Annotated in this window: 51 protein-coding genes and 1 tRNA gene (2 of these 52 only partly in view); 30 read left to right on the forward strand and 22 right to left on the reverse strand. The window is 69.7% G+C overall.

The features are described from left to right. From ACIO3S_RS09500 to ACIO3S_RS09520, 5 genes are all read right to left on the reverse strand, one after another. Window positions 1–1,316, reverse strand: partial view of an ABC transporter ATP-binding protein gene (locus ACIO3S_RS09500; RefSeq protein ID WP_400462217.1) — the 5' portion only. The gene continues 427 nt to the left of window position 1, outside the view; only the first 1,316 of its 1,743 coding nucleotides appear in the window; it begins with the start codon at window positions 1,314–1,316; its stop codon lies beyond the left edge, outside the window. After that, complete coding sequence (locus ACIO3S_RS09505; RefSeq protein ID WP_400462220.1) at window positions 1,313–3,004, reverse strand: ABC transporter ATP-binding protein; 1,692 nt, start codon at window positions 3,002–3,004, stop codon at window positions 1,313–1,315. The genes ACIO3S_RS09500 and ACIO3S_RS09505 overlap by 4 nt, the downstream gene beginning before the upstream one ends. Window positions 3,005–3,279: 275 nt before the next feature. Beyond that, window positions 3,280–4,113, reverse strand: a complete 834-nt coding sequence (locus ACIO3S_RS09510; protein WP_400462223.1) for a shikimate dehydrogenase family protein — start codon at window positions 4,111–4,113, stop codon at window positions 3,280–3,282. Window positions 4,114–4,118: 5 nt separating this feature from the next. After that, window positions 4,119–4,721, reverse strand: coding sequence for an AAA family ATPase (locus ACIO3S_RS09515; protein WP_400462226.1), 603 nt, complete (start codon window positions 4,719–4,721; stop codon window positions 4,119–4,121). Continuing rightward, window positions 4,718–5,365 carry a bifunctional 4-hydroxy-2-oxoglutarate aldolase/2-dehydro-3-deoxy-phosphogluconate aldolase gene (locus tag ACIO3S_RS09520; protein WP_400462228.1) on the reverse strand — a complete coding sequence of 216 codons (648 nt, stop codon included), beginning with the start codon at window positions 5,363–5,365 and terminating at the stop codon, window positions 4,718–4,720. Before ACIO3S_RS09520 ends, ACIO3S_RS09515 begins: the two co-directional genes overlap by 4 nt. 81 nt (window positions 5,366–5,446) lie before the next feature. Between ACIO3S_RS09520 and ACIO3S_RS09525 the strand changes: the two genes are divergently transcribed. From ACIO3S_RS09525 to ACIO3S_RS09560, 8 genes are all read left to right on the forward strand, one after another. Beyond that, window positions 5,447–6,526 carry a Gfo/Idh/MocA family protein gene (locus tag ACIO3S_RS09525; RefSeq protein ID WP_400462230.1) on the forward strand — a complete coding sequence of 360 codons (1,080 nt, stop codon included), beginning with the start codon at window positions 5,447–5,449 and terminating at the stop codon, window positions 6,524–6,526. Then, complete coding sequence (locus tag ACIO3S_RS09530) at window positions 6,519–7,502, forward strand: LacI family DNA-binding transcriptional regulator (RefSeq protein ID WP_400462232.1); 984 nt, start codon at window positions 6,519–6,521, stop codon at window positions 7,500–7,502. The genes ACIO3S_RS09525 and ACIO3S_RS09530 overlap by 8 nt, the downstream gene beginning before the upstream one ends. Continuing rightward, window positions 7,499–8,083, forward strand: a complete 585-nt coding sequence (locus ACIO3S_RS09535; RefSeq protein WP_400462234.1) for a VOC family protein — start codon at window positions 7,499–7,501, stop codon at window positions 8,081–8,083. Before ACIO3S_RS09530 ends, ACIO3S_RS09535 begins: the two co-directional genes overlap by 4 nt. Before the next feature lie 2 nt (window positions 8,084–8,085). Next, window positions 8,086–8,988 carry a sugar phosphate isomerase/epimerase family protein gene (locus tag ACIO3S_RS09540; RefSeq protein ID WP_400462236.1) on the forward strand — a complete coding sequence of 301 codons (903 nt, stop codon included), beginning with the start codon at window positions 8,086–8,088 and terminating at the stop codon, window positions 8,986–8,988. Continuing rightward, complete coding sequence (locus ACIO3S_RS09545) at window positions 8,985–9,986, forward strand: Gfo/Idh/MocA family protein (RefSeq protein WP_400462239.1); 1,002 nt, start codon at window positions 8,985–8,987, stop codon at window positions 9,984–9,986. The genes ACIO3S_RS09540 and ACIO3S_RS09545 overlap by 4 nt, the downstream gene beginning before the upstream one ends. Before the next feature lie 190 nt (window positions 9,987–10,176). Then, window positions 10,177–11,589 carry an MFS transporter gene (locus ACIO3S_RS09550; RefSeq protein ID WP_400462242.1) on the forward strand — a complete coding sequence of 471 codons (1,413 nt, stop codon included), beginning with the start codon at window positions 10,177–10,179 and terminating at the stop codon, window positions 11,587–11,589. Between the two features lie 152 nt (window positions 11,590–11,741). After that, complete coding sequence (locus ACIO3S_RS09555) at window positions 11,742–12,554, forward strand: sugar phosphate isomerase/epimerase family protein (protein ID WP_400462245.1); 813 nt, start codon at window positions 11,742–11,744, stop codon at window positions 12,552–12,554. A 135-nt stretch (window positions 12,555–12,689) separates the two neighbouring features. Beyond that, window positions 12,690–13,481, forward strand: a complete 792-nt coding sequence (locus ACIO3S_RS09560) for an SDR family NAD(P)-dependent oxidoreductase (RefSeq protein ID WP_400462248.1) — start codon at window positions 12,690–12,692, stop codon at window positions 13,479–13,481. Window positions 13,482–13,922: 441 nt separating this feature from the next. Here ACIO3S_RS09560 and ACIO3S_RS09565 read toward each other — a convergent pair. The 3 genes from ACIO3S_RS09565 to ACIO3S_RS09575 form a co-directional block, all read right to left on the reverse strand. Next, window positions 13,923–14,008: transfer RNA gene (locus ACIO3S_RS09565), tRNA-Leu, on the reverse strand. A 69-nt stretch (window positions 14,009–14,077) separates the two neighbouring features. Further along, window positions 14,078–14,374: a SelT/SelW/SelH family protein gene (locus ACIO3S_RS09570; RefSeq protein WP_400462251.1), complete on the reverse strand. Its 297-nt coding sequence runs from the start codon at window positions 14,372–14,374 to the stop codon at window positions 14,078–14,080. Between the two features lie 50 nt (window positions 14,375–14,424). After that, window positions 14,425–15,192, reverse strand: a complete 768-nt coding sequence (locus ACIO3S_RS09575) for a glycerophosphodiester phosphodiesterase (RefSeq protein ID WP_400462254.1) — start codon at window positions 15,190–15,192, stop codon at window positions 14,425–14,427. A 103-nt stretch (window positions 15,193–15,295) separates the two neighbouring features. Here ACIO3S_RS09575 and ACIO3S_RS09580 point away from each other — a divergent pair, with 103 nt between their 5' ends. Continuing rightward, complete coding sequence (locus ACIO3S_RS09580) at window positions 15,296–16,603, forward strand: M20/M25/M40 family metallo-hydrolase (protein ID WP_400462257.1); 1,308 nt, start codon at window positions 15,296–15,298, stop codon at window positions 16,601–16,603. A 114-nt stretch (window positions 16,604–16,717) separates the two neighbouring features. On the opposite strand, the gene ACIO3S_RS09585 is transcribed toward ACIO3S_RS09580, so the two are convergent. The 4 genes from ACIO3S_RS09585 to ACIO3S_RS09600 all read right to left on the reverse strand — a co-directional run bounded on the left by ACIO3S_RS09585 (window position 16,718) and on the right by ACIO3S_RS09600 (window position 19,509). Next, window positions 16,718–17,560, reverse strand: a complete 843-nt coding sequence (locus ACIO3S_RS09585; protein WP_400462260.1) for a phosphotransferase family protein — start codon at window positions 17,558–17,560, stop codon at window positions 16,718–16,720. Window positions 17,561–17,649: 89 nt separating this feature from the next. Further along, the gene (locus tag ACIO3S_RS09590; RefSeq protein ID WP_400462263.1) at window positions 17,650–18,207 is read right to left on the reverse strand and encodes a histidine phosphatase family protein; all 558 of its coding nucleotides are present in this window, start codon (window positions 18,205–18,207) and stop codon (window positions 17,650–17,652) included. A 46-nt stretch (window positions 18,208–18,253) separates the two neighbouring features. Continuing rightward, a complete protein-coding gene (locus ACIO3S_RS09595) occupies window positions 18,254–18,433 on the reverse strand; it encodes a DUF5703 family protein (protein ID WP_160028907.1) in 180 nt (59 codons plus the stop codon). A gap of 125 nt (window positions 18,434–18,558) precedes the next feature. Next, window positions 18,559–19,509 carry an aldo/keto reductase gene (locus tag ACIO3S_RS09600; protein ID WP_400462266.1) on the reverse strand — a complete coding sequence of 317 codons (951 nt, stop codon included), beginning with the start codon at window positions 19,507–19,509 and terminating at the stop codon, window positions 18,559–18,561. Between the two features lie 123 nt (window positions 19,510–19,632). Between ACIO3S_RS09600 and ACIO3S_RS09605 the strand changes: the two genes are divergently transcribed. The 4 genes from ACIO3S_RS09605 (at window position 19,633) to ACIO3S_RS09620 (ending at window position 23,236) form a co-directional block, all read left to right on the forward strand. Beyond that, window positions 19,633–20,457: an undecaprenyl-diphosphate phosphatase gene (locus tag ACIO3S_RS09605; protein ID WP_400462269.1), complete on the forward strand. Its 825-nt coding sequence runs from the start codon at window positions 19,633–19,635 to the stop codon at window positions 20,455–20,457. A 19-nt stretch (window positions 20,458–20,476) separates the two neighbouring features. Then, entirely contained in the window at window positions 20,477–21,748 is a 1,272-nt protein-coding gene (gene ilvA / locus ACIO3S_RS09610; protein WP_400462272.1) for a threonine ammonia-lyase IlvA, read from the forward strand. 5 nt (window positions 21,749–21,753) lie between these two features. After that, window positions 21,754–22,938, forward strand: coding sequence for a hypothetical protein (locus ACIO3S_RS09615; RefSeq protein ID WP_400462274.1), 1,185 nt, complete (start codon window positions 21,754–21,756; stop codon window positions 22,936–22,938). Window positions 22,939–23,014: 76 nt separating this feature from the next. Then, window positions 23,015–23,236 carry a hypothetical protein gene (locus ACIO3S_RS09620; RefSeq protein WP_400462277.1) on the forward strand — a complete coding sequence of 74 codons (222 nt, stop codon included), beginning with the start codon at window positions 23,015–23,017 and terminating at the stop codon, window positions 23,234–23,236. A gap of 9 nt (window positions 23,237–23,245) precedes the next feature. Here ACIO3S_RS09620 and corA read toward each other — a convergent pair whose 3' ends face one another. Beyond that, window positions 23,246–24,226 (reverse strand): magnesium/cobalt transporter CorA, encoded by a 981-nt coding sequence (gene corA, locus ACIO3S_RS09625; RefSeq protein ID WP_400462280.1) that lies wholly within the window; start codon window positions 24,224–24,226, stop codon window positions 23,246–23,248. A gap of 69 nt (window positions 24,227–24,295) precedes the next feature. On the opposite strand from corA, the gene ACIO3S_RS09630 reads away from it, so the two are divergent. From ACIO3S_RS09630 to mshC, 4 genes are read left to right on the forward strand one after another with little or no spacing between them, the layout of a single operon-like run. After that, the gene (locus ACIO3S_RS09630) at window positions 24,296–25,033 is read left to right on the forward strand and encodes a histidine phosphatase family protein (RefSeq protein ID WP_160023890.1); all 738 of its coding nucleotides are present in this window, start codon (window positions 24,296–24,298) and stop codon (window positions 25,031–25,033) included. A 2-nt stretch (window positions 25,034–25,035) separates the two neighbouring features. Next, on the forward strand, window positions 25,036–25,641 hold the full coding sequence (locus ACIO3S_RS09635) for a DUF3090 domain-containing protein (protein ID WP_160023889.1): 606 nt from the start codon (window positions 25,036–25,038) through the stop codon (window positions 25,639–25,641). Next, window positions 25,628–26,431 carry an SCO1664 family protein gene (locus ACIO3S_RS09640; protein WP_400462284.1) on the forward strand — a complete coding sequence of 268 codons (804 nt, stop codon included), beginning with the start codon at window positions 25,628–25,630 and terminating at the stop codon, window positions 26,429–26,431. Before ACIO3S_RS09635 ends, ACIO3S_RS09640 begins: the two co-directional genes overlap by 14 nt. A 32-nt stretch (window positions 26,432–26,463) precedes the next feature. Beyond that, window positions 26,464–27,696 carry a cysteine--1-D-myo-inosityl 2-amino-2-deoxy-alpha-D-glucopyranoside ligase gene (mshC, locus tag ACIO3S_RS09645; protein ID WP_400462287.1) on the forward strand — a complete coding sequence of 411 codons (1,233 nt, stop codon included), beginning with the start codon at window positions 26,464–26,466 and terminating at the stop codon, window positions 27,694–27,696. Window positions 27,697–27,815: 119 nt separating this feature from the next. Here mshC and ACIO3S_RS09650 read toward each other — a convergent pair whose 3' ends face one another. Beyond that, window positions 27,816–28,664 (reverse strand): PAC2 family protein, encoded by an 849-nt coding sequence (locus ACIO3S_RS09650; protein ID WP_400462289.1) that lies wholly within the window; start codon window positions 28,662–28,664, stop codon window positions 27,816–27,818. A gap of 189 nt (window positions 28,665–28,853) precedes the next feature. On the opposite strand from ACIO3S_RS09650, the gene metH reads away from it, so the two are divergent. Then, window positions 28,854–32,558: a methionine synthase gene (gene metH / locus ACIO3S_RS09655; RefSeq protein ID WP_400462292.1), complete on the forward strand. Its 3,705-nt coding sequence runs from the start codon at window positions 28,854–28,856 to the stop codon at window positions 32,556–32,558. Here the strand turns inward: metH and ACIO3S_RS09660 are convergent. Beyond that, window positions 32,540–33,271, reverse strand: a complete 732-nt coding sequence (locus ACIO3S_RS09660) for a hypothetical protein (protein ID WP_400462295.1) — start codon at window positions 33,269–33,271, stop codon at window positions 32,540–32,542. The two genes, metH and ACIO3S_RS09660, sit on opposite strands and share 19 nt — an antisense overlap. Before the next feature lie 79 nt (window positions 33,272–33,350). Here ACIO3S_RS09660 and ACIO3S_RS09665 point away from each other — a divergent pair, with 79 nt between their 5' ends. Then, a complete protein-coding gene (locus tag ACIO3S_RS09665; RefSeq protein WP_400462298.1) occupies window positions 33,351–33,752 on the forward strand; it encodes a TIGR03668 family PPOX class F420-dependent oxidoreductase in 402 nt (133 codons plus the stop codon). Between the two features lie 10 nt (window positions 33,753–33,762). Here the strand turns inward: ACIO3S_RS09665 and ACIO3S_RS09670 are convergent, their stop codons facing one another. Then, window positions 33,763–34,677 (reverse strand): hypothetical protein, encoded by a 915-nt coding sequence (locus ACIO3S_RS09670; protein ID WP_400462301.1) that lies wholly within the window; start codon window positions 34,675–34,677, stop codon window positions 33,763–33,765. A 130-nt stretch (window positions 34,678–34,807) separates the two neighbouring features. Between ACIO3S_RS09670 and ACIO3S_RS09675 the strand changes: the two genes are divergently transcribed. Continuing rightward, on the forward strand, window positions 34,808–36,070 hold the full coding sequence (locus ACIO3S_RS09675; RefSeq protein WP_400462304.1) for a PucR family transcriptional regulator: 1,263 nt from the start codon (window positions 34,808–34,810) through the stop codon (window positions 36,068–36,070). On the opposite strand, the gene ACIO3S_RS09680 is transcribed toward ACIO3S_RS09675, so the two are convergent. Next, window positions 36,039–36,689, reverse strand: a complete 651-nt coding sequence (locus ACIO3S_RS09680) for a DUF1345 domain-containing protein (RefSeq protein ID WP_400462306.1) — start codon at window positions 36,687–36,689, stop codon at window positions 36,039–36,041. The two genes, ACIO3S_RS09675 and ACIO3S_RS09680, sit on opposite strands and share 32 nt — an antisense overlap. A 153-nt stretch (window positions 36,690–36,842) precedes the next feature. On the opposite strand from ACIO3S_RS09680, the gene ACIO3S_RS09685 reads away from it, so the two are divergent. From ACIO3S_RS09685 to fdhD, 4 genes are read left to right on the forward strand one after another with little or no spacing between them, the layout of a single operon-like run. After that, on the forward strand, window positions 36,843–37,346 hold the full coding sequence (locus ACIO3S_RS09685) for a hypothetical protein (protein ID WP_400462309.1): 504 nt from the start codon (window positions 36,843–36,845) through the stop codon (window positions 37,344–37,346). 28 nt (window positions 37,347–37,374) lie between these two features. After that, window positions 37,375–38,343 (forward strand): Dyp-type peroxidase, encoded by a 969-nt coding sequence (locus ACIO3S_RS09690; RefSeq protein ID WP_400462311.1) that lies wholly within the window; start codon window positions 37,375–37,377, stop codon window positions 38,341–38,343. Between the two features lie 21 nt (window positions 38,344–38,364). Next, entirely contained in the window at window positions 38,365–39,612 is a 1,248-nt protein-coding gene (locus ACIO3S_RS09695) for an MFS transporter (protein WP_400462313.1), read from the forward strand. Between the two features lies 1 nt (window position 39,613). Continuing rightward, window positions 39,614–40,450, forward strand: a complete 837-nt coding sequence (fdhD, locus tag ACIO3S_RS09700) for a formate dehydrogenase accessory sulfurtransferase FdhD (protein WP_400462316.1) — start codon at window positions 39,614–39,616, stop codon at window positions 40,448–40,450. A gap of 25 nt (window positions 40,451–40,475) precedes the next feature. Here the strand turns inward: fdhD and ACIO3S_RS09705 are convergent, their stop codons facing one another. Together ACIO3S_RS09705 and ACIO3S_RS09710 are read right to left on the reverse strand one after the other, a co-directional pair. Beyond that, a complete protein-coding gene (locus ACIO3S_RS09705) occupies window positions 40,476–42,788 on the reverse strand; it encodes an FdhF/YdeP family oxidoreductase (RefSeq protein WP_400462319.1) in 2,313 nt (770 codons plus the stop codon). 182 nt (window positions 42,789–42,970) lie between these two features. Continuing rightward, window positions 42,971–43,810 (reverse strand): CPBP family intramembrane glutamic endopeptidase, encoded by an 840-nt coding sequence (locus ACIO3S_RS09710; RefSeq protein WP_400462322.1) that lies wholly within the window; start codon window positions 43,808–43,810, stop codon window positions 42,971–42,973. 132 nt (window positions 43,811–43,942) lie between these two features. On the opposite strand from ACIO3S_RS09710, the gene ACIO3S_RS09715 reads away from it, so the two are divergent. Next, window positions 43,943–45,055: a sterol desaturase family protein gene (locus ACIO3S_RS09715; protein ID WP_400462325.1), complete on the forward strand. Its 1,113-nt coding sequence runs from the start codon at window positions 43,943–43,945 to the stop codon at window positions 45,053–45,055. 53 nt (window positions 45,056–45,108) lie between these two features. On the opposite strand, the gene ACIO3S_RS09720 is transcribed toward ACIO3S_RS09715, so the two are convergent. Beyond that, a complete protein-coding gene (locus tag ACIO3S_RS09720; RefSeq protein WP_400462328.1) occupies window positions 45,109–46,668 on the reverse strand; it encodes a tannase/feruloyl esterase family alpha/beta hydrolase in 1,560 nt (519 codons plus the stop codon). Window positions 46,669–46,783: 115 nt separating this feature from the next. Further along, window positions 46,784–49,489, reverse strand: a complete 2,706-nt coding sequence (locus ACIO3S_RS09725) for an ATP-binding protein (protein WP_400462331.1) — start codon at window positions 49,487–49,489, stop codon at window positions 46,784–46,786. A gap of 166 nt (window positions 49,490–49,655) precedes the next feature. On the opposite strand from ACIO3S_RS09725, the gene ACIO3S_RS09730 reads away from it, so the two are divergent. Genes ACIO3S_RS09730 through ACIO3S_RS09740 form a run of 3 tightly spaced genes read left to right on the forward strand, consistent with a single transcriptional unit; the run spans window position 49,656 to window position 51,262 of the window. Continuing rightward, window positions 49,656–50,090 (forward strand): Ohr family peroxiredoxin, encoded by a 435-nt coding sequence (locus ACIO3S_RS09730; protein WP_141793671.1) that lies wholly within the window; start codon window positions 49,656–49,658, stop codon window positions 50,088–50,090. Continuing rightward, window positions 50,056–50,205 (forward strand): hypothetical protein, encoded by a 150-nt coding sequence (locus tag ACIO3S_RS09735; protein ID WP_160023869.1) that lies wholly within the window; start codon window positions 50,056–50,058, stop codon window positions 50,203–50,205. The genes ACIO3S_RS09730 and ACIO3S_RS09735 overlap by 35 nt, the downstream gene beginning before the upstream one ends. Window positions 50,206–50,239: 34 nt before the next feature. Then, window positions 50,240–51,262 carry an alpha/beta fold hydrolase gene (locus tag ACIO3S_RS09740; RefSeq protein WP_400462336.1) on the forward strand — a complete coding sequence of 341 codons (1,023 nt, stop codon included), beginning with the start codon at window positions 50,240–50,242 and terminating at the stop codon, window positions 51,260–51,262. A gap of 36 nt (window positions 51,263–51,298) precedes the next feature. On the opposite strand, the gene ACIO3S_RS09745 is transcribed toward ACIO3S_RS09740, so the two are convergent. After that, complete coding sequence (locus ACIO3S_RS09745; protein WP_400462338.1) at window positions 51,299–54,013, reverse strand: ATP-binding protein; 2,715 nt, start codon at window positions 54,011–54,013, stop codon at window positions 51,299–51,301. 132 nt (window positions 54,014–54,145) lie between these two features. On the opposite strand from ACIO3S_RS09745, the gene ACIO3S_RS09750 reads away from it, so the two are divergent. After that, entirely contained in the window at window positions 54,146–55,246 is a 1,101-nt protein-coding gene (locus ACIO3S_RS09750; protein ID WP_400462341.1) for a class I SAM-dependent methyltransferase, read from the forward strand. Between the two features lie 73 nt (window positions 55,247–55,319). Continuing rightward, on the forward strand, window positions 55,320–57,016 hold the 5' portion of the coding sequence (locus ACIO3S_RS09755) for an alpha/beta fold hydrolase (RefSeq protein ID WP_400462344.1). Its footprint extends 433 nt past the window's final position; only the first 1,697 of its 2,130 coding nucleotides appear in the window; its start codon is at window positions 55,320–55,322; the stop codon falls past the right edge of the window.

Consider the following 57,016-nt stretch of genomic DNA (forward strand, 5'->3'; position numbering starts at 1 on the left):
GCCAGGGTGAGGTTGTCCCGGACGCTGCCGGTGAAGGTGTGCACCTCCTGGGTGACCAGGGCGGCCCGGCTCCGGCCGCCGCCGACCGGGAGCCCGCCGACCGTGACGCCTCCCGTGCTCGGGGTGAGCTGGCCGGCGACGGCTGCGCCGAGCGTCGACTTTCCTGCGCCGGAGGCGCCGACCACTGCGACCAGCTCCCCGTCAGCGAGGGTGAGATCGACCCGGTCGAGCGCCGGCCGGCCCGGCACGTACTCGTGATGCAGGCCGGTGACCACGATGTCGGAGCCGTCCGGCTCGTCGGCGGCTGCGGGGGACGGGCGCTCGAGGAGGGCGAGCCCGGCGAGGCGTACGAGGGAGGCGCCGACCGACTGCACGTCGTCGAAGAGAGCGATGACCGCGCCGATCGGGTTGAAGAGCCGGTGGAAGTAGAGGACGGCCGCGGTGACGGCGCCGACGCTGGCGGCATCCGCGCGGACGAGGAAGAAGCCGGTGCCGAGGATGGCGAGCAGGCCCATCAGCTCGGCCCGGTTGTTGCGGCCCAGGAAGCGCATCAGCATGGCGAATACCTCGACCGAGATCGACGCCGAGGTCCACGAGGCGGCGCGGACCTTCTCCTGATGCTGCTCGGCGATGCCGTACGCCCGCAGGGTCCGGTTGCCGTGGACGCCGGTCAGGAACGCCTCGGCGCGCACGCCGTTGGCCTCGCGCTCGCGGCGGTAGTAGGGGCCCGAGCGGGGGAGGTACCAGCGCAGCGCCATCACGTAGAACGGCGCGGCGAACAGGCCGGCGAGCCCGAGGCGCCAGTCGAGCGCCATGAGGCCGGCGGTCGTGAAGACGATCGCGATCACCGAGTTGAGCATGAGCGGAACGACGTCGGCCATGGAGCCGCCGATGAGGCGTACGTCGTCGCCGACTCGGGACACCAGGTCGCCGCTGCCGCTCTCCTCGAGCCGCTGGGTGTCCAGGTGCAGAGCCCGGTCGAGAACCTCCTCGCGGAGCTCCGCCAGCGCCGGCTCGGCCACCCGGGCGAGCAGGTGGATCGAGACCGCCCCGGCCGCTCCGGCGACGAGCGCGGCACCGAGGATCCAGACGCCGGCGGTGACGATGTCGGCTTCCGGTGAGCCGGCACGGACCAGGTCGACCATCCGGCCGAGCATCCAGGGAGCCACCAGGCCGGCCAGGCCCTCGAGGGCGAAGACGGCCAGGCATGCCGCCAGCAGGAGCGGACGGCGGGTGAGCAGGCGCCGCGCGAGGCCGGCCGCCTCCCGCGGTGTGGAGACGGGGAGCCGTGTCAGGGTCGGGGTCCGGGTGGTCATCGCAATACCGCCGCGCAGTAGTCGTTGTGGGTGGCCAGCTCGTCGTGGGTGCCCCGGGCCTCCACCCGCCCGGCTCGGATCCAGACGACCTCGTCCGCGGCAGCCAGGAGCAGCGGGCTGCTCGTGAACAGCAGGGTGGATCGGTCGGAGCCAGGGCCGTGCCGGAGGCGGCGCAGCTCCTCTGCGACGTACTGCTCGGTGACGGCGTCGATCGCCGTCGTGGGGTCGTGCAGGACGAGAACGGGTGCCTCCGCGGCGAGCGCCCGGGCGAGCCCCAGTCGCTGGCGTTGGCCGCCGGAGAGGCTCTGCCCGTCGACCGCCACGTGCGTGGCCAGGCCGTCGGCCGCGACCGCCACCAGCTCGGTGGCCGATGCGGCCGCCAGCACGGCCGTGACCTGGTCGTCGTCGAGGCGGTCGAGCGGGTCGACGTTGCTCCGCAGGGTGCCCTCGAACAGGTCGACGTGGTGGTCGGTGACGAGCAGCCGGTCGCGTACGTCGGAGAGCGCGAGCTCGGTGAGCGGCTCGCCGCCGAGCCGGACGCTCCCGCGCTCGGGCAGCGACTCGCCGTGGAGCAGGGAGAGGAGTGTGGCCGGCACCGCCGGGTCTTCGGCGACCACCGCCACCAGCCGCCCCGGCGGCACCGCGAGCGACAGCTCGGCGACCGGGCCGGCGGCGACATGGTCGAGCTCCAGGTCGTGGCCGTGGGCGCGTCGCTCGCCCTCGATGACCAGCGCAGGAGTCGAGAGGAACCCCACGATCCTTGCCGCCGAGGCGCGGGACTGCGCGACCCGGGCGACCAGGGCGCTGAGCATCCGCATGGGCTCGGCCACGAACTGTGCCAGCCCGACGACGGCCACCAGCTCGCCGATGCTCAGGTCGCCGGAGAGGGTCCGCAGCCCTGCGACGATCGCGATCACCGCCAGGAAGACACCGCTCCCGGCCGAGGTGATGCCGGTCAGAAGGCCGGCCCACCCGGCCGCGGCAACGCTGGTGTGGGCGGCCGTACGACTCTCGCGGCGATAGCGCTCGAGCGCCACCTCCACGCCGCCGATGCCCTTGAGCGGCCGGATCCCGCGGATCAGGTCGCTGGCGATCCCCGTGGTACGTCCCAGCGCCTCCTGCCGTCGCGCACTGCGGTGGGCGAGGCCCGGCGCGACCAGGTGGGTGGCGCCGAGGACGACGGGTACGCCCACCAGGACGATCAGGGCGAGCCACGGGTCGATGACGGCGAGCACCACGCCGCTCACCACCAGCCCGATCGCGCCGGCGGTGGACAGGGCCACCTGGCGGATGACCTCGCCGACCAGGTCCGCGTCGCCCGTGGCCAGCGCCAGCAGGTCCCCGGAGAGCCGGTCGGTCCGCGCACCACGCGGGTCGAGCACGTGCCCCGAGACCTCGGTGCGCAACCGGTGGCTCTCGACGTGGACGGCGCGGTTACCGATCCGCGCGCCGAATCGGTACGACAGGCTCAGCACCAGGAAGTGCAGGCACAGGACCACCGCCCACAGCACCAGCTCACGCAGGTCGCCGGTCGTCACCGCCCGGTCGATCATCACCCCGATCAGCACCGTGACCATCGCCTCGCACACCTGCCACAGCGTGATCAGGGCCGACGAGGCGAGCACGGCGCGCCGCTGACGACGCAGCGACCGCCGCATCAGCGCACCCGGCGTACGGGGAATGGACACCGGGTCCTCCAGAGGTCCGAAGCGGTTGGGTTAGGTCAGCCTAACTTGGACCTGTCTGGGCGGAAACCGCGGCTCAGGGCTCTTGCCGGTCCGCCCGTCGGAACCGCTCCCGGAAGAGCAGCTGTGTGCAGAGCTCGCCACACGGCCCGCCGACACGCTCAACCCTGCTCGGGCCGGGACGGCTTCACACTCCATTCGATTCCGGAGCGTTCGGTTGCTCGTTTCGCCGGTTCGCTCGTGGTGCTCTGCATCCATGCCGAAGACATCGCATCCGGTTAGTACTTGATCTGTGCGAGCTCACGTACTTCATCGGGCGTCACTGCCCCGAGTCCTAGAAACTCGAGGTTGGCCGGCACCTGCTCGAACAGCATGTCCACACCTACCTGAATCTCGCAGCCGCGTTCCCGAGCGGCCCGGAGAAACGGTGTCACCGCCGACTTCATGACGACCTCGCCGACGAAGGTGGTCGAGGAGAGCAGGTTGATGTCGATCGGCAGCGGATCGCCGTCGTTCATGCCGAGCGGTGTGGCATTGACGACGAGGTCGTAGCCGGTCGGATCGGCCGACCCCGTACGCACGGTCAGGTCGGGATAGTGCTTGGACAGTCGACTGCTCAGAGACTCGGCCGCACCATCCGACGTATCGACCAGCCCCATCCGGGTCACGCCCGCAGCTGCCAGGGACGCGGCTATCGCCGACCCGACTCCGCCGGCGCCGATGATCAAGGCACTGGTGCGTGCCAGTTGACGGCCCTTGCGGAGAACACCTCTGACGAAGCCCTCACCATCGAACATGTCCGCGACCAGGCGCCCGTCGTCGCGCTTGCGCAAGACGTTGGCTGCCCCCGCGATTCGAGCCGTCGGGCTCACTTCATCGGCGAGCTCGATCGCCATCATCTTGTGTGGCATCGTGACCAGAGCTCCGCGGATGTTGTCGAGCTTGAACAACTCGGGGAGAAAGGTCTCGAAGTCACCCGCCTGCACGCCCATCGGGACCACGGCAGCGTCGATCCCGGCCTTCTCGAAGAAGGGGTTGTAGATCAGTGGCGACTTGAACGTCTCGGTCGGGAAGCCGAGGTGCGCGATGAGCAACGTCTTACCCGAAATCACGGTTGTCAGCCCCTTTCCGTGCGCTCTGCCAGGGACGATTTGATTGCAGTGTTGGCCACAGCGTTGACCTCAGACCAGTCGGTATCGTTCCAAAATTCCGTCAGTTGCACGTTGGTCCAGGAGCACGGTCGTGCGCCGTGCTCGGACCAGTACTCGTCCCAGTGGGCGAGTTTCCAGCGATCTCGTTCCAGGCCACGCTCGCATAGGCGGTGCTGCAGCGTTGCGGGGGAGACACGGACCCGAACCACTTCGATGTCGATGGGCGGCCAGTCGAATCGGCTCGCGGACGTGCGGATGAAGTAGGGGTCGCTGAGGTAGGGGCTGAACGGCGCGTCGAGGACCACCGATCGACCGATGCGGAGGTTGTCTCCAGCGACATCGAGGAGTGAGTCGTACTCGAGAGGCAGTATGTCTTCGAGGTAGAAGGGATTCGACTCCCGGTCGCCCGGATCATAGCCGGCTGCCACCAACGCGGCCTCGACGAAGCGGGCGCTCATCGCGTCCTTGTCGAGGTACGCGGCGCCATGCGCGACGGCGAGTTGCTGTGCGACCGTCGACTTGCCGGACCCCGCGGTGCCGATGACGATGATCAGCTTCGGTTCGCTCACTGGCGGGCGTCTCCTACGGCGGAGAGGAAGTCGCGGGCAGCCCTCGTGACCCGGCCGTAGTCGTCGTCGGGTTGCCACGCCTTGGTGACTGCGGTGCCGACGCCGACGCAGGCCACGCCCGCTGCGAACCACTCCTTGACGTTCTCCGCTGTCACTCCGCCCGCGGGCATGATCGGCAGGTGCGCGAAAGGTGCGAGCACGGCCTTGGTGTAGGGAATGCCTGCGCCTTCGGTCGGGAACAACTTCAAGATGTCCGCCCCCGCCTCGGCGGATTCCAGGAGCTCCGTCGGGGTGAACGCCCCGCTGACGGTCGGCACTTGGTAGCGGTTCGCGACGCGGATCATCTCGCGGTTGAGCTGGGGACTGACCAGGAACCTCGCCCCGGCCTGGATGCACTCGTAGGCGGCGTGGCCGTCCAGCACGGTTCCCGCGCCTACAGCGATTTTCTCTGAGTCGTACTGCCGTGCCAGCCGGCGGATGAGATCGACCGCTCCAGGGATGGACAGCGTGATCTCCAGAGCGCGAAAGCCGCCTTCGATCGCGGCGTGCGCGACGCGTTCGGCGGTGTCGGCATCGGGTAGCCGGACGATGAGGACTGCGCCCGTTTCATCGATCGTCCGCAGTGTCTGGAGCTTGGCTGGCATGTCATTTCCTTGGCTCGAAGATGTGATTGACAACACTCTCTCACTCCTCGTAAGGTCGATGCAATCGGTTGCAGCAATCGGTTGCAGCAATCGATCTCACTCAAGGAAGGAAGCGACCATGTGCGGCCTCAAAGCGCAGGGGACGGGCGCCGTCCTTCTCCCAGACCTAGGGGTGTCGTCATGACCCGCGCGCGGACCGTCGTCTTCGGGGCCTCGCACTGGCACGTTCCGCTGTGTGCTCCCGCGATCGCCGCGGAGCACAGCGTCGTCGGGGTCTCCGATGACCGCCCCGACCAGGCGCGAGGGGTTGCAGAGCTGTGGGGGTGCCCAGTCGACGCCGACTGGCGGCGGCTGCTCGACATACCGGACATCGAACTCGCTTACGTGTTCAGCCCGCACGATCGCATGGCTGACATCTGCCGAGCGCTGATCGATCGGCGTATCCCAATCGTTGTCGAGAAGCCGATCGGCACCTCACTTGGACAACTGCAGGAGGTGCGCCGCGCCGCCGAGGATGCTGGGGTTCCTGTCACCGTACCGCTGGTGCAGCGCGGAGGCCCCGTGGACAGCTGGCTGGCGAAGGCCGGACGACCGGTATACCAACGACTCTCGTTCATCGCCGGCCCCCCGGGCCGCTATGAACGCAACGGAAGCCCTTGGATGCTCGACAAGGACCGTGCCGGCGGCGGCAGCCTGATCAACCTCGGTCCGCACTTCGTGGATCTCTTCCTTCAGCGCGCCTCTGCGGCGGGCGCAGAGGTCACTGCCAGGCTCTCGCGCGTGCTGCATGGTCGAGCGGTCGATGACCACGCGACCCTCGTCCTCACCGCGCCGGACGGTCGCGAGGCGATCGTCGAGGTCGGGTACGCATTCCCGGACTCAGCACTGAAGCGCTACTGCAGTTACACCTCCGCGGGAGAGGCCGGATTCGCCGCCATCGACTCGGACGGATCGGCCACGTTCACCGCGATCGATGGGCTCACCGAGAAGGCCGCCTTCGACGTCGACAGCGACCCCCTCTACGAAACGTTCGTGCGAGAAGTCGCGCGTACGCTCGGTGCCGGCTTCCGTGGACTGCCGACGCTGGGCGAGGTGGAGGAAGCCATGCAGATCATCTGGCGAGCCAACGAGGCCGCTCCCCAAGGAGGACACCATGGCTGAACCGAGCATCGACGCCGTCGCGAAGGCTGCGGGCGTACACCGCTCCACCGTCTCGCGGGCCTTCACCCGGCCGGAGGCGGTCAAGGCGGAGACACGCGAGCACGTGCTGCGGGTCGCGGAGCAGCTCGGCTACACGATGAGCCCGCTCGCCCAGGCCCTGCGCCGGAAGACGAGCACCTTCGTACCGCTGATCGTCCCCGACATCACCAACCCGTTCTTCGCCGAGCTTGCCAAGACCATGGGCGAGGCAGCGGGGGAGCGGGGCTACCAGCTGATGCTCTGCGTCACCAACGGCGACACCGTCCAGACCGCCGGCTACCTGACCGCGATGCAGTCCCTGTACGCCCCGTTCGGAATCATCGCCCCCTCGACCCGCGTGGATATCGACACCCTCACGCAGTTCGACTTCGGACAGCGTGTGGTCGTCATCGACCGGGTGGAGCAGTCCAGCGTGCCCACCGTGACCGTCGACAGCCGCCGCGGCATCGAGCTCGCCTTCGAGCATCTTCGCTCTCTCGGGCATCAGCGGATCGGCTACGTCTCGGGCATCTCGGGCACCTATACCGCGCAAGACCGGATGGACGCCTACCGTGATCTGGCCCACGGCGACCCCATCATCCTGGACAGCGGTGCTGACACCGAGGCGGGGGAGCGAGCGGCAGCACACTTCGCCGAGACGGCTGACCGACCCACAGCGATCATTGCCGCTAACGACATGGTCGCGTTCGGGGTGATCGCAGCCCTTGCCTCCCGAGGCTTCCGCGTCCCCGAGGACGTCTCGGTCATCGGCTTCGACGGGCTCGCCCTGGGCGCGCGCTTCAATCCCGCCCTGACCACGATCCGCCAGCCGATCGCTGACATGGGCAGCGTCGCGATCGAGCTCGCCGAGAAGAAGGCAGCCGACGGCTCTGTCGGGCACGTGGTCCTGGAACCGGAGCTGCTCGTGCGTTCCTCCACGACAGGACCACGTTCATGAGCACCGATACTGCGGGAGAGCTCCCGCGCGTCCCTGGTCTCCGCTACGCCGACCACGTCGCGTTCACCGTTCCCGACCTCGATGAGGCAGTCCGGTTCTTCGTACAGGCCCTCGGGGCCGAGGAGCTCTACCGCTCCACCAGGGGACCGGACCCGGACTTCATGCCGGAGAACTTTGATGTGCCGCGGGACGCTCGCCTCGAGTTGGCGATGCTCCGTATGCCGCCCAACCTCAACGTGGAGCTGTTCGAGTGGGACACCTCCGACCGGCGCACGGAGCACCCCCGGCACAGCGACTCCGGCGGCCACCACCTGTGCTTCGTCGCAGACGACGTCGACCAGGCCGTCGCGGTGCTCCGGGACATTCCCGGAGTGCGCGTGCTCGGCGACCGCAAGGAGGTGGCCGGAGACAGCCCGCGCGTCGCCGGCAACCGATGGACCTACTTCCTCACGCCATGGGGACTGCTGATGGAGATCGTCGACCGCTCGAGGGTCGTCGACCCGCCGTCCCTGGTCGGCCCTGCCGACTGGCACGCCGCAGCAGAACACGACATCAGAGACGACATCAGGAAGGACCAGTGACCGTGCGCATCGCAGGCCACACTCTCGGGACCCCGGAGCAGACCGTGCCGGAGGCCCTCGCGCTCTTCGCGGCCGCCGGACTCGACGCAGCCGAGGTGATCTACCAGGACGGCTACCGCTCGGGGCTCCCACTGCGCGATCGGCGCTCGGCCGCTGAGGCCCTTCGCGTCTCCGAGGACCTCGGCGTACCCATCGTCGGACTCACGCCATACACCACGAGTATCAACGCCCTCAACGACGGCGAATGGTCGGCGGCCGTCGACGAGATCCGCGGCGCGATCGAGATCGCCCAGCTCGTGGGCGCCGACCGGCTCCGTCTCTACGCCGGCTCCTGGCATCCCGGCGATCAGGGCCACTCGGCCCACTGGGACCGGCTCGTGGCGGCCCTGCGCAAGCTCGCCCCGGAAGCGTCCGACGCAGGGGTGCGCCTCTGCGTCGAGAACCACTTCGGGACGATGACGCAATCGGCTGGCGAGACGGCACGGCTGGTGCGTGAAGTGGACCATGACGCCGTACGGGTCCTCTACGACCAGGCCAACCTGACGTTCACGCACGACGAGACCTACCAGGATGCGCTGCGCATCCAGGGCGACCTGATCGGGCACGTGCACGTCAAAGACCTCGTCTTCACCGACCCGGAGGCGCCGTTCCACGCATCGGAGACCGCCCGCGTCGCGGCCTCCGAGCGTACGGTCCGCTCGCGCACCGTCGGCGACGGGATCCTGCCCTGGGCGGACATCCTCTCGGCCCTTGCTGCCCTCGGCTATGACGACGTCGTCTCCCTCGAGTACGAGTACCGCTGGCACCCCCAGGACCTGCCCGAGCCATCGGTCGGCTTTGCGCGATCTGCGGCGGCGCTGCGTGCCTGCCTCGACGACGCCTCCCTCAAGGAGGGGGCGCGGTGAGCGAGCAGGCGAGGACCCGTGTCGGCGTTGTCGGCGCGGGGAACATCGCCTCCATCGCGCAGCTGCCCACACTGGTCAAGCGGGAGGACGTGGAGCTCGCGGCACTCGTCTCGCGCCGTCCGGACCCAGGACCGCTGATGCGGCGCTGGGGCTTCGGCGCCGCGTACGGCGCGGTCGAGGAGATGCTGGCGGCCGAGGACCTGGACGCTGTCTTCGTCCTGACTCCGCGGTCCGAGCATGCGTACGCGGTCGAGGCCTGCCTGCGGCGCGACGTCGACGTGTTCTGCGAGAAGCCGCTCGCCCCGTCCGTCGAGGAGGCGGAGCGCCTGGTTGATCTCGCCGACCAACGAGGCCGCATCCTGATGGTCGACTTCAACCGTCGCTACGCCCCGGTGTACGTCGCGGGCCGCGACGCCTTCGGTGCGACCGGAGCCACGTTCTGCGTCGCCCAGAAGAACCGGCCCGGGTCGGAGTACCGGGCCACGTTCGAGAACGCCATCCACATGGTCGACCTGCTGCGCTGGTACTGCGGCGGCGAAGCCGTCGACGTGACTGCGCACACCGCTGGCGACGACCCATGGGAAGAAGACGGCACGGCAGCCATGGTCCGGTTCGACTCGGGCGCTACCGGCGTGCTGATGGCAGCGCGCACGGCCGGCGCATGGAGCGAGAAGCTCGACGCCTACGGCTACGGGCGCACGGCCGAGGTGCGAGCGCCGGAGTCGGTCTCGATCACCGTTGACGGCACCACCACCAGCCGCGAGCTCAGCGCAGAGGCGTACGGCTGGGCCACCGCGACCGAGACCCTCGGATTCGCCGAAGCCGTGCACCACTTTCTCGACCGCATCTCGGATCGACAGCCGCCGCTGACCTCCGGGCACGAGGCCGTGGCGACGCAACGACTGCTCGACCAGATCCTCGAAGCCGCGGGACTACCGACTCGGGAGCAAGAAGGCCGCCAATGGGCGAGCCACGCAACGAACACAGTTAAACGATGAGCCCTGATCTCAGCCTCATCCATCAATTATCGAGCCACTAGACCCAAACCCGAAGGAGGTTACGGACACCAGAGCTGACTCTGCACGTCAGGTCTGTCGAAATCCTGAACGAAATCACCTTGGTGCGCCTGCGGCCAGCTACGCACCTTGGGTCCCCCATTGCTCAGAAACCGTTAGTGAGGATAACACAATGGCCAACCCCAAAGATGATGTTGGTATCCCTCCCGGCGTTCCTGGAGAATCTGACCCTCCACGCCGCCGTCTCAACCTGCTTGCCGGCACCGTCGGCCACTTCGTGGAGTGGTACGACTGGTACATCTACGGCCTGCTGGCAGCCGTGTTCTCGTCTCAGATCTTCCCGAGCCACTCGGCCTTCGCCTCCCTGATCGCAGCGCTTCTCACCTACGCGATCGGTTTCGTCGTACGTCCGATGAGCGGAATCATCATCTCCCCGCTCGCCGACCGATTCGGTCGACGGACCGTCCTGACAGTGTGCGTCTCCGGTATGGCGGCCGGCTCCCTGATCATCGCCCTCACGCCGCCCTTCGCCACGATCGGCTACGCCGCACCGCTCCTCTTCGTGGTGGCACGCATCCTCCAGGGAATCTCGGCCGGCAGCGAAGGACAGAGCGCCATCGCGTTCATGGTCGAGCATGCCCCCTCGAACAAGAGGGGCCTCTACGGTTCGTTCACCAACATGGCCAGCGGTCTGGCGACCCTGGCGGCGACCGGGTTCGCCGCGATCGTGACGGCCACCCTGTCGCCGGACAACCTTGCGACGTGGGGTTGGCGCATCCCCTTCCTGGTGGGCGGCATCCTCGGCGTCGTCGGCCTCATTCTCCGGTTCCGCGCAGACGAGACCCCCGAGTTCGAAGCAACCACCGCCGTCGATCAGAAGTCCGCGGCAGCGCGTCTGCGGGAGCTGATCCGTGACCACCCGAAGGCTCTGCTCCAGGCGGCGGCGCTGTCGGCTCCGGCCGTGGCCTACTACACGTGGGCGACCTTCCTCCCCACCTACGCCAACCTCACCACAGGTCGGAACCTGGCATCGACCCTGACCGGGAGCGTCATCGGACTGGCGCTGCTCGTCGTCATCGTACCGACCTGCGGCGCGCTCTCGGATCGACTCGGCCGCCGCAAGATCTTCCCGATCATCGGCGCCACCGGCATGGTCGTGCTCTTCTACCCGCTGCTCATGCTGCTGAACCAGCCGGGATTCGGTGTGTACGTTCTGGTTGCGGCGTCCGGATGGGTCGTTCTGGGCATCTGGCAGGCGGTGTACCCGACCATTCAGGCCGAACTGTTCCCGGCCGCGGTTCGGGTTTCGGGCATCGGCCTCGCACATCAGATCGTGATCGCGGTCTTCGGTGGCACTGCACCGCTGATTGCGGCTGCTTTCGTCGGTTCGGGCCATCCCATGTACGTCGCGATCTACATGACGGTCGTCGTCGCACTCTGTCTCGTCGTCTACACCACGCTCCCGGAGACCGGCGGCCGCGGCGATCGAGTCACCGTGGCGCTTGCCGACCAGGAGGTGCTCGAAGGAGAGCACCTGCTCCTGAGCAGCACGTCCGGCACCGACGATGTGAAGCGTTCCCCGTAGGAGCTATCGCCCCGACAAGCCGTGGCGGTTCAACGCGCCAAGGGCTGTGCAGCCCTCGAGCCGCCCGGCTTGCCCGGGGCCGCGACCCCGTACGCAGGGTCGACTTTCGCAATCGTCGCCAAAATAGTCATCTCTTTGAGGATGGTTCAACCATGATCATCAGCACCTTCTCCTATCTGTGGTCATCCGCAGCAACCGATGCGATCGCGGAACTGGTCGACAACGGGTACAAGACTTTCGAGGTCCCGATCAGCTCGCCACATTGCTGGCCGGCCGAGATGTCCAGCGCGGAGATCTCAGCCATGGGAACGAGACTTGACCAGCGTGGCGCCGAGATCAGGTCGCTCAACGCCGGTGGATACGACATCAACTTGGCGAGTCCGGCCGCCAACATGCGACTCAAGAGCATTGAGCACATCAAGTCGGTGATCGACTTGGCCGCGGCGTGGGGTGCGACCGAGGTCGTGATCTCCCCAGGAACGAGGCGCCCGATGATTTCCCCACCGCTCGACAAGACCTATGAATGGATGTACGAGAGTCTGGACCAGCTGATTCCGTTGGCCAGACAGGCAGGCACGCGACTCCTTCTGGAGAACACTCCCTATTGCTTCACCCCGACCGTCGAAGAACTGGCGGCCGTCGTCAAGAAGGTCGATGACGAGGCACTCAAGATCGTCTACGACATCGCCAATGCGGCTTACATCGGCGAGGACACCGTCGCGGGCCTGCTCTCGCACCATGAATCGATCGCGCTGGTGCATGCTTCTGACACCGGTACGGAGACGTGGGGTCACGATCCGATCGGCACCGGGGTGGTGGATTTCAGCGCGTTGGGTGCTGCCGTCGAAGAAACGTGCGGGGTGGACAACGTCGTTCTCGAGATCATCAGGGAGGAAAACCCCTTGGACGAATTCGAAAAGGCGATGCGTGACCTGACGGACAGGGGCTGGATGCTCGGGAGCTGACCTCACGCTAGGAGTCGTGAGGTCTCGCCAAGAACGCAGGATCCCGGCCCAAGAGAGGCTCGGGGCTACGGCGGTCGATTTCGATCGCTGGTCTAGAACCGAACGAGCAGTAGATACCTACCAGGAGTGTGTGCGATGAAGGCTTTGGTCAGTGGTGGAAGCAGCGGCATCGGAGCCGCTGCATCCCTGAGGCTCGCAGAGGCGTCGCTGGCTCGAGGTGAGCAGCCGATGATCGCGGTGTGCGGGCACACGATCACCCCCGGTCACAAGGAGGTGGTGTCTTCCATTCAGGCGATGGGAGGCACCGCCATCGCCTTGGCCGGTGACCTCGGCGATCCTGCTGTGCCCGGTCAGCTGGTTGGAGAGGCCATCGCCGAGTTCGGCGGCCTGGATGCGCTGGTAGCGAACGCCGGAATCGCCAGCCCTGGTGCCATCTGTGACCTATCGGTCGATGACTGGGACGAGATGTTCTCGGTCAACCTCCGCGGAGCGTGGTTTCTCGCCAAGGCAAGCTACCCGCACCTGAGGGAGAGTCACGGATCTGCGTGTTTCACCTCGTCGATGTCGGGTCAGTTGCCACATGCGGGATCGGGTGCGTACAGCCCTAGCAAGGCTGCCCTGACGATGCTTGCCCAGACGCTCGCCCTGGAGTGGGCACCCGATGGAATCCGTGTGAACGTGGTATCACCGGGAATGACTCGCACTCCGATGACAGAGAAGATGTATATCGACGCCGACACCAAGAGGGCGAGAGAAGCGATCATCCCGCTGTCTCGGATCGGAGACCCCATGGATATCGCGAATGTGATCGAATTTCTCGTGAGCCCGTTGTCGAGCTATGTCACAGGACAGGACATCTGCGTCGACGGCGGATTCTCCAAGTCCATTCTCAGCCACATTCCCGGTCGCCCGAGCTCGAGGGCTTGACGCCTACGCAGGCGACGTACGGTGGCTGCGACCTGCACGGCTTCGGGAAACCGCTCCGCGTAGTCGATCACGTGCACGCATAGGTCTGTTGGGTCCGATCCGCTAGACCTTGACCGCGGATGGGGCGGCTCGGGGCAATGAAGCCCAGCGCCGTTCGGGCGTCGACGGCGTCTCTGAACTCGGCGCAGTCGAGGCTGTGATTCTGGTCTGGCCGACGGCCCGTGTCGGAGCGCTTGTTTCAGTGTGGCGAGCTTCGCCGGGGCGATGTGGCTTCCTCAACTGGCCCTCGTCCGGTGTGCTCTGGCCGCTTGACGTCGAATGGGACCATCAGCTGTCGGGTACCCACGCGGAACGGATCGTGTCCGCCGATGTGCGCAGCGAGTCCGAAATGAACGGTGGCCCCGCCTGAGTTTCCTCAGGTCAGGGCCACCGTTCAATGCGTGCGCGAGGGGGGACTTGAACCCCCACCCACTAATACGTGGACTAGCACCTCAAGCTAGCGCGTCTGCCTATTCCGCCACCCGCGCGCAACAGGAAGAACATTATCAGGAGGGTGCCGGGGTGCCGAATCGGGGGAGGCTGTGTCGGCCTCGGGATCAGGCTTCGTCCTTGCGGTCGCTGTGACCGAGCGGTTTGTCGGGCGCGATGAGGTCGCGTACCCGGCGTTTCAGGTCGGTGATCTCCGGGAAGCCGCCGTCGCGTTTGCGGTTCCACACGCTGGTCTCGCGGCCGTCGACAGTCACCTCGATGCGGAAGACGCCGCCCGTGGCTGGCGCCAGGGCGACCTCGCCGACCTCGGCGGCGAAGGTCTGCAGCAGCTCTCCTGCGTACCACTGGGCACGGAGGAGCCAGTTGCACTGGGTGCAGTAGGTGATGGTGATGCGTGGGTTCACGGCACTACTGCATCACACGGGCGGTCGCGCCGGGCGTGACCGCTGGGGCGTCAGGCCGGAAGGAGGGCTCGGGCGGGGTGGTTGCTGGTGACCATCCAGACGCGCTTGTCGTACACGAAACGGCGCAGGCGGCCGGGGTTGTCGACGGTCCAGACGAGGACCTTGATGTCGCGGCGGTGGGCCCAGCGCAGCAGCCAGACGTCGGCAAGACGCTGCTCGACGACGACCAGGTTGGAGCGGCAGCGGCGGATGCGGCCCTCGGGGAAGAACTCCGAGAGCTTCAGCCGGAGCAGTTTGAACGGGTGGTGGCGGAAGTCGACGCCACCGAGGGAGAGGCCGACGAGGGTCTCGGGGGCGCGGAGGTCGGCCCAGTCGCGCAGGACGCGTACGGACTCATCGACCATCGTGGTCACGATGAAGCTCTCGTTCATCACTTCGAGGGCGATCTCGGCGGCGTCGATCTCGTGCGGAAGCCCGAGGTGGTTCGACGGCGAGGCGAACTTGAGGTCGATGTGGGCGTGCTTGGCGTGGGTGGCGAGCAGCTCGAGCGCCTCCCGGTAGCGCACCAGGCGGAACGGCGCGAGCCGCGAGAGCGCCGCGTACGTTCGGTCCTCGATCTTCACCCTGCGGCCGATGCGGTCGCGGATGTGGCCGTCGTGGTGGAGGACGAACTCGCCGTCGCGGGTGCGGTGCACGTCGAACTCGACGTAGTCGACCTCCATCCGCACGGCCTCCAGAAGCGACTCCCAGGAGTTGTCACGGTGCCCCGACTGACGCGCTGCGGCGCGGTGAGCGGAGAGGAGGGCACGCTTCTGCATGCGCCCATGGAAACCCACGCATCCGACGGCACTGAAATCCTCAGGTTGCGCATAGGTGGACGTCAGGGGGCGGTTTGTCGCATGCGGTCGATACGGTGGCGGTATGACCAGCGCCGAGACCGAGGTCGTCGACCTCTGCCGTGACCTGATCCGCATCGACACCAGCAACTACGGAAACGACCCGGGCCCGGGGGAGCGGAAGGCGGCCGAGTACGTCGCGGCACAGCTCGACGAGGTCGGCATCTCCTCCGAGATCTACGAGTCGGAGCACGGCCGGGCCTCGGTCGTCGCGCAGTGGGGCGGGTCCTCCGGTGACGGGCTGCTCCTGCACGGTCACCTCGACGTCGTCCCCGCTGCCGCGGAGGACTGGCGGATCGACCCCTTCTCCGGCGAGATCCAGGACGCCCCAGGAGAAGGACTCAGCGTCTGGGGTCGAGGCGCTGTCGACATGAAGGACTTCGACGCGATGCTGCTCGCGGTCGTCCGTGAGCGCCAGCGCACCGGGCGGATCCCGGAGCGCCCGATCACGCTCGCCTTCACCGCCGACGAGGAGGCCGGCGGGATGAAGGGCGCCCACGTGCTCGTCGAGGACCACCCCGACCTGCTCTCCCACTGCACCGAGGCGGTCGGTGAGGTCGGTGGCTTCTCGACCACGGTGAAGGGACGCCGTCTCTATCTCATCGAGGCCGCCGAGAAGGGCATGGCCTGGATGAAGCTGACGGCCCGCGGCACCGCCGGGCACGGCTCGATGATCAACCGCGACAACCCGATCACCAGGCTCTCCGGTGCCATCGCCCGTATCGGCGCCCACGAGTGGCCGGTGCAGCTGACCCCGACGATGCAGACGCTGCTCGCCGCGGTCGGCGAGATCGCGGGGGAGGAGCCCACCCCGGAGAACGCCGAGCGGCTGGTGGAGGAGTTCGGTCCGGCCGCCCGGATGATCGGTGCCACCCTGCGCAACGTCACCAACCCGACCATGACCAGCGCCGGCTACAAGGTCAACGTCATCCCCACCGAGGCCACCGCCCACGTCGACGGCCGCTTCCTGCCCGGCTTCGAGGACGACTTCTTCGAGACGCTGCGCAAACTGTGCGGCGAGGGGATCGACATCGAGTTCGACCAGAACCAGATGCCCTGGGAGACCCCCTACGACGGCGCGCTCGTCGCCGCCATGGAGCGCTCGCTGATCGCCGAGGACCCCGACGCCCTGGTCGCCCCCTATCTCATGTCCGCCGGCACCGACGCCAAGCACTTCAAGCGGCTGGGGATGAGGACGTACGGCTTCGCACCGCTGCGCCTGCCCGAGGAGCTCGACTTCACAGCGCTCTTCCACGGCGTCGACGAGCGGGTCCCGGTCGACGCGCTCCAGTTCGGAGCGCGCGTCATGGACCGCTTCCTCGACCAGGTCTGAGGCACCGATCGCGCCGAGTCGGCTCGAACTGACGAGAACCAGCGCCGAGTCGGCTCGTTATGACGAGCCGACTCGACGGGGATCTTGGTCAGGACGAGCCGAATCGGCGTCGGTTCAGGGGACGAGGCGGGTGAGGGTCTCGGTGCTCACGGCGGCTACCTCGGCGTGGCCGGTGCGGTTGGCCCAGGCGGCGACGGAGATGGCGTCGCGGACCTGGAGCCGGTGCCAGGCGTCGGGCTCGCGGGGGTCGGAGCCGTAGCCCTCAAGGAACGCCTTCTCGCAGGTGTCGTTGCGGACGAAGTCCTGCGCGGAGAGCCGGGAGAGGTCGTAGAGGGCGGGGCGGAAGCCGAAGCGGCCGGAGTCGATCACGCGCACGGTGCCCCCATCGATGACCCAGCTCGTCGGCTGCCAGTCGCCGTGGGTGGGGACGAGCACCGTCGTCGGGGTCGGCCACGAGGTGATCTCGTTGCGGAGACGCTCGGTGAGGTCGGCCTCCAGGCCCGCCGTGTCCAGCGAGGCGAGGGCGCGCTCGTCGAGCTCCGGCTCGTAGTCCTCGTCCTCGACGCTGGCCTGGCCGTGGAACGTCGCCAGCAGCTCGCCGGCCTGGCGGTAGATCTCGGGGTCGTGGATGGCGGTCGAGGTGCTCGCCGGCTCGCCGTCGAGGTGCGTCATCACGATGATGCGGGCGTCGAGGTCGGCCTCGACGAGGCTCGGCGCGCGGCCGGAGTCGGTCCAGGGGGCCAGCCAGCTGCGGTGGGCCGCGAGCTCGCGGTCGAGGTGGCGTACGCCTTCTGCCATGGTCTTCACCAGGAACCGGTCGTCACCGGCTGAGAGCACGAGGGCGGTGGTGCCGGCGCGGTGCAGGGCGCTACGGTCGGCGACCACCTGGGCTCCGGGGAGCCACTGATCGAGGAGGTCGCGCTGGGCGGGGGTCAGGGTGTCGAGTGCCGAGATCACGGGCGGATCCTGCCAGCGCGGCGACCGCTCACGACGCCGTGTCGCGGGCTCATGTCCGAGTTGTTGTCGCCTTGTGGGCGACGCTTGGCTCAGATCGGCAGGACGACCTCGGCGTTGAAGGTCTCCACGACCGGTTCGCCCGCGAGGTTGGGTCCGATGCTGGTCAGGGTCGCGTTGCCGATCGGGCCGATCCGCATCCAGGTCGCCGGCGGGGCGTTGAGCACCTCGCGTACGAACCAGGCGACCACGAACGCATGCGTGACCAGCACGATCTCCTCGTCGTGGTGCTCGAACCAGAGCTTGTGCCAGGCAGCGGTCAGCTCGGTGCCGTCGAGATCGCGCTCGGCCTCCGGTACGTCCTCGAACCACTCCCAACGGTGGGTCGGGTAGTCGCCGCGACGCTCCGCCGACGGCACCGGCGTGCGGTCGGCGAGAAGGTCGGACGGCACCGGCCCCGCGCCGAGGTTCTCGGTGAGGATGCGGGCCGTCTCGGACGTACGCCGGCTCGGGCCGTGCAGGACCTGACGGACAGGACGGAAAGCGAGCCGGGTCGCGAGCGCCTGGACCTGGCGTCGGCCGAAGTCGGAGAGGCCGGGGTCGACAGTGTCCCCGCCGGCGGCTTCGCCGTGGCGTACGAGATGGATCACCCGCAGGACCCTATTATCTGGACGCGCGAGGAGCGCGGAGACGCGCTCAGACCGTCAGCCGCTGCCGGATGATCTTGCGCCGAAGCGTCACCCGGCGAGTGCCGTCGGCGGTGATCCGGACGCGGTCGAGCTCCCAGCCGCCATGCTCGGCGCGCTCGACGAGGAGCTTGGTGACGATGTTGCGGGAGAACTCACGCGAGAAGATCACCTTGTCGTACTCCCACATCACTCCCGGGCGGGGCGGACGGCGTTCGGCTCGAGCCAAGGCAGCACTCCTTCTGATGGACTACTCAGGAGAACCAGTGTGCCTGAAGAGATGTTCCCTCGGGGTGGTGTTTTCAGTCCCGGGAATCAGACGGCGGAGACGTCGTCGAGAGCGAGCGCGATCTCGGGCGGGAGAGTGAGATCGGCGACCTGCAGCGCCTCCTTGAGCTGAGCCGAGGTGCGTGCCCCGAGGATCGGCGCGGTGACGCCGGGCCGGTCGCGTACCCAGGCCAGCGAGACCTGCAGCGGCGTCCACTCCAAGCCCTCGGCGGCCTTCGCGACGGCGGTGACGATCCCGCGGGAGCGCTCGTCGTCGAAGGCGTCCACCCGGGCGGAGAAGTTCGGGTCGGCGCCACGGGAGTGCGACGGGATGCCGGTGCGGTACTTACCGGTGAGCACGCCACCCGCCAGCGGGGACCAGGCCAGCAGGCCCATCCCCAGCGCCTCGGTGGCCGGCAGCACCTCGTACTCGATGTCGCGGGCCAGCAGCGAGTACTCGACCTGCGTCGAGGCCAGCGTCGCCCGCCCGGGGACGGCCCGCTGCCAGGTCGCGGCCTGGGCGGTCTGCCATCCGCTGTAGTTGGAGACACCGACGTAGGCGGCCCGGCCGCTGCTCAGCGCCATGTCGAGCGCCGTGAGCGTCTCCTCGAGCGGCACCTCGGGGGACCAGACGTGCACCTGCCACAGGTCGACGTGGTCGATGCCGAGCCGCTTCAGCGAGGCGTCGAGGCCGGTGAGCAGGCCACCGCGCGAGGTGTCCACGCCCCGGTTGCCGCCGCGCCAGGTGATGCCGCCCTTGGTCGCCAGCACGACGTCGTCGCGACCCACGACACGCTCCTCGAGGAGCGAGCCGAGCAGCGCCTCCGAGGCACCGTCGCCATAGCCCGCGGCGGTGTCGACCAGCGTGCCGCCGGCCTCGGCGAAACCGGCCAGCTGCTCACGGGCCTCGTGCTCGTCGGTCACGCTGCCCCAGGTCATGGTGCCCAGGGCGAGAGACGAGACTCGCAGCCCAGTGGCTCCGAGGAGTCGGCTCTGCATGAGACCCAATCTATCCGGGCCGTCCGCCGTGCCCGGGCCGGACACGCTGTGCTGTGACGGCGGACACTCCGAGAGGGAGGCAGCGGTCGGGTGCTGCGTACATGCCCCTTAGAGTTTCCGCCCGTGGATTATCTGCAGGCGATCGCACTGGGCATTCTTCAGGCACTCACCGAGTTCCTGCCCATCTCATCCAGCGCGCACCTGCGCATCTTCCCCGAGCTGCTCGGCTGGGGAGACCCCGGCGCGGCCTTCACCGCCGTGATCCAGATCGGCACCGAGCTGGCCGTGGTCTTCTACATGTGGCGCAACATCCGCGACATCATCGTGACCTGGTTCCGGAGCCTCTTCAACGCCGAGCTGCGCAGCCACACCGATGCCCGGATGGGCTGGTTCATCATCGTCGGCTCGATCCCGATCGTGGTGATCGGATTCGTGATGAAGGACATCATCGAGCACGACCTGCGCAGCCTGTACGTCGTCGGCACCATGCTCGTCGTGATGGGCATCGTCCTCGGCATCGCCGACCGCATCGGCGCCAACCGCAAGCAGTTCGACGACCTGTCGTGGCGCGACGCGATCCTGATGGGCTGCGCCCAGGCCTGCGCGCTGATCCCCGGCGTCTCGCGCTCGGGGGCGACGATCTCGATGGGCCGCGCGCTCGGGTACGAGCGGGCCACCGTGACCCGCTACGCCTTCCTGCTGGCGCTGCCGGCGGTCTTCGGGGCCGGTCTGTTCGAGATGGGCGAGATCGCCCACGGCGCCAACCTCTACGGCTGGGGCCCGACGATCGTCGCCACGATCGTCTCGTTCGTCCTCGGCTACGCCGTGATCGCGTGGCTGCTGAAGTACCTCTCCCACAACACCTACACCCCGTTCGTGATCTACCGGGTCGTCCTCGGTCTCGTGGTTCTGGGGCTCCTCGGCGCGGGTGTGCTCACCGAGTGGTGATCGTGACAGACTCGGGCATGTGTCTGCTGTGCTCGATCCCTTTGGTGGCAAGAAGCCTGCCGTAACACCCGCTGCGATCGAGGAGGCAGCCGCGCGCACGATCGCCACGCGCACGGCGGTCGAACGCTCGGTCAGACTCTCGGAGAGGTACGCCGCCGAGGTCCTGCTCAAGCGGGAAGACCTGCAGCTGGGGCGCTCCTACAAGGTCCGGGGCGCCTACAACCTGATGAGCTCGCTGACGCCCGAGGAGCTCTCCCGAGGTGTCGTCTGTGCCTCCGCCGGGAACCACGCCCAGGGCGTCGCGATCTCCTGCGCCCGCCTCGGGGTGCCCGGCCACATCGTGGTGCCGACCAACACGCCCAAGCAGAAGCGCGACCGAATCACCGCCCTCGGCGGCTCGCATGTGACGCTCACCCTGCACGGCTCGACCTACGACGAGGCCTCGGCCTACGCCTACGAGCTCGGGCGCGGGCTCGGTGCCACCTATGTCTCCGCCTTCGACGACCCGCGCACGATCGCCGGGCAGGGCACGGTCGGCTACGAGCTGACCTCACAGATCGGCGATCCGCTGGACGTGCTGCTGCTGCCGGTCGGCGGCGGTGGGCTGGCCTCCGGCGTGGCGACCTGGGTGCGCGAGGTCTGGCCGCAGACCCGGATCATCGGGGTCGAGCCCGCGGGCGCCGCCTCGATGGCGGCTGCGATCGAGGCCGGTGAGCCGGTCCGGCTGGAGACGCTCGACACGTTCGTGGACGGCGCCGCGGTCGCGACCGCGGGGAAGGTGACGTACCCGATCGTCAAGGAGTACGTCGACGAGCTCGTCTCCGTGCCCGTCGGAGCCATCTGCGTGGAGATGCTCGAGCTCTACCAGACCGAGGGGATCATCGCCGAGCCCGCCGGAGCGCTCGCGGTGGCGGCCCTGAGTCAGATCGACCTGCGCGGCGCCTCGCGTGTCGGCGCCGTCCTCTCCGGCGGCAACAACGACGTCTCCCGCTACTCCGACGTGCTCGAGCGGGCGCTGATCCACCAGGGCCTGCGCCACTACTTCCTGGTCTCCTTCCCGCAGGCTCCCGGAGCCCTGCGCGGCTTCCTCGACGACGTGCTGGCCGACGGGGAGGACATCGTCGTCTTCGAGTACGTCAAGAAGTCCAACCGCGAGCACGGTCCCGCGCTGATCGGCATCGACCTCGACTCCGCCGACGGGCTCGAGGGGCTGCTCGAGCGGATGGGCGCCAGCGACCTGCTCATCGAGCGGATCGAGCCCGACTCACCGCTGTTCACGTTCCTGCACTGATGCCCGTGTCAGCCAAGGTCTTGGGGGCTTTCGCCGTCGTCGGCGCCATGATCGTCTCGGCGTGCTCCGGCGAGGCTGTCGACGCCGGTGGCGATCCCGGCCGGATCACTCACCGCGCCGTCGCAGCGGTATCGCTCTTGCACCTGCCGACCGAGACCTCCAGCCGGGCGGCCTCCTACACCGACGAGTCCACGCCGTCCGAGCAGGTCTCGGTCGACCTTCGCTACGGCGCCGACGGCGAGTACGACGGCGACCTGGTCAGCGTGGCCGTCTCGGCTCAGCCGCCCGCGGAGGCGGCATGCCGGCGCGAGCTGGGGCAGCACTGCGTCGACCTGCCGACCGAGGTGAAGAACGCCGAGATGCAGCTGCGCTGGACCGAGGAGGAGCCCGAGGAGGACCCCGGCGGCGTCGGGATCGTGCTGCTGCGCGACGGCGGCGAGACCGCCTCGATCGGCTACTCCGGCCCCACGATCACCGGCGACCCCCGCAGGCTCGACATGCCGATCAGCCTCGAGAAGCTGGTCGCCGTCGTCGAGGACCCACGGCTCCGCTACCAGGCGACCTCCTCGACCCTCACCCTCGGTGAGGAGCTCGACGACTGGAAGGGCGGGGAGCCCGACCCCGAGGCGTACGAGCTGGTGCCCAACACCGACCACGGCATCGCCCAGGCCTATGTCGGCGGCCGGGGTGGCTATGGCTACTACAAGGGCGTGATCCGGTCCCCGCTGCGCGAGCGGTTCGGCCCCGACGCCATCGGAGGGCGGCTGCTGCAGCGCTCCTCACCTGACTTCACGGACATGCCGGATGCCGACATCGACGTCCTCGCCGCGCCGTCACCGCCCGCCTGGATGACCCGTGAGCCCTGCTCGGCGCCGACGCTTCGGCGGCGCTGCGTGACCACCGACGGCACCCGTGGCCCGCTCGTCTTTGCCTGGCAGCCCGCCAACGATACTGATGTGGGTTGGGCCTGGATGATCTCGTTGCGCAAGAACGAGGTCGTCGCGGTCCGTTATCGCGGCCAGCCGATGCCGAAGGCCTTCGACGATGCCGCCTTCTTGACCGAGTGGTTTCAAGGCGAGCAGCTCGACGCGAAGGGCGGCGGCGAGGCCGACTCGGAGTTCGCCGACGACCTGTCCCTGTGGTGCGACCGGGAGCATCTCGACGCCCGTCCGGTCAAGCAGCTCGACTAGCTGCGAAACAGCGTGAACGGGGATTGCAGGGCCGACACGCGGCGCCAGGTCCGTCAAACGTGAAAGACTGGCAGCAATGAGTACCACCCCGCACCACGTAGCGTGGCTCGAAGCGAAAGCCGAGAAGTACGTCGAAGACGCAAGGGTCTTCACGAGCGCGCGGAGCAGCGACCTTCAGGTCGGCGGGCTCACGGGAGAGCAGTGGGCCACCGTGTATCGAGCCGTGGCCTACGAGCTCCGGGAGTGCGCGCGCGAGGCGGCAGAGCATCGGCAGCGCAGCTGGTGGCGCAGAGGGTAGCGACGCGGGTCAGAACCAGCCGGACCTGCGGAAGAAGATCCACATCCCGGTGATCACGCCGCCCATGAGCAGCAGCGCGAACGGGTAGCCGAACCGCCAGTCGAGCTCGGGCATGTGGGTGAAGTTCATCCCGTAGATCCCGGCGATGAGGGTCGGGACCACGATCATCGCCGCGCCCGCCGAGATCTTGCGCATGTCGTCGTTCTGCTGCAGCGAGAGCTGGGCCAGATGGGCCTCGAAGGCGGAGGACAGCAACGTCTCGAGATTCTCGATCGACTCCACGATCGAGGCGAGATGGTCGAGGACGTCGCGGAAGTAGGGGCGCAGGTCGGGGTCGATCCCGCCCTCTCCGTTGGCGAAGCGGCGCACCGGCTCGCGCAGCGGCATCACGGCGCGGCGTACCTCCGCGATCTCCCGGCGGAGCCGGTAGATCCGGGCCGAGTCGTGGGTGCGCTCGTCGGAGAAGACCGAGGTCTCGACCTCGTCGACGTCCTTGGTGAGCTCGGTGGCGACGTCCACGTAGCCGTCCACGATGTAGTCGACCACCGCATGGACCGCGGAGTAGGGCCCCTCGCTGAGGAGCTGCTCGTCGCTGTTCTCCAGCAGCTCACGGGCCGGCGCGAGCCGGGTTCCGCGACCGTGGCGGACCGTGATCACGTAGTCGGGGCCGATGAAGAAGGCGACCTCGCCCGTCTCGACGGCGTCCTCGGAGTCGACGTACCAGAGCGTCTTCACGACCAGGAACATCCCGCCCTCGTAGCGCTCCAGCTTGGGCCGCTGGTGGGCGGTCAGGGCGTCCTCGACGGCGAGCGGGTGCAGCCCGAAGGCCTCGGCGACCTCTTCGAGCTCGTACTGGCTGGGCTGGTAGAGCCCGAGCCAGACGAAGTCACCCTCGTCCTTCACGCCGCCGCGCAGCGTGGCGTAGTCGTGCGGTGCGCAGTCGATCCTGTCGCGCGCACCGCCGCGGTAGAGAGCGCTGTCGACGATCACGTTGTCAGGTTAGGGCATGCTGCGCGGCATTGTGGGTCGGCTTAGCCGGTGTGGATAGGGTCGCCAGTCGTGGCGACGATGATCCTGGTGAGACACGGCCGTACGACGGCGAACGCATCCGGCACCCTGGCCGGCCGGCTTCCCGGGGTGAGGCTGGACGAGCGTGGCGTGGAGCAGGCGGGCAGAGCGGCCGAGCGGATCGCGCCGGTCCCGCTGGCGCTCGCGGTGACCAGCCCGATGGAGCGCTGCCAGCAGACGCTGTCGGTGATCCTCGAAGGTCGCGCCGAGCAGCCCACCGTCGTCGTCGAGGACGGTGTCTCCGAGTGCGACTACGGCGAGTGGCAGGGAGAGAAGATCACCACGCTGGCGCGCCGCAAGCTGTGGAAGACGGTGCAGACCCAGCCCTCCGCGGTCACCTTCCCCGGCGGCGAGTCGATGGCCGCCATGCAGGCCCGAGGGGTCGAGGCCGTACGCCGCCACGACGCCGCCGTCACGGCCGCGCACGGCGACGCGGCGGTCTGGCTGTGCGTGAGCCACGGCGACCTGATCAAGTCGATCCTGGCCGATGCGCTCGGGATGCACCTGGACCTCTTCCAGCGGCTGCACGTCGACCCGGCCTCGATCTCGGTCGTCCGCTACGGCGAGGGGCGTCCCTCCGTCCTGGCCACGAACACGCACGCCGGCGACCTGTCCTGGCTGGCCCCGAAGCCGGCCGCGAAGAAGGGACGCAAGTCGTCGCGGCGGCGCAACGACGACGCCGTCGTGGGCGGCGGCTCGGGTCCTGAGCCTGGTCTGGATAAGGTTTGACCATGCCTGTGATGCACGCCTTCGACCCGCCCGAGCGATTCGTCGTCGGCACCGTCGGCGAGCCCGGGGCGCGTACGTTCTTCCTCCAGGCGCGTGAGGGAGCGCGAGTCGTCTCCGTGGCCCTGGAGAAGCAGCAGGTCACGGTGCTCGCCGAGCGGCTCGACGAGCTCCTCGACGAGGTGATGAAGTCGGCGCCCGCCGTGGTGCCGGCGATCGCTCCCTACGACCTCGACGACAACGGCCCGCTGGAGCAGCCGATCGAGGAGGAGTTCCGGGCCGGCACGATGACGCTGGCCTGGGACCCCGACGAGGACAAGGTCGTCCTCGAGGTCTTTCCGATCAGCGAGACCGAGATCATCGCCGAGGTCGATGAGTCGGGCCAGCTGGTCGACGAGGACGCCGTGGCGGCGATCGAGCTGGAGGAGCCGGAGCCCGACGAGGTGCTCCTGGTGCGGATCGCTCCGCGCAACGCCCGTGCCTTCGTCAAGCGGGCCGAGGCGGTGCTGGGCGCCGGACGCCCCAACTGCCCGTTCTGCGGCAGCCCGATCGACCCCGAGGGACACCTGTGTGTCCGGGCGAACGGGTTCAAGCGGCGTGACCCGGTCTGAGCCTGTGGATCCAGCTCCGGAGATCGCTCGCAGCGCCCCCGAGAACGAGGGGACGCTGGAGCTCGTCGGGCGGCTGACCACGGCCTCCAACGCGACGTTCCTGGCCACGCTCGGCGAGTCCGAGGTGGTCTACAAGCCGATCGCGGGGGAGCGGCCGCTGTGGGACTTCCCCGACGGGCAGCTCGCGCACCGCGAGGTCGCCGCGTACCTCGTCTCGCAGACGCTGGGATGGACGGTGGTCCCCGAGACCTGGCTCGGCGACGGGCCGCACGGCCCGGGGATGATCCAGCGCTGGATTCACGCCGACGAGAGCCTCGAGCCGGTGACCATCGTGCCGGAGGGGGAGGTGCCGGACGGCTACCTCCGGGTCTTCGACGGCTTCGACGATCAGGACCGGGTTGTCACCCTGGCTCACGAGGACACGCCCGGGCTGCGACGGATGGCGGTCTTCGACGCGATCACCAACAACGCCGACCGCAAGGGTGGCCACGTCCTGCCGGTCTCCGGTGGGCGCCGATACGGCTGCGACCACGGGCTGACCTTCCACGAGGAGCCGAAGCTGCGCACCATCCTGTGGGGATGGCGGGGGCAGGGCTTCGCCGACGAGGAGCTCTCCGGCATCCGGGCGGTCCACGCAGGGCTCGACGGTGCGCTGGGGCGGGAGCTGGCTGCGTACCTGACGGGTCGGGAGGTCGACGCGCTCGGCCGGCGCTGCGAGACCCTGCTCGCCGAGGGGGCCTTCCCCCGGCCGGAGTACGACCGTCATGTCATCCCGTGGCCGCCCTTCTGAGACACGTGGTCCCCGCCAAGTAGGCTGCACCCATGCGCGCATGGTCTGCACCCGAAGTCCCAGAACTGTCCGTCAAAGGGCCCGAGGTGCAGCTCTATGACCATCAGCGGGACGCGGTCGTCCCGACGGAGGGTCAGGGGCGGCGTTCGCTGTACGTCTGTGGCATCACGCCCTACGACGCGACCCACATCGGCCACGCCAACACCTACGTCGCCTTCGACCTGCTCCACCGGGCGTGGCTGAACGCCGGCTACGAGGTCGGCTACACCCAGAACGTCACCGACGTCGACGACCCGCTGCTCGAGCGGGCCGACAAGGTCGGGATCGAGTGGGAGGCGCTGGCCGAGCGCGAGACCGAGCTCTTCCGGCAGGACATGGAGGCGCTGCGGGTCGTGCCGCCGCAGCACTACATCGGCGCGGTCGAGTCGATCCCGCTGGTGCTCTCGCTGATCGGTGAGCTCGAGGAGGCCGGCGCGATCTACAAGGTCGACGAGGACGTCTACGCCTCGGTGGCCGTCGACGAGGAGTTCGGCGCCGAGTCGCGGATGTCGCGTACGGAGATGCTGGAGCTCTTCGGTGAGCGTGGCGGCGACCCCGAGCGGGCGGGCAAGAAGGACCCGCTCGACCCGCTGCTGTGGCGCGCCGAGCGTCCCGGGGAGCCGTCCTGGCCCTCGCCCTTCGGTCCCGGCCGTCCCGGCTGGCACATCGAGTGCACCGCGATCGCCCTGGAGCACCTCGGCGCCGGGTTCACCGTCCAGGCCGGCGGCTCCGACCTGGTCTTCCCGCACCACGAGATGTCCGGCTCCCACGCGCGGTCGGCCGGCAAGGACTTCGCCGAGATCTACACCCACGGCGGGATGGTGGCCTACGACGGCCACAAGATGTCCAAGTCGCGCGGCAACCTGGTCTTCGTCTCCGCCCTGCGCAACTCCGAGATCGACCCGATGGCGATCCGGCTGGTGCTGCTGGGCCACCACTACCGTGACGACTGGGAGTGGACCGACGCCAAGCTCTTCGACGCCGTCGACAAGATCGCCGAGTGGCGCAAGGCCGTCGCCCTCGGTCGCGGCGCCCCCGCGGCCCCGGTCGTCGAGACGGTCCTCGGTGCTCTGGCCGACGACCTCGACGCCCCGCGTGCGGTCGAGGCCGTCGACGCCTGGGTCGCCGCCACCCTCGGCGAGGGTGGTCTCGCCGAGACCTCCGACGCTCTCGCCGGCGAGACGATCGCGAAGGTCGTCGACGCGGCACTGGGCATCAAGCTCTGACCGCTGGCCCCAGGGGCCACATGCGTCACACCGCTCAGGCGTTTCCTGCGCTTCTCGGGTGTTGCATTGCCTGAGAAGCGCAGGGATACCCGGTTAACCGGGTATCCCTGCGCCCGGTTCTACGAGTCGTCCGTACGCCGCTTGAGGTAGCGCTCGAACTCCCGGGCGATGGCGTCACCGCTGGCCTCGGGGAGGTCGGCGGTGTCGCGGGCCTCCTCGAGGGAGCGTACGTAGTCGGAGACGTCCTCGTCCTCCTCGGCGAGGTCGTTGACGCCGCGCTCCCAGGCTCGGGCGTCCTCCGGGAGGTCGCCGAGGGGGATGGAGCACTGCAGGAGGTCCTCGAGCTTGTTGATGATCGCGAGGGTGGCCTTGGGGCAGGGCGGGGCCGCTACGTAGTGGGGGACTGCGGCCCAGTAGGAGACCGCTGGGATGTCGGACTGGACGCAGGCCTCCTGGAGCACGCCGACGATGCCGGTCGGCCCCTCGTAGGACGGCGAGTCGAGCTTGAGCCGGTCGACGAGGTCGGGCTCGGTGGCGGTGCCGGAGACCGGGATCGGCCGGGTGTGCGGAGCGTCGGCGAGGAGCGCGCCGAGGGTCACCACGAGCTGGCCGCCGAGCTCGTCGACGCATTCCAGGATCTCGCTGACGAACTGCTTCCAGCGCATGTTGGGCTCGATGCCGCGTACCAGGATGATGTCGCGGTCCAGGTCGGGCGGGGAGCAGACGGCGACCTGGGTGGTGGGCCAGGTGATGGAACGGAAGCCGTTCTCGTCGGTGCTGGTGACCGGACGGTTGACCTGGTAGTCGTAGAAGTCCTCGGGATCGATCTCGGCCACCACCCGCGCGTGCCAGACGTCCATCAGATGGTCAACCGTGCCGGAGGCGGCATCGGCCGCGTCGTTCCAGCCCTCGAACGCGGCGATCACCACAGGATCGACCAGGTCGCGGGTCTCTTCGATCTCGATCACACCTCCACCCTAGTCACCGGGACCAGGGAGTCGGTGTCGTTCACCCTGCGTACACCTTCTCAATTCCCACCTGGTGGACTGCCGGTGTCAGGATTCGGAATGAAATGGCATAGCCCGGGCACCTACGCCGTAGCGTGTTTCAGGCAAAGCCGTGCACACCACCGTGCCCGCCCGGGAGAGGAAACAAGAGTGAGTCTGCGCCCTGATGTCACCGAGACCCTGACCGCCACCCTGAAGGAGCGGATCATGGTGCTCGACGGTGCGATGGGCACTGCGATCCAACGTGACCGTCCCGACGAGGCCGGCTATCGCGGCGAGCGGTTCAAGGACTGGCCCACCGACCTCATCGGCAACAACGACCTGCTCAACCTGACCCAGCCGCAGATTATCGAGGGCATCCACCGCGAATACCTCGAGGCCGGCGCCGACATCATCGAGACCAACACCTTCAACGCCAACGCGGTCTCGCTGAGCGACTACGACCTGGCCGACCTCGCCTACGAGATCAACTTCGAGGCGGCGCGCCTGGCTCGTGCGGCCGCAGACATCTACTCGACCCCCGAGAAGCCGCGCTACGTCGCCGGCGCGCTCGGCCCGACGACGCGTACGGCCTCGATCAGCCCGGACGTGAACGACCCCGGCGCCCGCAACGTCACCTACGAGCAGCTCCGCGACGCCTACGCCGACGCGACCCGCGCGCTCCTCGAGGGCGGCTCGGACCTGATCTTCATCGAGACGATCTTCGACACCCTCAACGCCAAGGCGGCGATCTTCGCCGTCCAGCAGGTCTTCGAGGAGTACGGCCGCCGCTGGCCGGTCGTGATCTCCGGGACGATCACCGACGCCAGCGGTCGCACCCTGTCGGGGCAGGTCACCGAGGCGTTCTGGGATTCCGTACGCCACGCCGACCCGCTCCTGGTCGGCCTCAACTGTGCGCTCGGCGCCCAGGAGATGCGCCCCTACATCGCCGAGCTCGCCCGCGTCGCGGACGCCTTCGTCTCCTGCTACCCCAACGCGGGGCTCCCGAACGCCTTCGGCGAGTACGACGAGGGCCCCACGGACACCGCCGGCCACGTCCACGAGTTCGCCACCGCCGGGTTCGTGAACCTGGTCGGCGGCTGCTGCGGCACCACGCCGGCACACATCGCGGAGATCGCCAAGCAGGTCGAGGGGGTCGCGCCCCGCGACGTCCCCGAGGTCGAGCCCGCGCTGCGGCTCTCCGGCCTGGAGCCGTTCACCGTGACCGAGGAGAGCCTCTTCGTCAACGTGGGGGAGCGGACCAACATCACCGGGTCGGCGAAGTTCCGCAACCTGATCAAGGCCGGCGACTTCGACACCGCGCTCTCCGTGGCGGCGCAGCAGGTCGAGAACGGCGCCCAGGTCATCGACGTCAACATGGACGAGGGCATGATCGACGGGGTCGCGGCGATGACCCGGTTCCTGACCCTGGTCGCCTCCGAACCCGACATCTCCCGGGTCCCGATCATGATCGACTCCTCCAAGTGGGAGGTCATCGAGGCTGGCCTCAAGCTCGTCCAGGGCAAGCCGATCGTCAACTCGATCTCGCTCAAGGAGGGCGTGGAGTCCTTCGTCGAGCACGCCGAGCTGTGCAAGCGCTACGGCGCTGCCGCGGTCGTGATGGCCTTCGACGAGGACGGCCAGGCCGACTCCTACGAGCGCCGGATCGCGGTGTGCGAGCGGGCCTACCGGATCCTCGTCGACGAGGTCGGCTTCGACCCCGACGACATCATCTTCGACCCGAACGTGTTCGCGGTCGCGACCGGGATCGAGGAGCACGCGACGTACGGCGTGGACTTCATCGAGGCGGTTCGCTGGATCAAGCAGAACCTTCCCGGGGCGAAGGTCTCCGGCGGCATCTCCAACGTGAGCTTCTCCTTCCGCGGCAACAACCCCGTGCGTGAGGCGATCCACGCGGTCTTCCTCTACCACGCGATCGAGGCGGGCCTGGACATGGGCATCGTCAACGCCGGCGCGCTGGTGCCCTACTCCGAGGTCGACCCCGAGCTGCGGGACCGGATCGAGGACGTCGTGCTCAACCGGCGCGCCGACGCCGCCGAGCGGCTGCTCGAGATCGCCTCGAAGTACAACAAGGACTCACCCGAGGCGGAGGCCAAGGCCGAGGCCTGGCGCGAGCTGCCGGTCGGCGAGCGGATCACCCACGCGCTGGTCAAGGGCCTGGATGCCTACGTCGAGGCCGACACCGAGGAACTCCGCGCCGAGATCTCGGCTCGTGGCGGCCGTCCGATCGAGGTCATCGAGGGACCGCTGATGGACGGCATGAACGTCGTTGGCGACCTGTTCGGTGCCGGCAAGATGTTCCTGCCGCAGGTGGTCAAGAGCGCTCGGGTGATGAAGAAGGCGGTCGCCTACCTGATCCCGTTCATCGAGGCCGAGAAGAAGCCGGGCGACGCCGAGACCACCAACGGCACGATCATCATGGCCACCGTCAAGGGCGACGTCCACGACATCGGCAAGAACATCGTCGGCGTGGTGCTGCAGTGCAACAACTACGACGTGATCGACCTCGGCGTGATGGTGCCTGCGCAGAAGATCCTGGACGCCGCCAAGGAGCACGACGCCGACATCATCGGCCTCTCCGGCCTGATCACGCCGTCGCTGGACGAGATGGTCGGCTTCGCGACAGAGATGCAGCGGGTCGGGCTCGACCTGCCGCTGCTCATCGGCGGAGCCACCACCTCACGGGCCCACACCGCGGTCAAGATCGACAAGGCCTACGACGGCCCCGTCGTCTGGGTCAAGGACGCCTCCCGCTCGGTGCCGACCGCGGCAGCCCTCCTCGACGCCGGCCGGCGCGAGAAGCTGATGGCCGAGGTCAAGGTCGACTACGACTCGCTGCGCGCACGGCACGCCGAGCGGCGCGAGCGGGTGTCCCTGACGTACGTCCAGGCGAAGGCCAACAAGCCCGAGATCGACTACTCGCTGCTGCCGGCGAAGCCGGCGCAGCCCGGCGTGCACACGTTGCTGGAATACCCGATCGCGGAGCTGCGGGACTACATCGACTGGCAGCCGTTCTTCAACGCGTGGGAGATGAAGGGGCGCTTCCCCGACATCCTCAACAACCCGGCCACCGGCGAGGCCGCGCGCAAGCTCTACGACGACGCGCAGGAGATGCTCGACAAGATCATCGAGGAGAAGTGGCTCGAGGCGCGCGGCGTCTACGGCCTCTTCCCGGCGAACTCGACCGGTGAGGACGTGGTCGTCTACGCCGACGACTCGCGCACCGAGGAGCGCGCCACGCTGTTCCAGCTGCGTCAGCAGGGCCAGCACCGCGACGGGATCTCCAACAAGTCGATGGCCGACTTCGTCGCGCCGGTCGGCGAGGGGGCCGACCACGTCGGTGCCTTCGCGGTGACCGCCGGGATCGGACTGCCCGAGCGGGTCAAGGCGTTCAAGGACGCCATCGACGACTACTCCGCGATCCTGCTGGAGGCTCTCGCCGACCGCCTTGCCGAGGCGTTCGCGGAGCGGCTCCACGAGCGCGTACGCACCGAGTTCTGGGGTTACGCCGCCGACGAGGGCAAGCTTCCGAACGAGGACCTGATCGCCGAGAAGTACTCCGGCATCCGCCCCGCTCCGGGCTACCCGGCCTGCCCCGACCACACCGAGAAGCAGACCATCTGGTCTCTCCTCGACGTCGAGAAGAACACCGGCATCGAGCTCACCGAGTCGATGGCGATGTGGCCGGGCGCGTCGGTCTCGGGCCTCTACTACGGCCACCCCGACTCGCAGTACTTCGTCGTCGGCCGTATCGGTCAGGACCAGGTCGCCGACTACGCCCGGCGCAAGGGCTGGACGATGACCGAGGCCGAGCGCTGGCTGTCGCCGAACCTGGGCTACGACCCGGAGGACTGATCCTCGGGGTTGTCCAGCCACGCCGGCGGGACCTGACCGACGCTGACCACGTTCCAGAACGCGGTACGCCGCGTCAGGATCGTGACGAGGTGGTAGCCGTCCGGGTGGCGGGTGAGCACACCCGCCACCGGGTCGCGCTCCCGGTCGAGCCTCAGCGGGATGACGTGGGCCCAGGTCTCGGTGGCCGGGTACCAGTACGCGCCGACCGTCGAGGCGTCCCAGGTGCCGAGGGCGGCATTGGCCTCGGCGACCGCGGGCCGGAGCCGGGCCAGGAGCTCCTCGGGCTCCATGCCGGCGCGGTCGGCGTGGTCGTAGGCGATGTGCAGACCGCCGACGGATGTGATCCGTGAACCGTTGTCGAAGGCGGGCGGCGCCCAGCTCTCCAACGCCGTCCGGCAGCGCTGGCAGTCGTCGTCGCGGCTCCAGTCGGCGAACTCGACGTCGTCGACGGCCAGGTCCTCGCCGCGGCTGGTGACCAGGACCAGCCGCAGCCCGTCCTGGTCGCGCAGCGGCAGCGGGTTGTGCTCGAGCCCGTCGCGGAAGTGCAGCAGCGCTGAGGCCTCGTTGACCCCGATCCGGTGGACGACCGCGCTGCGCAGGCCCTGCAGCCGCGCCTTCGGCGACTCCTGCCGGAGCAGCGCCGGATCGACCAGGTCGGCGAGCCACTCGACCAGGTCGACGGTGAGCAGCCGCTCGGCCTCAGCAGGCAGCACGAGACGGGAGATCGGGAGCCATGCGGGACACCGTATCCGTCTCCCGGCCGCACTCGCCGACCGCGGATAGGCTCGGACGGTGCGACACGAGGAGGAGTGGGCCAGGGAGCGGTTCGCCGCCGCCCGGGTGGCACGGCTGGCGACGGTCTCGGCCGATGCCGTGCCCCGGATCGTGCCGATCGTGTTCGCCCTGGTGGGGGACGTGATCCTCACCGCGGTCGACCACAAGCCCAAGTCGACCACCCGGCTGCGGCGGCTCGAGGACATCGCGGCGAACCCGGCGGTGTCGCTCCTGGTCGACGCCTACGACGACGACTGGTCGCAGCTGTGGTGGGCACGTGCCGACGGCGTCGCGCGGGTGCACACGTCCTACGACCTCGACCCGCTGGTCGCGAAATACGCTGACTACCGCGCCCAGCCGCCGTCCGGGCCGGTGATCGTCATCGAGGTCACCCGGTGGTCCGGCTGGTCGGCGACCTGAGACCTCGGGATCAGCGCGAGCGTCGGAAGGGGCGCAGGATCTCCCCGCTGGGAGACGGACCGCGGGAGCGCATCGCCGGAGGCGCCGGCGGGGCCGTACCGGCCCAGGGACTGCGTACGTCCAGGACGGTGGCCCACTGCGACGCGGTCGGGCGCAGCCCGGGAGGACCGGCGGCCTGGTCCATCAGCCGGGTCAGCGGACCGACCAGGATGCCGGCCTCGCCGGCGAAGGTCAGGTCGGGCCGGAGCGCGGGGGCGGCGTTGCGGTCGCCGGTGAGCACGCGGGCGATCGTGAGGGCCAGCTTGAAGCGGTCGCTGTCGGCGGTCGGCGGCATGCCCAGGTTGGTGGGGTCCTCCCAGCCGCGGGTGTCGGCGGGCGGCAGTACGCCGTCCTCGCCGGCCGGTCGGATCCCGTCGCAGTCGAGCAGCATCACCCGGGGGACCGGCGTCACCGACCAGGCGATGTTGCGCGGCGAGAGGTCGCCGAGGACGAGCCCCTGCCGGTGCAGCGCGTCCATCACCGCGGCCAGCGCCCGCATCAGCAGCACCCGCTCGTAGATCCCGGGGCTGCGTACGTCACCCGTGTCCACGAGCAGGCCCAGCTCCGCGAGCGCGGTGGCGGGACCGAACCCGGCCAGGAACGGCTCGTGGACCCGCTGCATCAGGAAGCCGGCGGTGCGCAGCCCGTCGAGCACGACCGTGTGCGGCCAGGCGGCGAAGTGATCCACCTGCAGGCCCTCGCTCTCGACGAGCCCGCGGATCCGTACCAGCTCCGCCAGGGCACGGCCGTCCACGAGCCCGAGCTCTCGGGTGCGGTACAGCTTCGCGACCGTCCCGGGGTGGTCGGCCAGCTCGATGATGCGGCCCTGAGAGCCCTCGGCGATATGGCGTCCAAGACTCAGGTCGCTGAGCTGGATCTCGTTCACGGAACCTCCGGCCCCAGTCGTAGGTAGGCAGATCGTACGTGGCTGGGCGATGCCGTGCCGAGTCGACGGCCCAACTGGTGGCACCCTGCTGATGACAGGATGGTCCCGGGACCGGCGAAGGAGAGAGCGTGTGACACGACAGGACGGGCGAGCCCGGCTCGCGGCCTGGGCGGAGCAGAACATCGCCCGGCTCGCCGACGAGGCGTGCGCCCAGGTCGCCGACCGGATCGCGACCTACTACCGCGACCGGGAGAGCGGGCTGGTCTCGCTCGACGAGCTGCGGCAGTCCTTCGCCCACAACCTCCGCTCGGTGGTCGCCGCGATCGGCGACCCGCAGGCCCAGCTCGACCTGGAGGCCTCCGCCCGCACGGGTCGTCGCCGAGCGAAGCAGGGAGTTCCGCTACCGGAGGTGCTGCGGGCCTACCGGATCTGCTTCGCCGCGCTCTGGGACGCCCTGGTCGAGCACGTGCAGGGCAGCCGTCAGCCGGCGCTGACCGATGCCCTGATCGACACTGCCGGCGTCATCTGGCGCTTCACCGACGAGCACGCCGTCGTCCTGACGGAGGCCTACCGGGCGACCACGGCCGAGCTGATGCTCGCCGAGCAGCGACGACGCTCGGCGGTCGTCGAGGCGGTGCTCACCGGGCGTCCCGGTCCCGAGTCGGGTCCCTGGGAGGCGGCGGCCCTGCTCGGCTTCCCTGCCGACGCGCTGCTGATCGTGGTCGCCGCCGAGACCAACGGGCTAGCCAAGGAGAGCCTGGTCAACGTCGAGCAGCGCCTCGCCGATCAGGGCTTCGTCTCCGGATGGCGGCTGACACCGGCACAGCAGCTCGGCATCGTCTCGTTCCCCGAGGAACGGGAGGAGGAGGTCCTGGAGACGCTGCGGGGCTTCGCGGACGCTCGCACCGGCGTGAGCCCGCCCTACGCCTCGCTCCCGGAGACCCCGCGCGCGCTGCGCCTGGCGCGAGCCGCGCTGGCTGGGCTGGAGCCGGGCACCGCGGGGCTGCGGGCCTTCGACCACAGCCCGCTGGCCGCGCTGGTGGTCTACGAGCCCGCAGAGGGCCGCCGGCTCGCGGAGAACGTCTTGGGGGAGGTGCTGCGGCAGCCGTCCGAGGACCGTGAGCTCCTGCTCGAGACCCTCGACATGTACCTGGAGCAGTCCGGCTCCGCCGAGCGCGCCGCCACCCTGCTCTACTGCCACCCCAACACGGTCCGCAACCGGCTGCGCCGGATCCAGGAGCTGACCGGCCGGTCGCTGGCCGAGCCGATGGACGTCGCCGAGCTGGCGGCTGCCGCCTACGCCCTGCGGGTGGCCTCGGCGACCGAGCTGTGGGCGACCCACGCGCGGAAGCGGCCGGGCGTCAGCCCGCTGCGATCCCGGCCACCAGGTTGATCGTGCTCGCCAGCACGACCGCACCGAAGACGTAGGAGAGCAGGGTGTGCCTCAGCACGACGGAGCGGATCCGCGAGCTGTTCACCGAGGTGTCGGAGACCTGGTAGGTCATCCCGAGGTTGTAGCTGAAGTAGAAGAAGTCCCGGTAGGCGGGCTTGTCGTCGGAGTTGAAGTCGATCCCGCCCGCGTCGTCGGCGTAGTAGAGGTGCGCGTAGCGCGCGGCGTACATCAGGTGCAGGCTCGCCCAGGCCAGGAAGACGCCGACGAGCGCGACCGCGGCGGCGAGGCGCCCCTGGGCGGAATGGCCGACCACGAGGAGCATCACGATCCCGAGCAGCCCGCACAGTGAGATGGCGACCACGACGAGCTCCTCGGTCGCGGGCCGGAAGTCCTCGCGGCGGGTGTTGGCGCGGGTCGTGTCGGCATCGAGCGGCCACAGCGCGATCCAGCCGGAGGCGACGAACGCCGCATGGAGGACCGCCACCCCGAGAAGGGTGCCGATCTGGGCGTCGACCAGGAGTACGCCGGCCGCGGCCATCGTCGCGCCGGCCAGCAGCGAGCCGGCCAGCCGCACCCCGGCGGCCGAGGGGAGAGGAGTGTGCGAACTCGTCCGACTCACGCCTGCAGGCTACCCGTCGTCGCCGGTCACAGTGGTCGGTGTGCGTGCGGACAGCGACCGCGGGTGAGTGGCGACGAGGACGGGGAGCGCGGCGTACCGTGGTGTCCACCAGGACCGGCAGTGCGAACGAGAACGCGAACGAGAAGAGGACAGGTGCCCCTCAGCAGGATCGAGGAGTCGACCACCCGCAACGAGGGTGGGGTCGAGTTCGGCGGCGGGCGGCTCGCGTATGCGCCCGGCGAGGCGACCGTGGCCGACGCCATGGTCCGCAGGCCGAAGCTGCTCCCGGCTACGGCGACCGGTCGCGACGTACGTGAGCTCTTCTTCGACGACCACGTCCATGCCGCGCTGGTGACTGACGGCGACAGGCTCCTGACGGTCATCGAGCGGCAGGACCTCACCGAGGTGCGCGACGACGACCCGGTGACGGCGCTCGGGACCCTTTCGGGCCGGACGGTCGGCTCGGGGGCGGACCTGTGGTCGACCTGGACATGGATGACAGCTGTCGACGTCCGCCGGCTCGCGGTGGTCGACGACGGCCGGTGCGTCGGACTCCTCTGCCTCAAGCGCACCGGCCGCGGCTTCTGCTGCGATGCCGGCGTCCGGGCGCGGGCCCTGGAGCGGGACGGCCGCCGCGGCTGCGCCCCTCAGGCATGACCGAGATGCGAGAAGGCAGGAGACCCAGGTGACGCCGCAGGACCGGGCACAGGACGTACTGGCACCACCCGCGAAGGCGGCCATCTTCCTCACCGTGACGGTCAGGGAGGGGAAGGAGCAGGAGGCCCGCGATTCGCTCGCGGACGTCGCCGCGGTCACCCGCGCGATCGGCTTCCGTATCCCCGAGGCGGCGCTCAGCTGTGTGGTCGGCATCGGGGCGGAAGCCTGGGACCGGTTGTACGCCGCCCCGCGCCCGGACGGGCTGCACCCGTTCCGGCCGCTGACGGGGGAGAAGCACGTGGCCGTGGCCACGCCCGGCGACCTGCTCTTCCACCTACGTGCCGGCAGGCCCGATCTCTGCTTCGAGCTGGGCCGCCAGCTGATGGTGCGCTTCGACGGGCTCGTCGACTGCGTCGACGAGGTCCACGGCTTCCGCTACTGGGACGAGCGTGACCTGCTCGGCTTCGTCGACGGCACCGAGAGCCCCACGGCGGCGGCCGAGTCCGGTCCGGCGGCGCTGGTCGGCTACGGCGAGACCGACCCCGACGAGAGATACGCAGGGGCCAGCTACGTCATCGTCCAGAAGTACCTCCACGACCTGGACGCCTGGGAGAAGCTCTCGGTCGAGGAGCAGGAGCTGGTCGTCGGCCGCAAGAAGCTCAGCGACATCGAGCTGGCCGACTCGGTCAAGCCCGACGACTCCCACGTCGCGCTCAACACCATCACCGATCCCGACGGCACCGAACGCGCGATCGTGCGCGACAACATGCCGTTCGGCTCGGTGGGCACGGGGGAGTTCGGGACGTACTTCATCGGCTACGCCGCCGACCCGGGCGTGACCGAGGAGATGCTGCGCAACATGTTCCTGGGACGCACGCCCGGCCGGCACGACCGGATCCTCGACTTCTCCACGGCCGTCACCGGATGCCTCTTCTTCGTCCCGCCCGCGGCGTTCCTCGAGGATCCCGAGCCCTTCCTCGCCCGCACCCGGGCCTGAGCGGATGATGACGTGGCCGCGGTGAGTGCGATCGAGGGAGTGCCGGAGGCGAACACGGCGTCGCCGGGGGCGCGCACCGACCGCGCCCTGGTCGCGGCGGCGCTGGTGGCGGCGGGCTGGGGCGCCAACCAGTTCACGCCGCTGTCGGTGGTCTACCGGCTCGAGGCGGGCTGGTCGACGATGTCGGTCGTCGAGGTGTTCACCGTCTACCTCGCCGGTCTGGTCCCGGCCCTTCTCCTCGGCTGCCGGACGGCCGACAGGTTCGGCCACCGGCGGGTCGTACGCATCGCCCTGGCCATCACCGCCGCCGGGAGCCTCGCGCTCGCGCTCGCCGAGGTGTCCGGCGAGATCGTCGTCGCGAGCCGGCTGGCGACCGGGGTCGCGGCCGGGCTGATCGTCTCGGCCGGTGCCGCGTGGCTGCGCGCGCTCTCGCCAGGCGCCGACCGCGGTGCCCGCTTCGCGGTGTACGCCACCGGCGCCGGCTTCGCCCTCGGACCGCTGCTCGCGGGGACCCTCGCCGCCTGGCTCCCGGCTTCGTCCGTGGTGCCGTGCCTGGTGCACGGCGGCTTCGCGTTGCTGGTGCTCGCGCTGACCGCCCGGATCCCGGAGATGTGCTCGATACCCGGGCCACCGCCCGCCGCTCCGGCGGGCGACCGCTGGTCCGCCATCACCCATCCGCGGTTCGTCGGGATCGTGCTGCCCGCCAGCCCGGCGATCTTCGCGGCGGTCACGGTCTCCTACGTGGTCCTCCCGCCGTTCGTGCTCGACCGGGTCCGCGACCACGCGCCGCTGTTCAGCGGCCTGGTCGCGGCGGTCACGTTGCTGGTCGGGCTGGCGGTGCAGCCGTTGGCGGCGAAGATCGACCGTCCCGGAAGCGCCCGGGCGACCCTCGTCGCGATGGGTACCGTGGTCATCGGGCTCCTGCTCGGCGCCCTGGCCATCGAGGAGGCCTCCCCGCTCCTGGTCCTGGCCGCAGCTGTCTTCCTCGGCGCTGGCTACGGCCTGACCCTGGAGTCGGGGCTGGCCGAGATCGGGCGCCTCGCGCCACCCGGCGCGCTGCCGACGGTGTCGGCACTGTTCCAGGGCGTGGCCCACAGCGGTTTCCTGGCGCCGCTGCTGCTGGCGGTCATGGCGAGGTCCGCGACCTACCCTGAACTCTTGGCGGGCCTGGCCCTGGTCGGCTTCATACTGCTCATGGGCGCGGCTGTGCACGCCGCGCGGCACGCCCACCAGGACCCTCACGAACCGACCCCACACACCAGGAGCTGACATGGGAAGAGTGACAGTCGGACGACCCGTGCTCCGGGTCCGCGACGGCGTCATCTCGCGACGGCCGGACAAGCTGGCCGCCGAGGAACCGATGGAGATCAGGGTCAACGGGCGACCGCTGACCGTCACGATGCGTACGCCCGGGGGCGACTTCGACCTGGCCGTCGGCTTCCTGGTCAGCGAGGGCGTCGTGCACTCGGCCGACGACGTAGCGAGCGTCCGCTACTGCGCCGGCGCGACCGCCGACGGCGGCAACACCTACAACGTGGTCGACGTCGGCCTGGCCGCGCACGTCCCGCCGCCGGACGCGTCGCTGGAGCGCAGCTTCTACACGACCTCCTCGTGCGGACTGTGCGGGAAGGCGTCCCTCGAGGCGGTGCGTACGTCCTCGGCCTGGTCTGTCGCGGAGGACACCCTGCGCGTCACCCCGGAGCTCCTCACGATCCTGCCGGAGCGGCTGCGGGAGGCGCAGCGCGTCTTCGACAGCACCGGCGGCCTGCACGCGGCCGGGCTCTTCGACGCGGAGGGCAACCTGCTCTGCGTGCGTGAGGACGTCGGTCGCCACAACGCCGTCGACAAGGTCATCGGGCACGCGCTGCGCGAGGGTCTGGTGCCGCTGCGCAACAGCATGCTCATGGTGAGCGGCCGGGCATCGTTCGAACTCGTCCAGAAGGCCGTGATGGCCGGCATCCCACTGCTCGCTGCCGTCTCGGCCCCCTCCTCGCTCGCCGTCGACCTCGCCGACGACAACGGCCTGACCCTGGTCGGCTTCCTGCGCGGGTCCTCGATGAACATCTACGCAGGCACCGACCGGATCGAGGCCGTTCCCGTCGGCTGAGCGTGTCGACCAGCAGGGCCGGGCGTCAGCCCGCGGGAGTCACCCTCACCTTCACGTTCTTCATCAGCGGCTGGTCGCTCTGCACGCTGTAGTCGCTGGCCCCGATCAGCACGTTCATCTCCGGCATGTAGCCCGCGGCGCTGCCGCGTGGGAGGTCGTAGCGAAGGGCACGGTAGCCGCGGAGCGACCGGACGCTGCCGTCCTTGGCGGTGGCGACGATGTCGACCAGCGAGCCCTCCTCGATGCCTCGCGAGCGCATGTCGTCCTCGTGCATCAGGACCAACGTACGCAGGTTCTTGATGCCCCGGTAGCGGTCGTCGTCGGAGTAGATCGTGGTGTTCCACTGGTCGTGGGAGCGCATCGTCTGCAGCACGAGGACGTCGTCGTCGGCCGGGATCACGTCGGGGAGCGGCACAGCAGAGAACTCCGCCCGGCCCGAGGGCGTGTGGAAGACCAGCTCGCGCGCGGGTTGCTTGAGCCGGAACCCGAGCGGGAGGCGGACCCGGCGGTTGAAGTCCTCGAAGCCGATCAGGGCTTTGGCCATCACGTCGCGGATCCGGTCGTAGTCCTCGATCCACGATTCCCACGGGCTGGTGCTTGCGGGGAGGGTCGCCCGCGCCATGCCGGCGATGATCGCGGGCTCGCTGAGGAGGTGGGGTGAGGCGGGTCGCTTCATCCCGCGGGAGAGATGGACCATGCTCATCGAGTCCTCGACGGAGGTCTCCTGGAGGCCGCCGGCCTGGTGGTCCTTCTCGGTGCGGCCCAGGCAGGGGAGGATTAGCGCCTTGCGGCCGTGGACGAGGTGGCTGCGGTTGAGCTTGGTGCTCACCTGGACGGTCAGGTCGCAGTTGCGCAGGCCGCTGGCGGTGTAGACGGTGTCGGGGGCGGCCATGACGAAGTTGCCACCCATGCCGACGAAGACCTTGACGTCGCCCTCGTTCATGGCCCTGATGACGCCGACGGTGTCGAGGCCGTGCTCCCGCGGCGGGGTGATGCCGCAGACCTCGCTGAGCCGGTCGAGGAACGCGGAAGTCGGCTTGTGATCGATGCCGCAGGTGCGGTTGCCCTGGACGTTGCTGTGGCCGCGTACGGGAGAGGGGCCGGCTCCCTCGCGGCCGAGGTTGCCGCGCAGGAGGAGGACGTTGACGATCTCGCGCACCGTGTCGACGCCGTGCTCGTGCTGGGTCACGCCGAGACACCAGCTGATCAGCGTACGGTCGGAGGCGGAGTAGACGGCGGCGGCCTTGCGGATGTCGGCCTCGCTGAGCCCCGCCTGGTGGGTGAGGTCGGCCCAGGAGGTCGCCTCGACCAGGGATCGGTAGGCCTCGAATCCCGAGGTGTAGCGCTCGATGAACTCGATGTCGAGCGCCTTCGGGTCGGTGCGGTGCTCCTCGAGGAGCGCCTTGGCCATCCCGCGCAGCAGAGCGAGGTCGCCACCGGGGCGGACCTGCAGGTTGAGGGTGCTGGTGCGAGTGGCCTTGAAGAGCGCCATGTCGACGAACTCGTGCGGGATGATCGCCTTGCGGGCGGCTGCCTCGACCAGCGGGTTGATGTGCACGATCTGGGCACCGCGGTCGTACGCCTCGGTCAGCGCGGTGAGCATTCGGGGAGCGTTGGAAGCGGCGTTGACGCCCAAGATGAAGAGCGCCTCGGCGGTCTCCCAGTCTTCGAGGTCCGCAGTGCCCTTGCCGGTGCCGAGCGCCGCTGTGAGGGCTCGCCCCGAGGCCTCGTGGCACATGTTGGAGCAGTCGGGCAGGTTGTTGGTGCCGAACTCGCGCGCCCACAGCTGATAGAGGAACGTGGCCTCGTTACCGAGTCGACCCGAGGTGTAGAAGGCTGCCTTGTCGGGGTTGTCGAGAGCCCGCAGCGAGTCCCCGACCAGCGCGAACGCGTCGGCCCAGCTGATCGGGACGTAGCGGTCGCTTGCCTCGTCGTAGACCATCGGCTCGGTCAGCCGACCCTGGTCCTCGAGTTCGAAGTCGGACCAGGTCACCAGCTCCGAGACCGTGTGTGCGGCGAAGAAGTCGCGGTCCACGCGCTTGCGCGTCATCTCCCAGACGACGTGCTTCATCCCGTTCTCACACAGGTCGAGCTTGAGGCCCTTCCGGTCGTCGGGCCAGGCGCAGCCGGGACAGTCGAATCCGTCGTTCTCGTGGTTCATCTTGAACATCGCCCGGGTCCCGGAGGCGATGGCGTGCTCGCGCGAGAGCACCTTCATGACCGAGGTCGCCGCGCCCCACCCAGCCGCCGGATGGTGGTAGTCGCGTTGCTTCCACCCACCGGTGGGCACGGGCCCCTCTCCCGTGACTGGGGTCTGGGGTACGTCCTGGTCGACCATCTCGACCTCCTGTGCTGTGTCATGACCGCTCGACGCACCGCTCGGCGTCGCCGTTGTCGACGCTAACCGGACGCATCCCTCGCGGCGAGCCGTGAGCTGTCAGCCACGGCAAACGTGTTCGTCAAGACAATGCCGACGGTGCGGGCCGACAAGCTCCCGCCGCTCGAGTCGGCAGCAGAGGCTCAGGCTCCGGAGATCTCGGCCCGGGCGGCGGGCGACACCGTGCCACGGACGAGGAAGGCGGCGACCACAGCGAACACGACCAGCACGACGGTGACCGTCGTGGCGATCATCGCGGTTCCCCCGCCCTGGCCGGCGCCCGCCTCGTCGAGGCCGCCGGCGGACAGGATCGTCGTCGGGTCGGTGAGCGCGTGCAGCACGATCGCCGCCCAGATGGTCCCGGTGACGCGCATGGTGAGGTACATGCACATGCCGAACCCGAAGGTGTAGACGACCGTCACCGCGACCGTCGTGGCCGACATCCCCGAGAAGAGGTTCACGGTGTGCATCAGCGCGAACAGCAGCGAGGACCCGACGGCGACGAAGGCCTCCGCGTGTCCGGCGTCGCGAAGGATCTTGACCACGATGCCCCGGGTCGCGATCTCCTCGGCGAGGCCCACACAGAGGCCGAGGAAGGCGAGCGCGGCGAGCTGGCCTCCGCTCCACCGGCCCCAGTCGATGCCGATCACGTGGGCGACGATGGCCGCGACGACCAGAGCCGGCGCGACCCACATCCAGGCTCGCCCACGGATCAGCTGCGGCCCGAAGACGGCGCCCAGCCAGCCGACACGGGCGGCGAAGACCAGCAGCGCGATCGCGCCGACGGCGATCGCGAGCGCGAGCCCGAACACGATGCTGGAGGGGTCGGCCAGCACGTCGTCGCCGTCGATCCGGCCGGCGAACACCCGGTCGACGACCTGGCCCACGGCCAGGTAGAACGCGAGATAGGCCACGACGAAGAGCACGGCCTTCCAGGTGGCGGCGCGCTCCCAGAACCCAGCGTCCGACGAACTCTCTTCCATGTGTGGAAGTCTCGCAGAGATTCCCAGACCCGGGGCGCATCTGCGGGAGCCGGCACGCCGTCGTCGACGGGCCCGCCTCATTTGAGTACGTGAGCTCAGGCGCGGCCGGCGGGCAGTGACAAGACTGCAGCCATGTCCCTGCTGCGCCACCACCTGTTCGCACCGGCCGCCTCGTGCTTCCTGGGCGTCCTGAGCCTGGCCACGGTGCTCTGCTTCCACTTCCCGGAGCTGCTGACCACCCGTGAGTTCCGCGCCGTCTACACCGAGGACTTCGCGCGTACGCTGCTGCTCGTCGGCCTCGCGGCCGCCTTCTTCGCCGGCACCATCGCGGTGCTGCGCGACCAGCACAAGCCGATGGCCTTCATCGGCGTCGGGACGGCGACCGCCGCGGTGCTCCTCGGCGGCACCGATGTTCCGTTCGACGGCCCGGTCGAGGACACGCCGTTCTCGCTCGGCCTCGACTGGTTCGTCCTCGCCCTGTTCTTCTCCGCGCTGGTCTTCATCCCGCTCGAGCACGCCTTCGCCCGCCGCCCGCTACCGGTCTTCCGGCCCGGCTGGCGCACCGACGCCTGCTACTTCTTCATGAGCCACGTCCTGGTCCAGCTCATCCTGATCCTGGTCACCACCTCGACGTCGCTGGTGGTCGCGGCGGTGAAGGTGCCGGGCGTACAGGCCTGGATCGACGGCCTGCCGTTCCTCGTGGCCTTCCTGCTCGCCGTCTTCCTCGCCGACCTCGCCCAGGCGGTGCTGCACCGCTGCTACCACCGGATCATGGTGCTGTGGCGCTTCCACGCGGTCCACCACTCCAGCCCCGAGCTCGACTGGCTGGCCGGCTCCCGGGTCCACTTCGTCGAGACCGTGCTGACCCGCAGCATCGTGCTGCTGCCGCTGCTGTTCCTCGGTTTCTCGACCTCGGTCGTCAACGCGTACGCCGTGCTGGTCGGCATCCAGGCGGTCGTCGCCCACGCCAACCTCGGCATCCGGTTCGGCCTTCTCGAGTATCTGATCGTGCTGCCTCGCTACCACCACTGGCACCACGCCCGGCACCTCGACTACTGGGACCGCAACTACGCCATCCACCTGCCGGTGATCGACATGCTGATGGGCTCCTTCAAGCTGCCGCGCGACGGCAGTTGGCCCGAGGAGTACGGCGTCCTCAAGCGCGAGACCGTCCCGGTCGGGATCCTCGCCCAGCACGTCGCCCCGTTCCTGGGAGCGCGAACCTTCGACGAGTACGTCCACTGACGCGACCGCCCGCGGACGGAGCAGGCGCTCCGTCCGCGGGCGTCGGGCCAGGTTCAGCGGCAGGTGAAGGAGTCACCGCTGAGGTGACTGGTCCTCGGGTAGAGGCAGATCTCACGCGCGGTGGTCGTCCCGTCGGGGGCCACCGAGGTCGCGGCCAGGGTGGTCGGGGCGTGGCCGTTCTCGACCCACGCGACCAAGGCGCCCAGCGGGTCCGTCGGCGCGGGGCCGGCTCCGGCCTGGCAGTGCGAGGCGCCGGGCGCGACGAAGACGCGGTAGAAGTCGTCGATGTCGCCGAAGCGTCTGGCGACCTTCTCGCGGTAGCGCAGCGTGCCCGCCAGCGGGACGAGCTGGTCGTCACCGCCGTGCCAGGTCAACAGCTTGGCGCCGGAGCGTCGCAGGCCCGACAGATCGGTGTCGTCGCTGCCGATGACCTTGTGGTACTCGTCGACCGACTGAGCGAACAGCCTCTCGTAGTCGGCGTAGGTGATGGTGGAGACGTCGAAGGTGGGGTCCTTCTCCAGCAGGTTCTGCACCCATGACGACGCCACCGGGAACGGCGCCGGGCCGGCCAGGTAGCCGAGGTTGGCGGTGGGGGTCAGCCCGAACCACAGTTGCTTCCCATCGGCAGTCCGTGGGCCGTCCCAGATCTTCTCGACCACGGCCGCGTCGTGGGCGGAGATGGTCAGCTCCTCGCCGTCGCACAGGACCTTCTCGCCGACCAGAGATGCCGCGTCGAAGTCGCAGGCGATCGAGTTGCCGACGATCCCGTCGACGACCCCGTCGTCACCGTCGCAGGAGGCCGTGGCGGCCGCGGTGAAGGCGTTGAGCTCGCAGGGCGCGAAGTGGTTGTCCTCCTCGTTCATCACGACGTACGGCCACAGGTCACCGACGGCGAAGCGGTCCCAGGAGATCGCGGGGGCGTTGGCGAGAATCCCGTCGAAGTCGCCCGGGTGTCGCTGGGCCTCCATGTAGCCCTGGCGCCCGCCGGTCGAGCAGCCGTTCCAGTACGCGTGGTGCGCCGCGCGGCCGTAGAAGTCCTTCGTGATCGCCTTGCCGAGGACGGCCAGCTCGTGCGGTCCGCGCTCGGCGAAGTTCTTCAGCACCGTCTTGTTGACCTGGCCGTCGTCGGTGAGCGCCCAGTCGGCGGTGAAGCCGGTGGTCGGGGTTGCACCGGCATCGGTCGTGCCGACGGCGTACCCGGCCTTGACCGCGGTCGGCAGGCTCGGGCCGAAGTCGCCGCCGAGGTAGCCGCTGCCTCCGAGAGCTTGGAAGCGGCCGTTCCAGCCGGTCGCGGGGAGCCAGACCTGGATCAGCTCCCGGTCGCCGGCCGAGCCGTGGGTGAGGGTCACGTCCACCTGGCAGTAGGGCGGGACACCGGTGACCGGCGGGGGCGGCTCGGTCGCTCCGGGCTGGGGCGGATAGGTCAAGGTGCCGCCCTGCTTCGGTACGGCGCTGACCGACAGGATCCGCGCGTCCGGGGGCGACACGAGGTCGGGTGCCACGCAGCTGTCGGCCACGGCCGGGGGCTTCTCGGCAGCGGCGGCGCCGGGGTGCACCGCCGTCAGCGCAGCAGCCAACGGCAGCCCGGCGGCTACCAGCAGCAGTCTCTTCATCGTCTCTCTCCTCGTCATGGGCCCGCTCGGTTCGGGCACAGGAGGAGACTTCCGGCACGGGTGCCCGTCCGGCACCAGGGTGATGCCCTGGGGTGCACCCTGGCCGGTGCCCGGCTCACTGGTCGCGCAGGGCCGCGGCCAGCTCCCGCCTCGAGGAGATGTCGAGCTTGGTGAAGATCTTGCGCAGGTGCCACTCGACGGTCCGCGGGCTGAGGAACAGCACTGCGCCGATCTCCGGGTTGGTCCGTCCGGCAGCGGCCAGCCGCGCGATCTGGGCCTCCTGCGCGGTGAGGTCGACCTCGGCTCCGCGCGTACGTGTCCGGGCGACCCCGCCCGTCGCCGCCAGCTCCCGGGCTGCTCGCTCGGCGAACGCCTCGGCGCCGATGCTCGCGAACAGCTCATGCGCCGCCTGGAGCTGCTGACGACCCTCGGTGCGACGGTTCTCCCGGCGCAGCCACTCGCCCAGGAGAAGCTGGGCCCGAGCCGCGTACAGCGTCATGCCCGCCGAGGTGAGCTCGTCGATCGCCGTGTGGTAGTGCTTCTCGCTCTCGCCGGAGGTGTCGGTCAGCGCGTCGGCGTAGGCCGCCGTGCCGCGGGCCCACGGCGAGTCGACGACCGAGGTGCGTGCGACGAGCCGGTCGCGCCCCGCCGCCGCGACGTCGTCGGCCCCGCTGCGGGCTGCCGCCTCGACGAGCTCCGTCAGAGCCCACTGCATCACCGCCAAGTCCTCGAACTCGATGGCCTCCTGCGCTGCCGCGAGCGCCTCGCGGTAGCGACCGAGGCCGTTCGACAGCACCGCCCGGCTGTACGCCGCCACCCCCAGGTTCCAGCCGACCCCGGACGATCGCGCGTAGCTGAGGGCGGCGTCGATGGCGGCCGTCGCCTCCTCCTCGCGCCCGCGGTAGGCGGCCAGGATCACCCCGCTCGCGGGATGGGGCTCCACGCCGACCATGGCGCCGAGGGTGTCGGCCTCATCGAGGATCGTGGCGGCCTCCTCGAAGCGGCCGGCGTGGATCAGGGCCGTGGCACGGAAGCTCAACGCGGCCGCCAGCAACGACAGCCGCCCGCTGGCGCGGGCGTGGCTCAGCAGGTCCTCGGAGCGCCCGAAGTAGGCCCCGGAGTCCCAGACCTCGTGGGTCACCGCACTGCTCAGCCAGGCCAGCTCGAGATCGGTCTCCATCCCGATCTCCTCGACGGCGTCGGCGAGCAGGGACACGGAGGCGGCGTGACCGTCGAGCACCCAGGTGCTCAGCCCGGTCAGCAGAAGACCGACCGCATCGTCGCCACGAGGAGCGCCACGGCCCGCCAGAGCGGCCCGGCGCAGATCGTCGCCGCCCAGCCTTCCCGCGTTGATCGCGGCCGCGATGGCAGCCAGGTACGTCGTGCGGGAGAGCCCGTCATCGAGCCGCTCGAGCCGACCGGCCGCCTCGAGCAGCGGCGGCACCACGGACCGTCCGGTGTTGAGTGCGAACGCGAGGCGGGCGCGCAGACGCTGCACCTGGGCGAGCTGGGCAGGGTCGAGAGGCCCGATCTCGGCGGTGTCGAGCAGCTGCGTGGCCTCCGCGATCGCCCCGGCGGCGAACCGCGCCTCGGCCGCGGCCAGGGCGCGCCCGGCTCGTGTCGCCGGGTCGGTGGTGAGCTCGACCGCCCGCTCGAGGAATGCGGCCGCGGCGGCCCGTCCGCCCCGTGCCAACGCCCGGTCGGCGGATTCCTCGAGCTCGGCGGCGACGGTCTCGTCCGGGCCGATCGCGGCGTGTGCGCGATGCCAGGCCCGCCGGTCGGGGTCCTGCGCGGGATCGGTCACCTGCGCGAGCGCGTGATGCACGGCCCGGAGGGCGGCGGGCCCGGCCGAGCGCCGGCTGGCCGAGCGGACCAGTGGATGACGGAACCGGACCCTGGTCCCGATCGAGATCAGGTCGGCGTCCTCTGCCGGGGCGGCGGCGTCCAGGTCGAGCCCGAGTCGCTCGGCCGCGCGCCACAGCAGGGTGACGTCGCCGACCGGCTCGACGGCCGCGGTGAGCAGCAGCCGACGGGTCTGCTCGGGGAGCGTGGCGATGCGCTCCTGGAAGCCCTGCTCGATGCGGCTGGCCACGGGCTTGGCGCTCTGGCCGTCGAACCCGAACGCCAGCTCCGCCGAGGTGAGCCCGCGTGGCAGCTCCAGCAGCGCGAGCGGGTTCCCGCGGGTCTCCGAGACGATCTGGTCACGGACCCGTGCGTCGACGGGTCCCGGCAGCACGGACTCGAGCAGGAGCCGGGCATCGGCGTCGGCCAGCCCCTCGATCCGCAGCTCCGGAAGGTCCGGCAGCAGCTGTTCGTCATCAGGACTGCGAACCCCGAAGACGAGCGCGACCGACTCCGCGTCGAGCCGGCGGGCGACGAAGGTGAGGATCACCTCCGACATCCGGTCGAGCCACTGCACGTCGTCCACCACGCACACCAGCGGCTCGTCGGTCGCGGCCTCCGCCAGCAGCCCGAGCACCGCGAGCCCGACCACGAGGGCCTCCGGGGGCTCGCCGGCGCTGAGGCCGAAGGCGGTGGAGAGCGCCTGACGCTGTGGCTCGGCGAGCCGGTCCAGATGATCCAGCAGGGGAGCGCAGAGCTGCTGCAGGCCGGCGTACGCGATCTCCGACTCGGGCTCGACACCCGCGGCTCGGATCACCCGGCCCCCGGCCCGGTCGGCGAGGTAGTCGAGCAGTGCGGTCTTGCCGGTGCCGGCCTCGCCACGCAGGACGAGCACTCGGCTCTCGCCCGCTCGGACGCCGCGGACCAGCCGGTCCAATGCCTCCTGCTCGGCCCGCCGCCCCGTGAGGGGCATCCCCATCTTCAATCGACACCTCGAGTCGGTCAGCACCAGTGGAGCCCCTTCATTCTCCCGGGTCGCCCAGGGAGTCGACCAGTGGGTATCCCTGGCGCCGGGCCCGTGAGTCCCCGGCGAAAGTCGTCACGTCACCGAGCAACACCCACCCAGAACCACAAGGAGAAGTGACATGGCGAGCTACACCGGCACCGTGACCGCGACCGGCGAGGGGCGCAACGGCGGCCACCTCGCGTCCCCCGACGGCCTCATCGATCTCGGCCTGGCCATCCCGAAGGAGCTCGGCGGCGCCGGCGGCGCCACCAACCCCGAGCAGCTCTTCGCCGCGGGCTGGTCGGCCTGCTTCATGGGTGCCTTCCGCCGGGCGGCCGCCGAGGAGCGGATCCGGTTCGACAGCATCCAGGTGACCGCGAACGTCACCCTCAACCACGCCGAGACGACCGACCCGACCGAGGAGTTCTTCCTCAGCGCCGAGCTCGAGATCGTCGTCGGCGGGCTGGACGAGGAGACCATCGGCACGCTGGCCAAGCGTGCCCACCAGATCTGCCCGTACTCGAAGGCCATCACGGGCAATGTCGACGTGGACTTCTTCGCCCGCGTCGCCTGAGGACGAGTGGCGGCCCGAGCCGAGCGACGCGCTCGGCCGGGCCGCCCAAGCCCTCATCCGCGATGCGTACGCGGCCCTGGGCTGGTTCGAGGGCCCGAACCCGTTCCAGGTGTGACCACATCCAGACCCGAGCGAAAGGCGGAATGACCATGATGAACCGCAGGACCTTTGCCAAGGCGGTCGGCCTGGCCGCGACCTCGACAGCGGCGCTGGCAGCGACCGGGGAGATGGCGGCTGCTCGCCCGGTACGCCCTGGACGAGCGAGCACGTCGTTCGCGGACGTCCTCCAGGTCGATGCCGGCGAGCTCAATGTCGGGTACGTCGACCTCGGGCCCCGCGACGGCCAGCCGGTGATCCTGCTGCACGGCTGGCCCTACGACATCCACAGTTATGCCGAGGTCGCGCCGATCCTGGCGAAGCAGGGCTACCGAGCCCTGGTGCCGTACTTCCGGGGCTTCGGCACGACGACGTTCCGCTCACCCGACACCTTCCGCAACGCACAGCAGTCCCGGATCGCCCTCGACATCAAGGACTTCATGGACGCGCTGCGGATCGACCGGGCTGTGATCGCCGGCTACGACTGGGGTACGCGAACGGGCGACATCATCGCCGCGATCTGGCCCCAGCGCGTCAAGGCGCTGGTGTCGGTGACCGGCTACCTGATCACCAACCGTGAGGCCCAGCGCGCGCCGATCGCCGCGGCCTCGGAATGGGCCTGGTGGTACCAGTACTACTTCTCCACCGAGCGCGGCGCGAAGGGCCTCGCCGATCCGAAGATCGGCACCGACCTGGCCAGACTCGTGTGGCGGTTCAACTCCCCGACCTGGGCGTTCGACGAGGCCACCTTCGCCCGCACGGCCGCGGCGTTCAGCAATCCCGACTACGTCGACATCGTGCTGCACAACTACCGCTGGCGCCTCGGCCTGGCCGACGGCGCCCGCCGGTACGACGCCTTGGAGCGCAAGCTCGCGGCGGCCCCGCCGATCGCGGTCCCGACGATCACCATCGACCCGGCCGCCGATCCCTTCACGCCGGCCGGCGAGGGAGCGGGCTACCGCCACCACTTCACCGGGCCGTACGAGCACCGCACATTCCCGGGGATCGGCCACAACGTTCCCCAGGAGGCTCCGGCCGACTTCGCCCGCGCGGTCCTCGACGCGGACAGGCTGTGAGGTCGGCATGAGGCCCCGCAGGGCGAGGTGTGACCCTCACGAGCCGAGGAGCTGTTCGGCGAGCTCGGCGCGGGAGTGGATGTCCAGCTTCGTGTAGACCTTCCGCAGGTGGTACTCGACGGTCTTCGGGCTGAGGAAGAGGGCGGCCGCGGTCTCACGAGTCGTGCGGCCCTCGGCGAGGAGCAGCGACACCTGCAGCTCCTGCGGCGTCAGGGACGCCGCTCCGGACGCCTCCCGCCTCGCCACCTTCTCACCCGTCGCCTCCAGCTCGGCCGCGGTGGTCCGGGCCCACGGGTCGGCGCCGAGGTCGTCGAAGGACTCGAGCGCGGTACGCAGGTGTGAGCGGGCGTCGACGCGGCGTCCCGCGCGCCGGAGCCGGCCGCCGTACGCGAGGTGGGTCCGCGCGGCCTCGAACAGGTCACGGGTGTCAGCGTGACCTTCGATGGCCGTCTCGAAGTGCTCGTCGAAGGACTGCTGGTCCGCCACGGTTCCCAACGCCCGGTGCGCCCGCGCGACCGACCAGGGTCGACCCTTCGCGCGTGCCGCGGCCGCGTACCGCTGGGCCTCGGCCTCCGCGTCGGCGGGCCGACCGAGACGGAGCAGCGCATCCACCAGTTCTGCGCCGGGGGAGAGGTCTGGGTCGGCGATGCCCCATTCGTCGAGCCGCCGCGAGAGGTCGAGGAACGTCTTCGTGGCCGCTCGGGGGTCACCTTCAACGAGCTCGAGGTCGCCGACGGCGTAGAGGCACCAGGCCTCGCCCATGCGGATGCCCCGTCGGGTGCACAGTCGCACGGCCTCGGACGCATGCTCCCGGCAGGAGTCGCCCCGACCCTGTCGGGACTCGAGCCAGGCGAGCCCGGCGAGGGACATGGCGAGATCCGTGCCCTGACCCGTCTCGCGAGCAAGCCGGATCGCCTCCTCGTAGTTGGCGGCGGCCCGGGACCAGGCAGTGGACGTCGCCTGGTCCCGGGCGACGTGGAACAGCACGTTGGGCAGCAGACCGACGCCCATGCGGGACCGGACGTCGTCGACGATCCGGCGCAGGTCGGCTCCTGTCTCCGCGTCGCGGAGGAACAACGGTGTCGTCAGCAGCCACGGCAGCGCCTCGGGATGCTCGACCGGGTCGGCGTGCGCGGCCAGCAGCGGAACCGACGCCTGGATCTCCGCCAGCCCGCCCTCGCCGCTGAGCACCTTCGCCATCCCCGCCGCAGCGAGCCCGATGGCGCGGGCGCGGGGCGATTCGGCGCCGGCGACCGCGGCCAGCAGGGAGGTGGCGAGGCGCATCGATACCGCTGCGTCGGCCAGGTAGAAGGCAGCATGCAGCGCCTCGGCGAGGAGGAGCACGGTGTCATCGGGAGTGGGCGCGTCGGGCGCCGCCCGCTCGAGGATGCGGACGGCGTCGGCGACCGACCCGCTCCGCGCCGCGATCTGCGCCCGAATCCGCAGAGTGCGCGAGCGGGTGCCGCTTGGGACCGGCCGGGTCTCGATCTCGTCGAGCAGGGCGACCGCTCGGTCATGGAGGCCTCCGGTCCACGCTGCCTCGGCAGCCTCGCACAGCATGAGGTGCCACCGGTCGGTGTCCGTGCTCAGCCGCGCCGCGCGCTCGTAGGCGGTGCTCGCGACGGTGTACGCCGTGCGGGTCTTCGCGCTGTCGGCGGCGGCTTCGAGCAGGCCCGATACCTCCGGGTCGGGACCCCAGGTGGCCTCGGCCAGGTGCCACGCCCGTCGCTCCGCGTCGTCCGGCAGCAGGTCGGCCACAGCGAGGTGGACGGATCGACGGAGAGTCTCGTCGGCCTCTGCGTAGACGGCCGCGCGGACGAGCGGGTGTCGTACGTCGACGCGGCTGCTCGTCACGACGACCAGCCCTGCGCGCTCGGCGGCACCGAGGCCGGAGACGTCGAGACCGAGCCGCTTGCAGACCTCGCCCGTGAGGTGGAGGTCACCGTTGGTGACCACGGCAGCGAGCAGGGCGGTCCGAGATCCCGGGCCGAGCTCCGCCAGCCGCCGGGAGAACGCGGCCGCGAGGGTGGCGGGCAGCGCCGGCGGGAGTCCCGGGGCCCGGTCGTCGAGCAGCTCGATGTTGCGTCCGAGCTCGAGAAGGGCGAGAGGGTTGCCACCGGTCGCTGCGAACAGCCGCGCCACCTGCTCCTCGGTTGGTGGCGTGACCTCCAGAGAGCGCACGAGGTCGTCGGACGCCGCCGGGTCCAGGCCTGACAGCTCCAGTACATCGAGGCCGTCGAGGAGGCCGTCGCAAGCTCCGGATCGGCCGGCGAGCAGAACGACGGCGGGGTCCGCGTCGAGCCGGCGGGCGGCGAAGGCGAGAGCCTCCGCGGACGGTCGGTCGAGCCATTGCAGGTCGTCGACGACGACGCCGATCGGCGCGTGCTCGGCGTACCGGCACAGCAGCGCGAGGGTCGCTGCGCCGATGGCGAACCGGTCGCCGGCGGTGCCCGCCTCGAGGGCGAGTGCGCGGCTCAGTGCTGCTGCCTGCGGATCTGGCAGCGCGTCGAGGAGGTGGAACGCCGGACGGAGCAGGAGGTGGAGCCCGGCGAACGCGAGGTCCTGCTCTGCCTCCGTACCGGTTGCGCGCAGGACTTGGACGCCCTCCAGGCGATCGAGCGCGTCCTCGAGCAGCGCGGTCTTGCCGACGCCCGGCTCGCCTGTGATCGCGAGCGCTCCACCGCGGCCGATCCTCGCACCGGCGAAGAGCTGGTCCACGACCCGCTGCTCCGCCTCTCGTCCGATGAGCACGCGGGAAGTCTAGGAGCGGGCACCCGTGCCGATCCCACGACCGAACAGCGCCCTACCTGGTCCTGGGTACCCAGAGCGACTAGGTGGGGCACCTGACGCGGGGACATGCCAGGCGTTCCTAGCGTTCCCGTCATGACCACTACTGATGACGCCATGACCCCGGGCACGAACGAGGTCGAGATCGACATGGACAAGCTGATGGCCTTCGTCTTCCGCGCGGTGGACGAGGTCGGTGCGACGCTCAACGCCGCTCTGGTGGTGATGGGCGACAAGCTCGGTTACTACCGCGACCTCGCGGCCAACGGACCGAGCACCCCGGCCGAGCTCGCCGCACGGACCGCCACCGGCGAGCCGTACGCCCGCGAGTGGCTCAATGCCCAGGCCGCCGGCTCGTACGTGACCTACGACCCGGCCACCAGCCGGTTCACGCTGCCGCCGGAGCACGCGGTGGCGTTGACCGTCGAAGACAGCCCGGCCTTCCTGCCCGGCATGTTCCAGATCGCGCTCGGCACCGTCCACGACGCCTCGCACATCCTCGAGGCCGCACGCAACGGCGGCGGCTACGGATGGCACGAGCACGACGCCGACGTCCACGTCGGCTGCGAGCGGTTCTTCCGCCCGAGCTACAACGCCCATCTGATCCCCGAGTGGCTGCCCGCCCTCGACGGCGTCGTCGAGAAACTCGAGCGCGGCGCGACGGTGGCCGACGTGGGCTGCGGCCACGGTGCCTCGACGATCCTGATGGCGCAGGCGTTCCCCGCCTCTCGGTTCGTCGGGTGGGACTACCACGAGGCGTCGATCGAGACCGCGCGCGAGCGCGCCGCGGCCGCGGGCGTCGCGGACCGGGTGAGGTTCGAGGTCGCCCCGGCATCCGCGTTCGGTGGCAGCGACTACGACCTCGTCACCATGTTCGACTGCCTGCACGACATGGGCGACCCGGTCGGCGCGGCGCGGCACGTCCGTGAGTCCCTCGCCGAGGACGGCACCTGGATGGTCGTCGAGCCCATCGCCGGTGACCACGTCGAGGACAACCTGCACGCGGTGGGCCGCGCTTACTACGGCTTCTCTACGCTGCTCTGCACGCCCAGCTCGCTCGCCCAGGACGTCGGGCTCGCGCTGGGGACCCAGGCCGGCCCGGCTCGGATCCGCGATGTGACGATCGCGGCCGGGTTCACCCGGTTCGAGGGCGTGTCCGAGACCCCGTTCAACCGTGTCTACGAGGTCCGGCCGTGAGCGAGAGGCTGGCGCGGCTCGTCGCTCGGTCGAAGCCCGGCGCGACTGGGCCCAACCGAGTCACACTGGGGCCATGAGGGCATGCGAGCCCGACGCCGACGGCTACGTGGAGACGGATGGCGTCAAGGTCCACTACGAGGTCTACGGTGCAACGACCGCCGGCCCGGACGACCGCACCATCGTGTTGATGCCGACCTGGACGATCATCCACTCCCGGTTCTGGAAGGCGCAGATCGGCTACCTGGCGCGACACTTCAGAGTCGTCACTTTCGACGGTCGCGGCAACGGCCGGTCCGACCGGCCGGAGGGTGCGGCGGCGTACACGAACGAGGCGTACGCCGCGGACGCCCTCGCCGTCCTGGACGCCACCGGCACCGACCGGGCCGTCGTCGTGGGGCTGTCCTGCGGGGTCGCGTGGAGTCTGCACCTTGCCGCGGACCATCCGGACCGGGTGGCCGGACTGGTCGCGATCGGGGCGGCCTGCGGTTTCCCGATCGTCCAGGAGCGGGACGCCTTCGTCTGGGACGCCCGCCTCGACACCACGGACGGATGGGCGAAGTACAACCGGAACTACTGGCTCGAGGGCGGCTATGACGATTTCCTCGAGTTCTTCTTCGCCAAGATGTTCCCTGAGCCGCACTCGACCAAACAGATCGAGGACTGCATCGCCTGGGCGCACGAGACGACGCCGCAGGTCGTCGCCGACTCCACGGCGGCACGGCTGGGGTGCGACGGGGTGACGTGCGCCTCCGTCGAGGAGATCTGCGGCCGCGTCCAGTGTCCGGTCCTCGCGATCCACGGGACCGACGACCAGATCCGACCGGTCGCGATCAGTGAGCGCCTCGTCGAGCTCACCGGGGGATCGCTGGTACTGCTCGAGGGCAGCGGGCACGGTCCGGTGGGCCGCGACCCGGTCAAGATCAATCACCTGATCAAGGACTTCGCGGACGCTGTCCACCCCTCTCCGCCGGCGAGTCGCACCTGGGTCCGCGCGTCCCACCGGCAGAAGAAGGTCCTTTACCTCTCCTCGCCGATCGGGCTGGGTCATGCCCGCCGCGACCTTGCGATCGCGCAGGCTCTCCGGGAGCGCCACGAGGACGTCCAGGTCGACTGGCTCGCCCAGCACCCGGTGACCCGGGTCCTCGAGGCGGCCGGGGAGCGGGTCCATCCAGCCAGCAGGTGGCTCGCCAACGAGTCGCGCCACATCGAGGAGGAGTCGGGCGAGCACGACCTGCACGTCTTCGACGCGATAAGGCGCATGGACGAGGTCCTCGTCAACAACTTCATGATCTTCGATGACGTCGTCCGCGACGAGCACTACGACCTCGTCGTCGGTGACGAGGCCTGGGACGTCGACCATTTCCTCCACGAGAACCCCGAGCTGAAGCGCTTCGGCTACGCGTGGCTCACCGACTTCGTCGGCTTCCTCCCGATGCCCGACGACGACGAGCGGGCACGGTTCGTCATCGCCGACCACAACGCCGAGATGCTCGAGCACGTCGAGCGCCATCCGCGGCTGCGCGACCGCGCGGTCTTCGTCGGAAACCCCGAGGACGTCGTGCCCGGCTACTTCGGCGACGACCTGCCTGAGATCTCCGCCTGGACCCGGCAGCACTACGACTTCAGCGGTTACGTCACCGGGATCGACCCGGGTTCAATCGCCGATCGGGCGCGGCTGAGACGGGAGCTCGGCTGGCGACCTGATGAGCGGGTCTGCGTGGTCACCGTCGGCGGGTCCGGCGTTGGCAGCCACCTGCTCCGCCGGGTGGA

This window comes from Nocardioides sp. NPDC087217, assembly GCF_044744805.1.
In the GTDB taxonomy this organism is placed as follows: Bacteria; Actinomycetota; Actinomycetes; order Propionibacteriales; family Nocardioidaceae; genus Nocardioides.

What these genes read in the sequence shown, in the direction of transcription:
- ACIO3S_RS09520 (WP_400462228.1), bottom strand. Translation starts at nt 5,365, where the DNA reads ATGCCAGCCAAGCTCCAGACACTGCGGACGATCGATGAAACGGGCGCA.
- ACIO3S_RS09530 (WP_400462232.1), top strand. Translation starts at nt 6,519, where the DNA reads ATGGCTGAACCGAGCATCGACGCCGTCGCGAAGGCTGCGGGCGTACAC.
- ACIO3S_RS09535 (WP_400462234.1), top strand. Translation starts at nt 7,499, where the DNA reads ATGAGCACCGATACTGCGGGAGAGCTCCCGCGCGTCCCTGGTCTCCGC.
- ACIO3S_RS09550 (WP_400462242.1), top strand. Translation starts at nt 10,177, where the DNA reads ATGGCCAACCCCAAAGATGATGTTGGTATCCCTCCCGGCGTTCCTGGA.
- ACIO3S_RS09555 (WP_400462245.1), top strand. Translation starts at nt 11,742, where the DNA reads ATGATCATCAGCACCTTCTCCTATCTGTGGTCATCCGCAGCAACCGAT.
- ACIO3S_RS09560 (WP_400462248.1), top strand. Translation starts at nt 12,690, where the DNA reads ATGAAGGCTTTGGTCAGTGGTGGAAGCAGCGGCATCGGAGCCGCTGCA.
- ACIO3S_RS09575 (WP_400462254.1), bottom strand. Translation starts at nt 15,192, where the DNA reads ATGCAGAAGCGTGCCCTCCTCTCCGCTCACCGCGCCGCAGCGCGTCAG.
- ACIO3S_RS09580 (WP_400462257.1), top strand. Translation starts at nt 15,296, where the DNA reads ATGACCAGCGCCGAGACCGAGGTCGTCGACCTCTGCCGTGACCTGATC.
- ACIO3S_RS09595 (WP_160028907.1), bottom strand. Translation starts at nt 18,433, where the DNA reads ATGTGGGAGTACGACAAGGTGATCTTCTCGCGTGAGTTCTCCCGCAAC.
- ACIO3S_RS09600 (WP_400462266.1), bottom strand. Translation starts at nt 19,509, where the DNA reads ATGCAGAGCCGACTCCTCGGAGCCACTGGGCTGCGAGTCTCGTCTCTC.
- ACIO3S_RS09620 (WP_400462277.1), top strand. Translation starts at nt 23,015, where the DNA reads ATGAGTACCACCCCGCACCACGTAGCGTGGCTCGAAGCGAAAGCCGAG.
- ACIO3S_RS09635 (WP_160023889.1), top strand. Translation starts at nt 25,036, where the DNA reads ATGCCTGTGATGCACGCCTTCGACCCGCCCGAGCGATTCGTCGTCGGC.
- mshC (WP_400462287.1), top strand. Translation starts at nt 26,464, where the DNA reads ATGCGCGCATGGTCTGCACCCGAAGTCCCAGAACTGTCCGTCAAAGGG.
- fdhD (WP_400462316.1), top strand. Translation starts at nt 39,614, where the DNA reads ATGGGAAGAGTGACAGTCGGACGACCCGTGCTCCGGGTCCGCGACGGC.
- ACIO3S_RS09705 (WP_400462319.1), bottom strand. Translation starts at nt 42,788, where the DNA reads ATGGTCGACCAGGACGTACCCCAGACCCCAGTCACGGGAGAGGGGCCC.
- ACIO3S_RS09710 (WP_400462322.1), bottom strand. Translation starts at nt 43,810, where the DNA reads ATGGAAGAGAGTTCGTCGGACGCTGGGTTCTGGGAGCGCGCCGCCACC.
- ACIO3S_RS09715 (WP_400462325.1), top strand. Translation starts at nt 43,943, where the DNA reads ATGTCCCTGCTGCGCCACCACCTGTTCGCACCGGCCGCCTCGTGCTTC.
- ACIO3S_RS09720 (WP_400462328.1), bottom strand. Translation starts at nt 46,668, where the DNA reads ATGAAGAGACTGCTGCTGGTAGCCGCCGGGCTGCCGTTGGCTGCTGCG.
- ACIO3S_RS09725 (WP_400462331.1), bottom strand. Translation starts at nt 49,489, where the DNA reads ATGGGGATGCCCCTCACGGGGCGGCGGGCCGAGCAGGAGGCATTGGAC.
- ACIO3S_RS09730 (WP_141793671.1), top strand. Translation starts at nt 49,656, where the DNA reads ATGGCGAGCTACACCGGCACCGTGACCGCGACCGGCGAGGGGCGCAAC.
- ACIO3S_RS09735 (WP_160023869.1), top strand. Translation starts at nt 50,056, where the DNA reads ATGTCGACGTGGACTTCTTCGCCCGCGTCGCCTGAGGACGAGTGGCGG.
- ACIO3S_RS09740 (WP_400462336.1), top strand. Translation starts at nt 50,240, where the DNA reads ATGATGAACCGCAGGACCTTTGCCAAGGCGGTCGGCCTGGCCGCGACC.
- ACIO3S_RS09750 (WP_400462341.1), top strand. Translation starts at nt 54,146, where the DNA reads ATGACCACTACTGATGACGCCATGACCCCGGGCACGAACGAGGTCGAG.